The 46,179-nt window shown below is 57.9% G+C and carries 38 protein-coding genes and 1 pseudogene; 13 read left to right on the top strand and 26 right to left on the bottom strand.

What is annotated here, in order from left to right; all coding sequences use genetic code 11:
- On the bottom strand, positions 1–200 hold a 200-nt coding region (locus tag C515_RS0112540), incomplete at its 3' end, for a transposase (RefSeq protein WP_028455820.1).
- A gap of 60 nt (positions 201–260) precedes the next feature.
- Positions 261–1,475: a hypothetical protein gene (locus C515_RS0112545; RefSeq protein ID WP_028455821.1), complete on the bottom strand. Its 1,215-nt coding sequence runs from the start codon at positions 1,473–1,475 to the stop codon at positions 261–263.
- A 156-nt stretch (positions 1,476–1,631) separates the two neighbouring features.
- Here C515_RS0112545 and C515_RS0112550 point away from each other — a divergent pair, with 156 nt between their 5' ends.
- Positions 1,632–2,834: a Fic family protein gene (locus tag C515_RS0112550; protein ID WP_211234051.1), complete on the top strand. Its 1,203-nt coding sequence runs from the start codon at positions 1,632–1,634 to the stop codon at positions 2,832–2,834.
- Between the two features lie 87 nt (positions 2,835–2,921).
- Here the strand turns inward: C515_RS0112550 and C515_RS23580 are convergent, their stop codons facing one another.
- The 6 genes from C515_RS23580 to C515_RS0112580 form a co-directional block, all read right to left on the bottom strand.
- The gene (locus C515_RS23580) at positions 2,922–4,046 is read right to left on the bottom strand and encodes a hypothetical protein (protein WP_144290449.1); all 1,125 of its coding nucleotides are present in this window, start codon (positions 4,044–4,046) and stop codon (positions 2,922–2,924) included.
- The gene (locus C515_RS0112555) at positions 4,043–8,962 is read right to left on the bottom strand and encodes a coiled-coil domain-containing protein (protein WP_144290450.1); all 4,920 of its coding nucleotides are present in this window, start codon (positions 8,960–8,962) and stop codon (positions 4,043–4,045) included. The genes C515_RS23580 and C515_RS0112555 overlap by 4 nt, the downstream gene beginning before the upstream one ends.
- On the bottom strand, positions 8,959–9,762 hold the full coding sequence (locus C515_RS0112560) for a hypothetical protein (RefSeq protein WP_144290451.1): 804 nt from the start codon (positions 9,760–9,762) through the stop codon (positions 8,959–8,961). Before C515_RS0112560 ends, C515_RS0112555 begins: the two co-directional genes overlap by 4 nt.
- Positions 9,759–11,129 (bottom strand): hypothetical protein, encoded by a 1,371-nt coding sequence (locus C515_RS0112565; protein ID WP_028455825.1) that lies wholly within the window; start codon positions 11,127–11,129, stop codon positions 9,759–9,761. Before C515_RS0112565 ends, C515_RS0112560 begins: the two co-directional genes overlap by 4 nt.
- A gap of 321 nt (positions 11,130–11,450) precedes the next feature.
- Positions 11,451–11,672, bottom strand: a complete 222-nt coding sequence (locus tag C515_RS0112575; RefSeq protein WP_028455827.1) for a hypothetical protein — start codon at positions 11,670–11,672, stop codon at positions 11,451–11,453.
- Positions 11,669–11,902 (bottom strand): DUF2188 domain-containing protein, encoded by a 234-nt coding sequence (locus C515_RS0112580; RefSeq protein WP_028455828.1) that lies wholly within the window; start codon positions 11,900–11,902, stop codon positions 11,669–11,671. The genes C515_RS0112575 and C515_RS0112580 overlap by 4 nt, the downstream gene beginning before the upstream one ends.
- A 294-nt stretch (positions 11,903–12,196) precedes the next feature.
- Between C515_RS0112580 and C515_RS0112585 the strand changes: the two genes are divergently transcribed.
- Positions 12,197–13,114 (top strand): WYL domain-containing protein, encoded by a 918-nt coding sequence (locus C515_RS0112585; protein WP_051304906.1) that lies wholly within the window; start codon positions 12,197–12,199, stop codon positions 13,112–13,114.
- Here the strand turns inward: C515_RS0112585 and C515_RS0112590 are convergent.
- From C515_RS0112590 to C515_RS0112600, 3 genes are read right to left on the bottom strand one after another with little or no spacing between them, the layout of a single operon-like run.
- A complete protein-coding gene (locus C515_RS0112590) occupies positions 13,108–13,728 on the bottom strand; it encodes an HAD family hydrolase (RefSeq protein WP_028455830.1) in 621 nt (206 codons plus the stop codon). The two genes, C515_RS0112585 and C515_RS0112590, sit on opposite strands and share 7 nt — an antisense overlap.
- Positions 13,713–14,291: a 3'-5' exonuclease gene (locus tag C515_RS0112595; protein ID WP_028455831.1), complete on the bottom strand. Its 579-nt coding sequence runs from the start codon at positions 14,289–14,291 to the stop codon at positions 13,713–13,715. Before C515_RS0112595 ends, C515_RS0112590 begins: the two co-directional genes overlap by 16 nt.
- A 31-nt stretch (positions 14,292–14,322) precedes the next feature.
- Positions 14,323–14,640, bottom strand: a complete 318-nt coding sequence (locus tag C515_RS0112600) for a hypothetical protein (RefSeq protein ID WP_018749718.1) — start codon at positions 14,638–14,640, stop codon at positions 14,323–14,325.
- A 77-nt stretch (positions 14,641–14,717) separates the two neighbouring features.
- Here C515_RS0112600 and C515_RS0112605 point away from each other — a divergent pair, with 77 nt between their 5' ends.
- Positions 14,718–14,957 carry a helix-turn-helix domain-containing protein gene (locus C515_RS0112605; protein ID WP_018749717.1) on the top strand — a complete coding sequence of 80 codons (240 nt, stop codon included), beginning with the start codon at positions 14,718–14,720 and terminating at the stop codon, positions 14,955–14,957.
- On the opposite strand, the gene C515_RS0112610 is transcribed toward C515_RS0112605, so the two are convergent.
- The 5 genes from C515_RS0112610 to C515_RS0112630 all read right to left on the bottom strand — a co-directional run bounded on the left by C515_RS0112610 (position 14,926) and on the right by C515_RS0112630 (position 21,189).
- On the bottom strand, positions 14,926–17,127 hold the full coding sequence (locus C515_RS0112610; RefSeq protein ID WP_028455832.1) for a TniQ family protein: 2,202 nt from the start codon (positions 17,125–17,127) through the stop codon (positions 14,926–14,928). The genes C515_RS0112605 and C515_RS0112610 overlap by 32 nt on opposite strands.
- Positions 17,124–18,074, bottom strand: a complete 951-nt coding sequence (locus C515_RS20905; protein WP_043649410.1) for a TniB family NTP-binding protein — start codon at positions 18,072–18,074, stop codon at positions 17,124–17,126. The genes C515_RS0112610 and C515_RS20905 overlap by 4 nt, the downstream gene beginning before the upstream one ends.
- A gap of 2 nt (positions 18,075–18,076) precedes the next feature.
- Positions 18,077–20,002, bottom strand: a complete 1,926-nt coding sequence (locus C515_RS0112620; protein ID WP_028455833.1) for a TnsB C-terminal domain-containing protein — start codon at positions 20,000–20,002, stop codon at positions 18,077–18,079.
- Positions 19,999–20,727: a hypothetical protein gene (locus C515_RS0112625; protein WP_211234052.1), complete on the bottom strand. Its 729-nt coding sequence runs from the start codon at positions 20,725–20,727 to the stop codon at positions 19,999–20,001. Before C515_RS0112625 ends, C515_RS0112620 begins: the two co-directional genes overlap by 4 nt.
- A gap of 237 nt (positions 20,728–20,964) precedes the next feature.
- Positions 20,965–21,189: a DNA-binding protein gene (locus tag C515_RS0112630; protein WP_028455835.1), complete on the bottom strand. Its 225-nt coding sequence runs from the start codon at positions 21,187–21,189 to the stop codon at positions 20,965–20,967.
- Positions 21,190–21,627: 438 nt separating this feature from the next.
- Between C515_RS0112630 and sbcD the strand changes: the two genes are divergently transcribed.
- Genes sbcD through C515_RS0112645 form a run of 3 tightly spaced genes read left to right on the top strand, consistent with a single transcriptional unit; the run spans position 21,628 to position 28,603 of the window.
- Positions 21,628–22,848, top strand: a complete 1,221-nt coding sequence (sbcD, locus tag C515_RS0112635; RefSeq protein WP_028455836.1) for an exonuclease subunit SbcD — start codon at positions 21,628–21,630, stop codon at positions 22,846–22,848.
- Positions 22,845–26,267, top strand: a complete 3,423-nt coding sequence (locus tag C515_RS0112640; RefSeq protein WP_028455837.1) for an AAA family ATPase — start codon at positions 22,845–22,847, stop codon at positions 26,265–26,267. The genes sbcD and C515_RS0112640 overlap by 4 nt, the downstream gene beginning before the upstream one ends.
- Positions 26,268–26,296: 29 nt before the next feature.
- A complete protein-coding gene (locus tag C515_RS0112645) occupies positions 26,297–28,603 on the top strand; it encodes an AAA family ATPase (RefSeq protein ID WP_028455838.1) in 2,307 nt (768 codons plus the stop codon).
- A 167-nt stretch (positions 28,604–28,770) separates the two neighbouring features.
- Here C515_RS0112645 and C515_RS0112650 read toward each other — a convergent pair whose 3' ends face one another.
- The 3 genes from C515_RS0112650 to C515_RS0112660 are packed head-to-tail and all read right to left on the bottom strand — an operon-like array spanning position 28,771 to position 31,551.
- Positions 28,771–29,901, bottom strand: coding sequence for a ribonucleotide-diphosphate reductase subunit beta (locus tag C515_RS0112650; RefSeq protein ID WP_043649414.1), 1,131 nt, complete (start codon positions 29,899–29,901; stop codon positions 28,771–28,773).
- Positions 29,902–29,944: 43 nt separating this feature from the next.
- On the bottom strand, positions 29,945–30,523 hold the full coding sequence (locus C515_RS0112655) for a hypothetical protein (RefSeq protein ID WP_028455840.1): 579 nt from the start codon (positions 30,521–30,523) through the stop codon (positions 29,945–29,947).
- The gene (locus C515_RS0112660) at positions 30,520–31,551 is read right to left on the bottom strand and encodes an adenosine deaminase (RefSeq protein ID WP_028455841.1); all 1,032 of its coding nucleotides are present in this window, start codon (positions 31,549–31,551) and stop codon (positions 30,520–30,522) included. The genes C515_RS0112655 and C515_RS0112660 overlap by 4 nt, the downstream gene beginning before the upstream one ends.
- A gap of 53 nt (positions 31,552–31,604) precedes the next feature.
- Between C515_RS0112660 and C515_RS23585 the strand changes: the two genes are divergently transcribed.
- Positions 31,605–31,949 carry a hypothetical protein gene (locus C515_RS23585; protein WP_144290452.1) on the top strand — a complete coding sequence of 115 codons (345 nt, stop codon included), beginning with the start codon at positions 31,605–31,607 and terminating at the stop codon, positions 31,947–31,949.
- 237 nt (positions 31,950–32,186) lie between these two features.
- Here C515_RS23585 and C515_RS0112665 read toward each other — a convergent pair.
- The 3 genes and pseudogenes from C515_RS0112665 to C515_RS0112675 all read right to left on the bottom strand — a co-directional run.
- Positions 32,187–32,369 (bottom strand): annotated as a pseudogene (locus C515_RS0112665) (adenosine deaminase); the annotation flags it as partial.
- Positions 32,370–33,064: 695 nt separating this feature from the next.
- Complete coding sequence (locus C515_RS0112670) at positions 33,065–35,947, bottom strand: ribonucleoside-diphosphate reductase subunit alpha (RefSeq protein WP_028455843.1); 2,883 nt, start codon at positions 35,945–35,947, stop codon at positions 33,065–33,067.
- A gap of 643 nt (positions 35,948–36,590) precedes the next feature.
- Positions 36,591–37,373, bottom strand: a complete 783-nt coding sequence (locus C515_RS0112675) for an inositol monophosphatase family protein (RefSeq protein ID WP_028455844.1) — start codon at positions 37,371–37,373, stop codon at positions 36,591–36,593.
- A gap of 94 nt (positions 37,374–37,467) precedes the next feature.
- Between C515_RS0112675 and C515_RS20910 the strand changes: the two genes are divergently transcribed.
- Positions 37,468–38,247, top strand: coding sequence for an RNA methyltransferase (locus C515_RS20910; protein WP_051304904.1), 780 nt, complete (start codon positions 37,468–37,470; stop codon positions 38,245–38,247).
- An 88-nt stretch (positions 38,248–38,335) separates the two neighbouring features.
- On the opposite strand, the gene C515_RS0112685 is transcribed toward C515_RS20910, so the two are convergent.
- From C515_RS0112685 to dcd, 3 genes are all read right to left on the bottom strand, one after another.
- Positions 38,336–38,995 (bottom strand): hypothetical protein, encoded by a 660-nt coding sequence (locus C515_RS0112685; RefSeq protein WP_144290453.1) that lies wholly within the window; start codon positions 38,993–38,995, stop codon positions 38,336–38,338.
- Between the two features lie 70 nt (positions 38,996–39,065).
- Complete coding sequence (locus tag C515_RS0112690; RefSeq protein WP_028455846.1) at positions 39,066–39,419, bottom strand: carboxymuconolactone decarboxylase family protein; 354 nt, start codon at positions 39,417–39,419, stop codon at positions 39,066–39,068.
- Positions 39,420–39,491: 72 nt separating this feature from the next.
- Complete coding sequence (gene dcd, locus C515_RS0112695; protein ID WP_028455847.1) at positions 39,492–40,067, bottom strand: dCTP deaminase; 576 nt, start codon at positions 40,065–40,067, stop codon at positions 39,492–39,494.
- 191 nt (positions 40,068–40,258) lie between these two features.
- Here dcd and C515_RS0112700 point away from each other — a divergent pair, with 191 nt between their 5' ends.
- The 3 genes from C515_RS0112700 to C515_RS0112710 all read left to right on the top strand — a co-directional run bounded on the left by C515_RS0112700 (position 40,259) and on the right by C515_RS0112710 (position 42,987).
- Positions 40,259–40,717, top strand: a complete 459-nt coding sequence (locus tag C515_RS0112700; RefSeq protein WP_028455848.1) for a peroxiredoxin — start codon at positions 40,259–40,261, stop codon at positions 40,715–40,717.
- Between the two features lie 66 nt (positions 40,718–40,783).
- Positions 40,784–42,193, top strand: coding sequence for a PhoH family protein (locus C515_RS0112705; RefSeq protein ID WP_028455849.1), 1,410 nt, complete (start codon positions 40,784–40,786; stop codon positions 42,191–42,193).
- A gap of 281 nt (positions 42,194–42,474) precedes the next feature.
- Positions 42,475–42,987: an RDD family protein gene (locus tag C515_RS0112710; protein ID WP_028455850.1), complete on the top strand. Its 513-nt coding sequence runs from the start codon at positions 42,475–42,477 to the stop codon at positions 42,985–42,987.
- 195 nt (positions 42,988–43,182) lie between these two features.
- On the opposite strand, the gene C515_RS0112715 is transcribed toward C515_RS0112710, so the two are convergent.
- Positions 43,183–43,851 (bottom strand): pyridoxamine 5'-phosphate oxidase family protein, encoded by a 669-nt coding sequence (locus C515_RS0112715; protein WP_028455851.1) that lies wholly within the window; start codon positions 43,849–43,851, stop codon positions 43,183–43,185.
- A gap of 103 nt (positions 43,852–43,954) precedes the next feature.
- On the opposite strand from C515_RS0112715, the gene pdxR reads away from it, so the two are divergent.
- Positions 43,955–45,403: a MocR-like pyridoxine biosynthesis transcription factor PdxR gene (gene pdxR, locus C515_RS0112720; RefSeq protein WP_028455852.1), complete on the top strand. Its 1,449-nt coding sequence runs from the start codon at positions 43,955–43,957 to the stop codon at positions 45,401–45,403.
- Positions 45,404–45,619: 216 nt separating this feature from the next.
- Positions 45,620–45,991, top strand: a complete 372-nt coding sequence (locus C515_RS0112725; RefSeq protein ID WP_028455853.1) for a DUF1801 domain-containing protein — start codon at positions 45,620–45,622, stop codon at positions 45,989–45,991.
- The last annotated feature ends 188 nt before the right edge of the window (positions 45,992–46,179 follow it).

Genomic DNA, 46,179 nt, shown 5'->3' on the forward strand with positions numbered 1-46,179 from the left:
ATCTGCTCGGGCGTGATCGCCTTGCCGGTGCCGGCGGCCAGTTTTCCCGCCTTGCTGGCTTTGCGCCAGTTGCTGAGTGTCTGCTCGGAAATGCCCAGCTCGCGGGCGACCTGAGCGGGGGATTTGCCTTCGGCCTCGACCAGACGGACCGCCTCTTGCTTGAACTCGGTGGTGTAGCTCTGCTTCGGGATTTTGTACATCGATACCTCCGTATGCCAGTTTATCTGGCTACGCTTGGTATCCGAAATTCGCGGTCAACCTCACGCCAAACGATCCTTGGGATCCAAGGACGCAACATCCTGAATGTCATCATCCTCATCCGGCAGTTCAGGCGCCTCCTCAAAAGGCGCCTCGCCACTTGATTCAGGTGCTTCTGTCTGTGCTGCGACAACTTGAGCGTCGGTACTTGCAAGGGGCTTGATACGTTGGAGTCGCGCTCGACGAACATCAACCGCCAGCTCAAAAGACTCTGCTTTTTCTTCTGCGATCTGGCCCGCGCCATGCTCAGTGGCGTACAGAAAACTTACGGGCGGACGCTGCGTAACGAGCGTCGTCTCGAAAAGCGCCAACTCCTTAAGCTTTACCCGTTTACGCAATGCGGTTACATCATCAACGACCGCTGTTGAGAACTCTTCCGCCTTTAGCCATACGCCGGCGAAAGCGTGTCCTCGCGTAAATATGAGAATGGGGTTTAGCCCTGCCTGCTCGATGGCGGAGCAAAACAGCAACGCAAGATCGAGACAGGTGGCAAGCCCAGAGTCGGCAATCTGCCCAGAAGAACGAATCTTCTGACCAGTGTGCTCAAAGCTTGCTGGCGGCAGCGCATAGTCGAGCTTCATGGCCACAACTGCACCCCAAATCGCCGATGCAAGCTCCCAGGCTCGCTTTGCCCCACCCTTGTATCCATCCAGGGCGGCATCTTTTCCGTGCTCTCTCAGTACATCCGCCGCCTTCTTCAACAGACGATCAATCGCGGGCTCGTTCGGCTGGACGAAGGCCGCAACCATATCCGGCATGTATGCAATGCCACCCCATTGATTTCGGGGCAACAGCTCTACCGCCTTGCTCACCGTGACAGGCAGATCGGGAGCTTCAGCCTCAACGTGCCGGAGGGTGATTGTTACCGTTGCCTGCTCAGCCTCGGTCAAGCGACTAAACAAAACACCGTCTAGCTGAACATCTAGATCTTGTAGTCGATAGGTCTGACCTGCTCCGACCGAGTCCAAACGCCAAGTTCGTGGCCTTACAAAGGCGGGGATCGCTTCGAGAACGACTTCGAGCGCTTTCGAATCCCGCTCTAACGTGCTGATGACGCGAAGTTCTCGGATGAGGGGGACAGCGTTTTGGAAATCAGCCAAGTTCAGCTTGGCTGCGAGTGTTGCCTCGATTTTCAGTTCACGAACGACCTCTTGCTGAGCCGCTTCTGGTTGTCCTTCTACCGGCTTCCCTTGGGAATCCATTGCGATTTCTGCCATTCGCATACCCCTGACGTCATTTCCACACGGGCCGTCTGGGGCCCTCCTCAAGTGCGACTTATAAGGTTTTCACCTCAAGTCAGTCTTCTAATGCCAGAACCAGTGTATTCAAGCACTTTGCATCAGCAAAGCCCAATATATCTGGAAGCCCCATCATTGCGACGCGCCACCTTCATTCGACGCCTTTTTTGCGGTGAATGGCTTGCCTGCGCGGTGAATGACCACCATAATCACCGCATGAATGGCGGCGATTATCTCTACATCTGGCAGGCTTCCGACTGGCCTCGCTGGCGCTACGACCTGGCGGTGCTGGCAGAGCCGATGGCACGGGTCAGCCATGCGCAAGGGCTGCTGCTGGGGCGATTAGCCGATATAGGCTTTGGCCTGCGCGATGAGGCCTGCTTGGTTGCGCTGACGGATGACGTCCTCAAGACCAGCGAGATCGAGGGCGAACACCTGAACGTCGCTTCGGTACGTTCTTCCATCGCCCGCCGTCTAGGGGTGGACATCGGCTCGCTCGCACCTGTTGATCGCCATGTTGAGGGGGTCGTGGACATGGTGCTCGACGCCACGACCAACAGTGCTCGCCCACTCACCACAGAACGCCTCTTCGCATGGCATGCGGCGCTGTTTCCAACTGGGTATTCCGGCCTTACCAAGATCAGCACCGGTACATGGCGGGATGACGCTAATGGGCCTATGCAAGTGGTGTCAGGTCCAGTCGGGCGCCAAAAGGTGCATTACGAAGCGCCGCCTGCAGAGTACCTGGCATCAGAAATGGAGCGCTTTCTATCCTGGCTGAATGACCCCGAGGCCACAGAGCCGGCCTTAATCCGCGCTGGGTTGGGCCATCTATGGTTTGTTACCCTGCATCCGTTCGATGATGGCAACGGCCGCATCGCCCGCGCAATTGGCGATCTGCTGCTGGCCCGTGCCGATGGCAGCCCACAGAGGTTCTATAGCTTGTCCGCGCAGATCCAGCGCGAGCGCAAGGCTTACTACGATATGCTGGAGCGCACGCAGAAAGGTACGCTTGAAGTCACTGAGTGGCTGCTGTGGTTCTTTCAGATGCTCGACGAAGCGATAAACCACGCCCACGGGATGCTGGATGCTGTGCTGGTCAAGGCCCGATTCTGGCAGCGGCAGCAAGGCACTCCCTTGAACGCACGCCAGATCAAGGTGCTCAACCGCCTGCTGGATGGGTTTGAAGGCAAGCTCACCACCAGCAAATGGGCCGCGCTGGCGAAATGCTCCTCCGATACTGCGCTGCGAGATATCAACCAGCTGCTTGAGCAAGGTGTGCTGCAACGCTCCGGTTCTGGGGGGCGTAGTACCAGCTATGAGTTAAAGGCCGACTGAGCAACAGTCGCGAGCATTAGGTAGAATAAAAAATCAGAAAGATTGGTATCTGTACTCGCCTAATGATGACAAGCAATCCTCGGGAAGTTAGACATTAAAAGGAAGTGATCCAAGTAGTCGAATTGCCGAATCGGATACAACCTCTTGATCGACAGCTCTCGTCTGACACGCTTGTCGAAGGAATACGCATACAGGGTCCAGAGAGAGAGATTCTGATGGATCGATCGCTAAACTCTTTACTTGACCACTCTTGTCGAAAATATCGATATACGGATGCGAGCGATCGGAATCAGCAATCATCGGCAACATTGCCTCGTAAATCCGGCTCATTTGCAGCTGTGGCATAGTTCGCTTGAGAGCCCTGTATATGTTGATTGCAGCCAAATCCAAGTCACCCCAAAAGAATACTTGGTTAGCTCGCAGCAAATCATTGAGTTGTGGGGGAGAACCTCCTCGAACGATCATGATTGGCCGGTCGTGATCCGAAGCACCTGTAGTGTGCAAACGCTCCTGCCCAAGGTAACTTAGACCAAAGCCGTATGTACAAATCAGTGCGACCTCTTGCGACAGCTCGCTACGTACAGCATTTTCAAACGCCCTTGGATTTTCAATCAGTAGTGTAGCAATTGGATGTGGTGGTCCAGCGCAGATTACGTATCGGGGAGAAGAATTCTGCATACGTAATGGCAACCCAAGGGCATCCATCATACGCCCGGACATCATCGATAGTACTTTCGAACTACCCATTAAATGACGTGCACTGACATTAAATCCTGCATCGTCAAAAGCGGTCGAGTTCGCCTCTGCCAGACGTTGCAAACAACGAGCCAAGGCATTCAGGTCCTCCAATCCCATCCCATTAAGCGCAGTAGATAGCCCAGACAAATCGACAATAGCGGCGGGAGCTACACCGGCAGCTTCTAGTGCTTGCTGCCACGCAACCTTATGCGGATCGACGACCAATGATTCAGGCGAGACTAAGAGATATCCGGACACTGGAAGGTCTCGGCTGTCCGCTTGGTAACTGAGTAGGCCGGCACGATATAAATCTCTGATCGCCTCATCAAGCAATACACGGGGTAATCCGAGCGAACTTGCCAGCTTGGGCATGCACGACGAAATACGTAGCTTACCGCTTGCACTTGCCAACTTGCGCAGCTCTACAAGCACGGCGGTGGCTTCGTCTGTAAAGCAGGGGTTAAAACTCATCATGCGCCACTGACCTCGACCGTTGACGTCCGAGTGATCGAAGAAAAGAACCCGACGGTGCCAGCCTCACGGCCATGCTCCATGAAAGACACTAGTCCGTCACCGGCATTGTTCGTCAGCTTCTTACCCACGTGATAGACCGGGAAAACTGTGTAATCGTTAGTCCAGGTAGGCGAGTGAAGGAAGCCGAGTATCTGGAAGTTTCCACCTAGATCGCGCAAGCCATTCAAGGCCTCGCCAATGATCTTACGATCAGAAAGCGTACTGAAGATGCCATCAATCAAGATGACACGATTGGCTTTTGAACGCGATTTAGCAGCCTGTGTGCTCGTCATCTCCAGCAGACCCCGTTCGATCTCGTACTCTGCCTGCCGCACGATCCACATAAACTCCAAGGCGATTTTCTGTCCGGTGGATAGTTTCTCTGATACATGGCTTTTTTTGCCACCCCAAATGCCGGCATTAACGAACTCAACAGAGGTGTTGGTGAATACGCACTGGATCAGCTTGTCCCTAAGCAGCCGCTTGAGTTGTGTTTCATCGGTACGCCGGATGGATCGTGACTTGGAATCTGTCTCCCTTGTCGCTAGCTCGACTTCATCCTTCAGGTCATTGATCAGGTCGAACACCGTTTCGTCTTTATTAATCTGAGTCTGGAAATGGAAGCGTCCATTGGGATACTTTTTCATCACCTTGTTCAGGATTGACAAGTTGTCCTCTGCACTAACGATTAGCTGCGTAAGCTGAGCCAGCGTGTCCTCACTAGTTTCCTCTGCGACTCGCTTGGCTTGTTGAGCCTCGCCTCTTTCTTTGTTCAGGCTGGCCTGCAATTGTTCGAAGAGGCTCATGAGCGCAGTCATGGTCTCCGGTGTGGCCTTCCTGATTTCGTCGATTTCGAGCGTGTTGAAGGCAGTTGCCGACGAGTCCGCCGGATCATCGGCAGCCGCGCAGAAGGAAGCATTGAGGTCGGTGTACTTTCTCAAGGCAGCTGCATACTGTGAGGCGATCTCCTTGTGCTCTTTAATAGCATCCTCAAGATTCATTTCCTGAATGGCCTGGGCAACTCTATCGACCTCATCCACCTGCCGACCGTAGGCCTCCAACTGAGCGCCGTGCAGGCACTGGATGAGTGCATGCATTGTGCCAAAGGAAGAATGAACCTCCGGTATCGCGTCGCCTTCTTCAAGCTCGCGTGCCTGCTCAGCAATGCTTCGGGTGCGGGCAACCCGACTGCCCACTTCGTAGGCCAATTCGTGAATGGACTTCGCTAGCCGTGACCACGCAGGGATCTCAGCATCAATGATGCGGCGCCACTCACTACCTGCCTTAGACGCGATATCGTTGAGCCTTTCGACTTCTCGATGCTTTTGGTCGATTTCTGCCTGTAACGCCTGATCGCTCTTATCCTGGTTCGCCTTGAAGGAACTCGCTCGCTCGAAATTTACGCGAGATGCGTCGATTAGCCGTTTGAGGTCGTCGTTGATAGCATCCTGAACGACAGCAAAGGTAGACATGAAATCGAGGTTGTCGGCATTCCCAGCAAACCCAATGGCGACCTCGTGCCGAGCAAGTTCACTTGATCCCCCCTCATCTTCAAAAGCCTGAGTCTGCCTCGCAATCTCAGCCTGTTGATCGCCTAAGTTCCCCAGAGTGACCGCTGCCTCGGCGATCTCGCTATCCAGCCCTTCAAGCTCACCGGTCAGCTTCGCGCTGAGATTCCGTATAATCTCGTGCTCCGCAAGGCCACCCAATCGCTGGTATGCGCGTGCATCGTCTCTGGCATTCAAGGCCTGCTGTGAAGCACGCTCTTTCGCCTTGCCCTCAGCCTCAAACAGCGTTCCGAGCTCAGCCTCCAAAGGAGGCAAGATTTCAGAGATCGCTTCAAGACGGGCATCCCCCCCCTTGGTAATGAAGGCTCTGGCACATCCCAGCACCTCCAATGCCTGCGGCGTGTTCTGCGTCATGAGTCGGTTGATCTGCATTTCAAGACGGTGTGCATCACCTTCTATGTCCAGGTATCGCTCCCGAGCTCGGTGATCAGCAGCCTCTTTAGCCCGCATTGCAAGCTGATAGTTCTGTCCACTAGGATTGAGTTTCGACAGTGCCTCGATAACTTCCTTGATCTGACCCTGAATCTCAACGAGCTCTTCTTGTATGCGTGTGTGCTCTGCTGCAGCAAATTCAGCATCCAGCAGAATATGGACTCGGCGCGATGTGTTACCGCCAATGAACCCGATCAGACGAGTATCCCCATCGCAGCTGACACCCTGCTCAATGGACCTAAACAGCTCGCTGCGCAGGATCAACGGAACGGCGACGCTAGCGGCCTGTAATGTTCCAGCGGCCAACTTGAGGTCCTCTAGCGTGTCGAACACTGGCGCCGACAGCATCCCAGACAATGCACTGAGGATGTCATTGCGAAGGTTCAGCTCCAAATCCTCTTCCAGAACCACCTGGTGCAACCGCTGGACAGATAGTCCACCGGCATCAAGAATGGCCCAAGCCTGCTCAAAGGCGCCATCTTCAACCGACCGCATCTGTTCAAGAGCCTGCAACTCTTTGCAGAGTTCGCTCTCGCGCCTCGCGAGTTCTTGCTGGGACAAGGTAAGACGGCCACGATTCTCGTCCGCCGTGGCCAACCAGTCCGCAGGCCTGATGTCTGGATGGGCGTCCTGAAACTGCTCAATCGCCTCTTTGGATGCCCGCAGTACAGCCATAGACTCGCGCGCGGCTATCAAATTGATGTTGGCAACTGCCAGTTCGCCCTGCGGATCACAGTTTATCGGGTCCGCCCCATCCCCAAACAGGCCAGCAAATAAGTATGCTTGGCTCTTGAGCGACGCAAGTTCGCTGGACTCTTCATTGAGTATTTGGATTTCGAGCTGCTTTTTCTGTACCGTCGTCGAAGCCTTGGACAAATCCTGAAGGGGGTCCACCGTCGTTGGGTCAGTAGAGCCAAATAACCGCCCGTACAGAGCCAGACCCTGCGCGTGCTGATCGAACTTGGCGAGTTGACTATTAGCTTGGGCGCATTGTGCACTCAGAGGGTGATGCTGGTTGCGAAGTTGGGTATGCAACTTTCCAGCCTCAGCGATAGCTTTCCCTATCCTTGTGGATTCCTCCCGGATGTGAGCCTTTTGCGTCTTTAGGTGTCCATATCGAGCCTTAGCTCCTTCCAATCCTTCAAGCCCATGGTGCTCCAGCACAGCAGTGTAGGTTTCCCAAGCCGCTGCTAGTCGGCCTCGCCGGACGTTGCGTTCAGCGATCGTTATCTGCAGTGTGAATTGCTGACCGCTAATCCAATTCTTCGCGGAGTTCGGCTCCGATCGATGCTCATCGGGTAAGAGATGGCCAATCTTGACGAAGTCCTCCCAGGCACCCTGGTTTTCCTGGCGATCCTTGATTTGAAGGTCAAGTTGCTTAATGGACTCTTGGAGCCCAACGACCTGGTTTAGCGCCGTGGCCTGGCTCTCCTTCTGCTGCGTTGCGCTCGCCTGCAGCTGTCGTACACGTTGGGCAGCCGGATTGGTATCGATCTGCTTCTCAGCCAAGTCAAAAGCACATGCCAGGACCTCCTTGAGTCCAGCGATCTTTGCCCCGGAAATTCCGGCGATGTCGTCAGGCATTGCCAAAGCGGAATCTTTGGGATAGCCCTTACGATAATGACCTCCGCCGGCCACACCTGATGAGGAAAATCCGAAATCGCAAGTTAAATCAATTACTTGCTTTCTAGGAGTGGGCGTCAGATGAGATTTACGATTTGCAACCTCATTAATCTTGCTGACGTCGATCCCGCTCAGCTCACTTAAGGCCTTGTCCAGCAATAGGATGCCGTCGTCACGAGTAATGACCATTCCCTTGAGGGCGACGAGAATACGAGGATCCTGCTCTCTAAGATTGGGTATACGACGCGGAATCCCAGGCATGGCGCATGGCCCTTCCTGAGCACCAAAGTGCCTCAAGAATGTGATGTCCTTGCGCAAGCTACGTAAAACCGCATCGCGCTGGCCCTTCAGGGCCTGTGCTGCGGCGCCGGCCTCCATGATCGGTCGGAGCTGCTCAATACCCGTTTCGCGAATTTTCAGGCGCCGCTCCTTGCGCACGATCTCTCGCTCAGCATCAACGATACGTGTAAGACTTTTTAGAAGGGTGTCCTCCACTGCGGATTCATCTTCCTCTGAAAATGAACTCAACAAGTTGCTCAGCAAATCAGGCGCTACGACCGACCGAAAAAAGGCGCCGTCGAAGGACTCCCCGGGTCTCGGAGTGAATTGAAAGAAGCTCGCATTTTTGTCGTCCGATCCCTTGAGCTGGTAAACCACGTTTCGGCGAATCACTTCCACGGGCAAAAACAAGCGGATGTGATCCTCCCACTCGCGTCGACTGGTGAACTTGTTCCATTTGCAGCCGCGTAGAGCCTTAGTCCGTGCGACAAACTCACTGTCAGGAACAGAGGCAATAGTCTTGCCGTCGTAGATGTAGCACGGCGAGTCTTCCAGCCTGCCGCTGTATGAATAGAAGATTGGCTGCTCGTTAGCGTCGTCGTTAAGCGCTACGCCGATCACATGAGTCTCGCCAAGCAGATTCTGAGGATCGATTTCTAGCAGGCTGGGAGCCACAAAGTTGTCCTCAGGCGGGCTCCAGAACTCGATCCTCGCATGTGTGTACCCGCGGCTCTTAGGTGCAACCTTCTCCCGGATTTGTTTGAGCAGTCGGGCGTCGCGACTCAGGAGATACAGGTGCAGTTCAACCAGAGAAGTCTTGCCGCCGCCGTTGGTGATGTTAACCAGTGCCGACTTGCCACCATCCATACGAAGCGTGATGCCGGTAAGCATTGGCTTCCAGTCAGCCGCGCGTCGATGCGCACTGATGCCTTCGGTGAGGTAATTGGTGACTTCCAGGCGCGATATCAGGCTCACAGTTCACTCCCTTGCATCTCGTTATCATCGGGTCTGGTCATCAGGTTATGACCCAAGGGGGCAATGGGCACCGATGAAGGACGATCACTGCTTACGACCATCAAAGGCGCCAGCGTACGGTCGAAGTTCTCCTTGATTTCGACCGCGGACAGCAGCGACTGCCGATATACGGCGTCGCTGCGCTCATCCAGCATGCCTCCGTCGCACATCAGATCCAGGAAACGCTTGGTATAGCGTGCGATGTCTGCGCCTTTCTCCGAAGTCAGGACTTCGTAGACATCACTGCTGGCCAATTCGGCAGGATTGAGCCTGCGGACAAATCCATTGATATGCTCCCGAACACTCTGTTCCAGCATTTCCCTGGTGAAAGTGGCGTCTAGCCACTTGTGTCGCTCATGTGGCCCGCGATCTCGCTGCGTATAAAGTAAATCCAGGTGAATCAGCCAAATCTGGGTAAACCAGATCTTGGCAGCTGTTGCACGACCGCTTGCGGAATCCATGCGCTCGGCAAGTCGCCCCATATCTAGTAATGGGCAAAGGCTGTCCGCGCGACGTGCGAGTAGATAGACCCGCGCCCCGTGTCCAATTCCAGGCACATCGAAGCTACTTAGCGTAATTAATGAGAAACCCTGTCCACTCATCAACTCCTCGAGATCCCTCATGTTCTCAATAGAGGCCTCACGGAGAATCACGGCAAGGTCCTTTTCGTCTCGCTGCAGACTTCTCCTGTCAGATTTATCCTCAATCTTTCGATATTTGATCAAAAAAGCGCTGATGCGGCCCATTTCATAAGGTGTCATGAGTCCTCGCTGACTTCATTCGATGCTCGCTTAAGCAACAGACTGGATGTCAAAGTTTCAAGCTCTGGGAGATGGGATCGAGAAAGTGATCTATTGAGCATTACCGCAACGGGATAATTGACCCACTCATCTGGGGCTGTCAGCGCTGTCACGAGGCAGTTGAGCGCCGCTACCTGATCGAATTCACCTAGACCTTCACGAAGGGCCTCGAGCAAGTCCAGCCCCCCATTTTGAAGTCGTTGCTCCAGCAATGGCTGATTTAGCCTCAGCCATTCCAGAAACCTGTCATCTCTAGGAACTTCGAACTCTTCAATGGAAATGCTCTGTATTGAGGTCGGCTGTTGAACCCGCGCCTTGACCAAGCCGGTGAAGTCGGTCCCTGCAGGCAGGACTCCAGAAGCAATGGCAGGTCCCAACATGGAAATGACCAGATCGATCTGGGTGACTGCTGGTGGTTTCTTGGCCCACTGCCGGGCGAGATCGAGAAACGAAGGAGCCTGCACCGAAGACTGGAGACCATGCATCGAAACTTCGGCCAGGCGCGTGAGCTCACGCCCATATCGCACAATGCCACCAGACAGCTCCTTGACCTTGGCCTTAATCAGACCTACCGGAACGTCATCCTCAATGGGCACATCTCGTCTGATTAGCGCATCCACAGCCAATCGAGCCTCCTCGACCAGCTCCACAGCTCGGCGCATGGTCTCGCGGTGAACATCCAGATCCGCGATTACATCTGGCCGTGACTTTCGCCCCCCCGATGCCTGCTCAATCAAGGCTGTTAGGGAGAGTTGTTCTGAGCGTAACTGCATTAGAAGCCGCTCAACGAAAACCAAAGCAGAACTCAGACGACCTGCTTCAATTGCTCGGATCAACTTCGTCACATCACCTTCGATATAGGCGATGTCCATAATGTCTAAAGTGTCCGACGCTAGTGCAATAGCGGTCTTGCCAACCCGAGAGAGCCTGAACTCCACGACATGGACTGCTTTCTCAACAAGAGCAGTATCTTTGTCTCCAATGACGTGTGCAGGCGCACCATCGTAGCTGTGTAGCAATCTCAGCTCCGTCGGTCGCGAAAGGACATTGAGCACATATTCGACGTCAACATCTACAGCCCAATCAAGCCTTCCACGGACAGCCTCCTGAATGGCGGACAGGGAGGAATACTCGTCTCCCGACGTCGTACCCAGCCCCTGCAAAACATCGAGGATTTCTTGTGCGAGGGCGAGGTAGATGCCGTCCCCCAAGCCGGGTCTTTCTTCTGTTTGATACTGGGGCGACTCTCCGCTGGCTCGCCGGGAGTCATGAAGATCAAGCAACCTTGCGGTCGCTTTTAGCAGAGGGGAGAAATCTAGCTTTAGCATAAATGACCCACGTTATCGCTTAGTGCAGCCTCCGATGAAGCTCACATCAAAAGACGCTTCCTGTCTTTGATGTAACACCTCACTGCAAGCAAAACGGAGCTGAATAGGACACCCCATGCGGTGCTCTCATAGCGTTGCAAAATCAAGCGCTTTATCAGTTCAGCAGACGGAGCCGCTATCTCGGGAAAATTCATTTGATTCACAAAATAAGCTCCTGCCAGGAGTATCGAAATAAACCCGACCACCCCCAGTAGGAGCGCCCACTGAGTTCGCTTAGAGAATGCAAGAACAATAAGAAACTCTTCGAGCCAGTACGGCATGCTATGCCCCCAATGCGTTGCGGGCTGCCAGAATCGCCTTTTCACTACCCTCGAAATCAACGGAAGCCACTGATCCATCCGATTTATGCTTAAACCGCAACCGGACCCCACCATGTGGCGCCGCTGCACGACGGGCCACCTCCGTGATTTGCTTCTCCGCGGCAGCAGTAATCGCTTTTGTAAGCTCCTGCTTCCCAAGCCCTTTCAGCGCCAACTTAATCATGCTTGGTCCTTCGGAGGGCACGGGTCATTCCCATACGAATCACGAGCACGAATCAACCCGTCTCGCCCGTGGATCAGCAGCTCACCTTGCCCCGAACGAGCCATCTCTCGACCGGCATCGATCGCCTCGGCTTGGGTGTCATACAGGTCGCTGGCGCGTTCACCGCCTTCTCGCAGCGTCCCCCATTTATCGCCACGCTGGACGATGTGCACATTGTTGCGATTTGCCATTTCTACTTCTCCTTACGAACACCCTTGAACGGGGTCTTGTCTGACGTCTTCACATCCATGAAGCGGCCAGTATCCGTGTCGCGCTTCACCCAGTGCCCAGAAGGAGTCTGAGTTTGGCTGCGATCACGCACTGCACCGATGCGGTGCCCATCTCCAGCAGGTGGATTCTTTGCCATGGTTGTCTCTCCAAATTATAGCCGCACATGCGACGTAAGATGATTAAACATCATCATTTTGATGATGTCAATAGATCATTGTTTGACTTTGAAAGAGGCTGCGACCAGAATTCGGGCCATGGAACAGCATGTGAATCATTCGCCCCTGGCAGCATTGCAAGGGCTCAGCCAAACTCAGCGAGAACGCCTTGCCTTCATTGAATTCCGGCTGTACTTCCTTGGGGATGTGAGTCGTGCCGATGTCATGACCCGCTTCGGTCTTGCTCCGGCCGGCGCTACGCGTGACTTTGCACTCTATAAGGAGCTATTGCCTGCCAACCTCCGCCTCGACGGGGCAACCAAGACTTATGTGATCACTGACAGTTTTGTTCCTGCCTTTGAGCACTCTGTAGAACGGGTACTCACAGCACTGTCTCAAGGCTTCGGGGATGGGCTTGGTCCTGCCACGGGCCCTCTAATCTCTTGTGAAGTGCCGGCCTCGCTGAATCGCCCGCGGCTTGATGTGCTAGCCCCTGTCACCCGAGCAATCCATCGAAAAAACCCAGTACGGATCACCTACACGTCCACATCCAGCGGTACAACTGAGCGAACAATCGTGCCGTTTGCGATGGTGACGGACGGGCTTCGATGGCACGTACGAGCCTATGACCGGAATCGCCAACGATTCTTGGATTTCGTCATCAGCCGAATCGACCAAGCTATCGAGCTGACTGATGACAAAGTTGAGGGCCATGAGTGCAGTTCGCAGGACATCCAATGGAACCGGATTGTTGAACTGGAGCTTGTCCCCCATCCGGGAAAGAAATACCCGGAAATTGCGGAGAAGGACTACGGCATGCAAGACGGCATGCTGCGTCTGAAAGCACGGGCGGCCATGGTTGGGTACATCCTTCGCCATTGGCATGTTGACTGCTCCACAAACCATGAGCTGGCCGACAAAGCTTTTCGGTTGTGGCTGCGTGACCCGCTAGTCCTTTATGGCGTCGAGACGGCGGAGCTCGCGCCGGGGTATAAGGCGCCGTCCCGCACTCAGTAATGCACGTTGAGCTCGCCCATCATGACTTGAAGTGCTAGTGGCTGCCCTCGCTCAATCAGCAGGGCTTGCATACCGACCCGCGTAGGCCCCGCCAAGTCTGCCTCGACTGAATCACCCACAAAAAGTACCTCTTCAGCGACACAGCCCAGTCGCTGCAGCACATAGGCATAGATTCTCGAGTCCGGCTTGATCGCCCCGACTTCGAAGCTCCAAACGTAGCAGTCGAGAGGTAGGCCAAGCTGAGCTAGGATGGGCGCAGCGTAAGGCTCTGCGAGGTTTGAGCACAACGCAAGCTTGAGTCCACGCTCACGCAGCATCGCCAAGGTGCCGTTGACGTCATCGAACAGCCGAATGCTCGATAGCTCAGCCTGCAGATCAGCTTCCAACTGCTGATACAACGCTTCCGGCAGGGAAACGCCGAGTCGGGCAGCCACCTCTGGAAGACTGCCGCGTTGTGCCATGACCAGCGCGGCATCATCCGCTTGCGGCTCTCGCCCCTGTTCCTCGGCATAGCGTAGCAGCCGCTTGAATGGTGCGCGGCGATCCCGGATTTCCGCCAGGGTGCCATAGACATCAAACACCACCGCCCGAATGGGCTTCAGTACGGTCGCCATACTGGCTTTCTCTCGTCGCTGAGCAATCGGTCACCGGTGATCCACGGCAGCATTCGGGCGATGTTGAGTGCGTCGTCCAATGCCCGATGATGTGCACCCTGCAATTCCAACCCACAGATGGTCAGCGCGCGCGACATCCCGACCTCCTTGCCTACCCGTTGTAGCTTGGTGAACTGCTTTTTGGCGTTGATGTGCGGCAAGGGAATCGGGTTCGCGATGCCATGACGGGCGATCTCAAGATCGATCTGCTTGCGATCATAGGCACCCCAGCTCATCCACACCGATTCGGCTTGGGCGTGCCGCAAAGCAAATGCCTTCAACGCTTCGCTGATCTCGGCAAAGGTCGGCGCAGGGTCGATGTCCTGTTGCTGGATACCGGTCAGTTGGGTGCAGAACTCCGTGAGCACCGGGCGTTCGATGGGGCGTACAAACGATTGGAACTGGTCAACGACGCGGCCATCCACCCCGGCCCAGCACGCACCAATCTCGATGATCTCCATCGCATGCGGCGGGATAGCCCCGTCGTTACTGCATGTCGCTTCCAGGTCGATCACCAGGATCACATTCAGCCCCCTCTTCTTCTGGTGATTGCACTCATGCGCTCAGCCATTGCCAGACGATTGCGCCCATCAAAAAGAAAATCCCCACCACCACCAGCAGAGCCACCAACGCCACGATCAATTTGCGGAAGGTGTAGCCCAGGCAGAACAGAATCAGCCCGGACACCAGATAGATCACCTTGGCGGTCGTGGTGTGCACCATGAAGTACGCCATTGGGCTGAGCCAGCCATGCAGGAAATAGATGCCGATTGCCGTCACCACGGCCGGCACCAGGATGTTCATGGTGGATTCGTTGTGCGCGCGCAGCTCCTCGTCGGAGTAAACCGAATCGCCGATGCGATGGAAAGCCATACCTCGTCCTCCTAGGGGGTCAAATCGTCCAAATATCCTATTTTGGGATATTTTAGACTGAATGGTCCCATGCGTGGATGAAGTCCATCCACGATCCGCGCTACCGGCAGTTTATCGAGCAGCTTATTGCGCTGCGGGAAGCGCGCGGCACGACCCAGACCCAGCTTGCCGATCTGCTCGACAAGCCGCAGTCCTATGTCGCCAAGGTGGAAAACCTCGACCGCCGTCTGGACGTGGTTGAGCTGGCCGACTGGTTGCATGCGCTGAAAACACCGCCGCATCAGTTCATGACCCAGCTGGCTTGGTGGCAGGTCTAGCTTCAGCAGCTTGCACTGCGGGCTCGACTTCTTCCCAGCCCTCCAGCTTCCCCTCCCAAAATGATTCCCACGTCAAACGCGGTGGTCCGCCGTTTACAGCGTCCTCATCGGGTAATGGCAGCCAGTCGTGCCCGTTTTGTCCAAGTGAAGAGGTTTTGTCGCGAGAGCGCTCCTCTGCCGTGTGATCTGAAGCCACTTGCTGTTGCCGTACCAGTTCCCGTACTGCATCGCGCTGATACAGACGCAGCTGCTTGTTCTTGCCAAACCGGTGCGGCTGCACCAGCCCCTGCTTCTCCAGGTTGAGCATGTGCGTGCGGTGCATGCCCAGCATCCGTCCGGCCTCCGTCGCGGTGAGATACCTCCCGCGCAGCTGCCTGACCGTCTCGACATCCTCACGGGTCACGAAACGCCAAATACCGAGATCGATCACCTTGATGATGCCGGTGATCACCCAGTTCGAACGGAACCACGGAACGCCCACACCGAGCAGCTCGGCGGCGGCATCGATTGACAGCAGATCATTACGCTGCAGGGTGCGCGCGAGCTTCCAGTAGGAATCGCGCTCAACACGGGCGGGACGATAAATCTGTGCCGTGCGCTTTAATATGCCTCGGCGCAGCAGTACGGCGACCTGCTGCGTGCTGATCCCCAGCAGCTCCGCGACCTCTGCTGTCGCGATCCCGTCGGGTTGGGCTTTGCACTGGTGGTCTGCTTTACGCTTGCGGCCGGTGCGGGTGGGGTATTGCGTGATGGTCCGCAGCATCTCCGCATCTACGCGAGCAACATCGGCTCGCTTGAACAGGGAAGTCAGAACCCGATCAATGCCGGGGCCGCCGATGGCCTTGATACCCAGGCTTTTGAGTTTCTCCGCGAGATTCGTGGCGTTGACGCCCCACTCCCGCGCCAAGGTACCGACCAACGCAAATTGCTGCTCGAAGAGACTGACCTTATCGAGTGAGACCATCATCTTGCGGCAGCGGTTAACGGTGCGATTCCGGCCAGGGAGCCATTTCGCTGCAATCAGTGAGCGGATCACCTCGGGGTGCACCTGCCAGCGCGAGCCCAGCATGGTCACATCGAGCCAGCCGTCGTCGGCAACGAGCTCGCTTTGATCACTTCGAATATCCGGCCTAGCATCGGGTACGCGTTGGCGATCCAAATAGGCCTCGATCTGGCCGAGCGGGATTTTGGGCTGTCGCCCTCCTGCTGCTGGCCATGGCAACGCGGCAGTTCGGATCAAGGTCGCCAACTCCGCCGCCGAGACGCGCAGCACGGCACACACTTCCCGCTTGGTCAGCGCCCCTGCGACAGGTCGACCGGGGGTGTATTGCCATTCCACGCACGACACTTTATTCAGTACCTGCTCTGCCCACTCGGCGATGGCAGGATCAGCAGTCAAAAACGGCAGCATGCGGATGCGGGGATGCGTTGTCTTGCCTTGGGCTAGCTGATCCGCAAGCTGGTCAACGATGGTAGGACTGTCGCTGAACCAGGCGACTGCCATCACGAGCCGGTCAAACGCCACTTGCGGTGCGTCGCCCCGGCCGTCGAACTGGCGCAACGCTTCCCAGAAGCTCAGCACACTGGTCACTGCTGCAGCGTTGTTCTGCTCAAACAGCGATTCCAGGGCAAACAAGGGGAATGGCTTGATCCGAGCGGCCTTCATCGTGGTCAGCGATGCTTGGCAGTGATTGCAGCGTCGCAAGCCGCCACGGCCGGGGCTCAAGGCTTTGCCGCAAGCGGTGCACCGGTCCAACAGCAGGCAACGGTGAGCAATGCAGCCGGCAAAGGGCAAGATGGACCATTGCCGCCGCCAATACGGCGATTCACCCAAGCACAGCGGGCAGAATCGGGTGCCGTCGAGCACGAACAGCGAATCCGTGACGGGTAGCGACCTGAACAGTCTTGGGCTACGCGAGGTAGGCCCGGCGCGCAGCCAAGCCAAATCAGCTGCCTGCTCGCCAAGCCCAAGGGCCTGCACTAACTGGCGATACCGTTTGGGATCAGCCCAGTGTGCGATCAACGCCTCCTCGCTGGAGACAGTGCAGATTTGCGAGAGCAACTGATAGACCGAAGCATGGCCGTTGGCCTCGGCGGCACGGATCAGCAGGCTGGCTGGAGACTCGTCTTCGTAGGGAAGCGGTCGAACCGGGATGGGGTAGGTTTTCATCTACCCTCCCGCAGCGCGGCTGCAAGCGTCGCCGGCGAACCCTTGAACGGGTTGTCCCGGCTCAGACTGGCTTTTGCCGTAATGCCGGCATCCCAAGCCAAGACAAAATCCTCCAGCGTGAGCTGGTTGGATTGCGCGTCCAGTGCAAAGCGCACGGCCTCCTTGACCAGGGCCATGACGAACGCCGGGGAGCCGCCCGTTGCGGCATAGATTTGCAGGGCAATATCGTGCCGATCCAGATGCGGCACAGCTTGAAATTGCAGCTTGTGCAGCAGGGTGTGCTTGATCTGGGCGAGGAAGAGCAGCAACGCCCCAGGTTCGGCTGTCGTCCCAACCCGTAGGGGTGGTAGCGAAAATTCCAGTGGAAAACGTCGTGCAAGCTGGCTGTCGATGGCAAGGATCGGAGCGAACTGAGGCAAGCCGACCAAGCAGAACGTGACCTTGGTTTCATTCACCAAGGACTTGATCCAGTTGCAGACGTTGCTGTTGATTCGCGTGCTGGTTTTGCGGATATCGAACAGATGGTGAAACTCATCCAGAAGCACCAGCTTCGTTTCACACGCACCCAGCAGCCTACAGAGCCGCTGAGTCATCTGTGCCGTATTTCCCGCCAATGGACTCGGATCATTCAGTCTGGCCAGCAAACTGGCGGCGACCGTTTTGACGGTTGCGGGTGATGGCACCTCTGCATAGAAGGCTGGGATGAGGGTCTTTTCCAGCCGCTGTTCGACTTTGGTCGTACTGGGCATCTGGGCCAGGATGGCGCGGCAGACGGTGGTTTTACCCATGCCACCATCCGCCAGGAGCAGACTGCCCACTGGCTCGCGATAGACCTCGGATTTCGCGACGCAGTCCTGAATGCCCTGCATAGCCTGCGCCCAGGAAGGATGTGGAATGACCACCTTATCGAGCAGCGCAACGCGTTGGAGTGTAGTGGTAGTCTGCATATTCACCACTCCAGCTCAAACGCGGTATATGGCACATCAGTTGTGTCCGCTACAACGAGGTGGGCGGTCTTGGGGCTGGGCAATGCGGGCGTTGGGATGACGGGACTGGGCGCTGCCACAGCTGGACGGCTTGGTTTTGCTTCTGCCATCTGAGTCTGTTGTTGCAGCGCATTGGCCTCGCGCCCCTGGCCATTGGTGAGCTTGCGCAGGCGTTTTTTACCGATTTGGCTGGCGCTATGGATCTCCTCCAGCAATCGAGCGCGAGCCAGGGCATTCGCGTTAGGGCCAAGCTTTTTGAGATCGGCCTGTGAAAACGACTTTTTGATGCGCTTCGACTCGGCGTGCATATAGCAATCGAGCCCGACCGTGTATTCCGGATCGGTCGATTCGGCGAGGATGAAGGTGTCTTTTTCGGCGGGATGCTGAATTAACACCGAGTGCAGGTTCAGATCGTTGACCAGCACGGTGACCCGATCCAACCCTTGCGTTTCCAGTGTTGCCAAGGCATGCGAAAAATATTCGATGTTATCGACCTGCACCCGGCCACGCTGAATGGTCCGCATCTCCGGCCGTCGTGCCAGGGCATCGACATCCTCAGCCGAAAGCGCGAGCGGTGCGATCTCCTTGGCCAGATCTTCCCAAGCCAGAATTGGTGCGCGGCCGGTGCGGCTATGGACGGTCTGGTGATACACCTCGTTGACCCATTGTTCGATCAGGTCAGCCACTTGATTCAGCGTCAGGCACGCGTGCTTGGCCGAGTCGTATTCACCGCGCGCTACCGGGTTCGAGAAGGTCGTCCCAGCCAGCTTCTGGATCAACCCTCGGGTCAGGATGTAGAAGAAACGCTCGATATGCGCCTTGCCATTGGGGTCTCTGATTTGTGCTGGCGAGAGGATGATCGCCAGCGCCTCGCAGACGCGCATAAACGCAGTGTTCTTAAACTCAACCCCGTTGTCGGGGACGATAATGATCGCAACACCGCCCGGCAGGCCGCGATTCGGTCGGGTCAGCATGTCGCGCAATGCAGCCAAGGCCGTTGCAGCGCTCGGCGGGTACAGGCTGATATGCATGCCCACTACGGCACGTGTACACATATCAAACAGGCAAGTCAGGTACGGCCGCCCTAACACCTCCCCGGTATCCGGATCGACGACCTGGATGTCCAGTTGGTGGGTATCCAATTCAACAACCGAGAGCAGTGCGCCCGCTCGACGTGTTCTGCCTGCCGCACGGGCAATTCGGTTCGCGGCAAGCTCACCGCGCTGCGCGCGGGCGACGACATAGGGGTCAAGCTGCTTGAGCCGGCGCTGAATCGAACGCAACGTCGGCACGCGAATGTCGGTGTGGAATGCAGAGCACAAGCCCGAAGCAGCCAATTTGCCGACCACATAGCTGCGAATATCGACCGCACTGGAGCGCTCAGGCTTCAAATAAATTTGCTGTATCGCCTCATTGATCAGCAGCTCGACCTCGGGATCGAATTGCAGGGTGTAATTTCCTGACCCCCTCTTCCTGAGCAAGCCCTGTTCGCCGTGCAATTCAAAAGCACGAAGCCAATAAATGACAGCCCTGTCAGTGGGTGGGGTTGGATCATTCAGCTCAGCGGCAACCTGCTGGATCACGGCATTAAGGGCTTGGCGCGCGGTGGGGTGCGGCAGCTGGCGCAGCACTGCCTCCACATAACGATGCTTGCGAACCAGTGCCGGCGCATTGTGCGCATGGACAGTACGTCGCACCGAATCGCCCTTCACCTCTATCTTGTTGGTGCGCACAAGTTCAGCGAAGTCAGCCAAGGGCATCTTGTGCTGGCGACCGCCCGCCGTAGCGGCGTAGCGAACCATGCCTCGGGCCACGAAGACGACTTCAAACTCGGCGCCATGTAACTCGAAGCGCAGGCCGACCTGGGGATCGATGACAGCTGCGGTCATAGCATGCCCTCCAGCTCGATTTCCTCCGGCGCGTGCCAGTGCCGATGGAAGGCCAAGTAGTCCGCTAACTGCGCCGGAAAGCCGGCTTCGATTAGATGGCGATGGGCCTGCACAAGCGAAGTCGGCTGAAATGCAGTCAGCACTTCCGCGCCCAATTGGACTTGGGCGGCGGTCCATACCTGTAGATGACCGCGCACGTAGCGCTGCAGCAGCCATTCCAAGTGCTTCCGATTTGGAAGTTGCGCTGTATCCACCAGCCGAAAAGGCACCTGCGCCGATTGCAACACGCTGCTAATCAGCTCACACCGGTCCAGATACGCTCGGGATAGGTGGGCTATCGATGGCTTCACCTCGTGTAGCTCAAAGCCACCATCCACCAACTCAACCAGAAAATCGGGGAAAGCCGACTGCCCTGCTGGCAATGGGATGTGAACCGCCTGGGTGCGATAGCGCAGTACCGCTGGCGAGCGTTCTAGCACGGCCGCGTAGGCCAGCTCCAGCTTGCTTTCGAGCGGAATCGCACCGCCCGATTTGCGGCTGGGGAACAGCGAGGTGCTCCGTCCTCGTGCGCCTTGGTGGATACGCCGAACCCCATGCAGGGTATTGGCGACGGAAGGAGAATGCCGAAATGCGGCATCGATCTGGGCAAGTATCGGCCGGGCACCCTCATCCGAGGCGTGAAGTAACTGCTGGCAAGGTATGCCAGCACCGTGCTGCAAAAGCATGGTGTCTCCCGAAGAAAACGCGCCAAAACACGGCCAGACAAGGCATCTGGAAGACGTGCATCGGCGCGGCCCGCCCGAAGTACGGGCGTGACTTGACGACGGGCTGCGTTCGGAAGACACTTCAGGTGCGAACTGTTGTAGGTGTCTTCAGATACCGCAACCGCAGACGGACCCGAAAGGGTCCGTTTGTGTTTATGGGTTCAGTTCAGTGTTTGATCTGCGTCTTGTCTCTTCCCCTTACTGAGCAACCCGGTTCATTAGGCTCAGGTCCCGCTCCAAAAGTCCCCTCTTCATTCCCAACGCAACGGCAATACGGTGGCTCTGTCCCCGTGTCGGGACATGCCGCGACCGCAGCACCTGATACACCAAGGTGGGATTGAAACCGTTATGGCGCGCCCATTCCGCCACAGAGATACCGCGTAGACGGAATTCTTCCAGCACGTCCGCCGTGGTCCGAGTCATGTGCGTGACCTCCAATTTACGAAGTTCCAAGACAAACTTACCCGAACGTCAAAACAGCCTCAAGTAGTTGATGTTATTAGTTTTTTATCGTCAAACCTTTCTAGGCGGCAGCTAAAAATGGCTGTTCAAGTTCTGGTGTTTGCCATCTAGACGCCCGATATTATTCAGCCTACCTGCCCCGAAAACCCGAGGAATGACGCGTTTCGTAGGCTTGGAGACAGCCCCGCAAGCATCTATGCTCAATAACTAATGATTAGCCGTCAGAGCTAGCGTAGGGAGGATGTCTATGCAGGCAAATAGCGCCTTGCTTCTACCGGGCCGCATCAGCGCCCTATATGCCCAATCAGCGCAGCACACCGTGCACACCGCGCGCTGCCTGGCATACCTCGCTCCACCCATTCCCTCGTGTATCGCGCCACAGCTGGTGCGGGATTAAGCATGCGCATATTGCATACATCCGACTGGCATCTGGGCCAGCACTTCATGGGTAAGACCCGACAAGATGAGCATCAGGCCTTTGTCGCCTGGTTGGTCGATCAGGTCGAGGCGCATCAGGTCGATGCGGTTCTGATCGCTGGGGACATCTTCGATACCGGCGCGCCGCCCAGCTATGCGCGGGAGATCTACAACGCGCTTATCGTCAGCCTGCACGACACAGGTGCCCAGCTTGTCATACTGGCAGGCAATCACGATTCGGTGGCGACGCTGGGCGAGAGCAAGCATTTGCTGGCTCGCCTCGGCACCCATGTCATTCCCGCTGTTGCCGACTCGCTGGAAAGCCAGCTACTCGTGCTCAAGAATCGCGCAGGCCAACCCGCCGCATTGCTGTGTGCGATCCCCTTTATTCGCCCCCGCGACGTCATGCAGAGCCAAGCTGGACAGAGCGCGGAAGAGAAACAACTGAGCCTGCAAGAGGCCATCCACGCCCATTACCAGCAGCTGTATGCGCTAGCAGAAGCACGCCGAGCCCAATACGAGACCCGTTTGCCGATTGTCGCCACCGGCCACCTGACCACAGTAGGTGCCAGTGCCAGTGAATCGGTACGCGAAATCTATGTGGGGTCGCTAGAGGCCTTCCCCACCACTGCATTCCCGCCAGCTGACTACATTGCACTCGGCCATATCCATCGGCCCCAAAAGGTCGGGGGGCTGGAACATATCCGCTACTGCGGCTCGCCTATCCCGCTCAGTTTTGATGAACTCGGCCAGCGCAAAGAAGTGTTACTGGTGGATGTGGGCGAAACGGGGTTTCAGCATGTCACAGCCCTCCCTGTACCACTGTTTCAGCCACTTGCCAGTGTCAAAGGCACCTTGGCGGAACTCGGTCCAGCCATCCAGGCCGCAGCGGAATCAGCGCTGCCGGGGCATCCCGTGTGGCTGGAGGTCACGGTTAAAGGCGATGACTATCTGTCTGATCTGCAGCCACGGATTCAAGCCTTGACCGAAGGCTTGCCGGTTGAAGTGCTGCGCATTCGGCGAGATCGCAGCGAAGTCGCTGCTCGGCTACATGCTGAGGCCAAGGTCACGCTGGATGAGCTCAGCCCGGACGATGTCTTTGCCAAACGACTGGAACAGGAAGAACTACCTGAAGAGATGGCCCAGCAACTCAAGCAGCGCTACCAAGGCATTGTGGCGCAGCTGCGCGAGGGGTCGGCATGAAGATCCTCACCCTGCGCCTGAAGAACCTCAATTCGCTCAAGGGTGAGTGGAAGATCGATTTCACCCAGCCACCTTTCAAAGACAACGGGCTGTTTGCCATTACTGGCCCAACCGGGGCCGGTAAGTCCACCCTGCTCGATGCCATCTGTCTGGCGCTGTATCACGAGACGCCAAGGCTCAAAAATATCTCCGCCTCCTCGAACGAAATCATGACCCGGCACACGGCCGACTGCCTGGCCGAGGTGGAATTCGAAGTGAAGGGGCAGATTTACCGTGCATTCTGGAGTCAGCGGCGTGCGCGCGATAAAGCCGATGGTGCACTTCAGGCTCCCAAGGTCGAGCTCGCAGATGGTGATGGCACTATCCTGACGACCCACAGCAATGACAAACTCGAGCGCATTGAAGCCATCACCGGCCTCGACTTTGGACGCTTCACCAAATCGATGATGCTCGCCCAGGGTGGCTTTGCGGCCTTCCTGAACGCAAAAGCCAATGAGCGGGCTGAACTGCTGGAAGAGCTGACCGGCACCGACATCTACGGGCAGATTTCGCAGCGCGTGTTCGAACAGGCACGCGATGCGAAGAACGCGCTCGATCAACTCAAGGCCAAAGCCGACGGTGTAGAGCTGCTGCCCGACGACAAGCGCCAAGCGATGCAGACGCAAATCGCCGAATTCACGGAGCAATTGGCCTTACTGCAAAGCGAGCTCGGACAACTGCAACAGCTGCGCCAGTGGCGCCTGCAGCTGGCGCAGGCAGAACAAGCCGCGCTGAGTGCCAAGCAAGCGGAAGACGCCGCCATCGGCGCATTACAGGCGGCACAGTCACAACTGCAACAGCTGGAAATCAGCGAGCCCGCAGAGGCGATCCGCCCAACCTTTGAAGCATGGCAAGACGCTGACAACCGCCTGCAGCGCACCCAAGCTGGCTTGAGTACGGCACGAGAAACACTGGCTGCTACGCAGCGGCAAGCGATCACCGCACACTGGCAGGCAAAGCTGGTTGCCGAAGGATTGGCCGAGCGCGAGGCACAGCTCTGGCAAGCGCAAAAGGACAGCGTCGAACAGCTGGAAACATGGCAGACCGAGCACGCCCACTTCGCCGCTTTGGGGGAAAAGCTGAATGGCTGGCAGGTTGAACACCGGCAGCTAGAGCAAGCCCGCCAAGCCATCTCAGCCCTAGAGGCGCAACGGCAGAAACAAGCCCAAACACAGGCCGAGGCCGCTACACAGATTGCTGGCCAACGTCAGACCCAGCAGCAGGCGCAATCGCGCCATGCGGAGAGCCAAAACCTCGTCGCCGCTGCGGAGCAGCAACTCAAGCAGCAGTTGAACGGCAGCACACTGCAAGCGCTGCGTGAGCATTGGCAACACACACAGGAACAGGTGATCGCCTGGCAGCAAATCAGCGCCGTGGCCGAGCAACTGCGCCGGAACAGCAAGCAATGCACGGAGCAGGAAAGCGATATTGCGGCGGCTAACCAGCAATTGCTGGAGCGGCAAGCCGCCTTGGATACAGCCCGGAATGACTATCGCCAGCTAAAGGAGCAGGTAGAGGACAAGCGCAAGCTGCTTCAGCAAGAGCAACGCATTCAGAGCCTGGAGGCCCACCGAGCGGCCTTGCAACCCGGTGAGGCATGCCCACTGTGCGGCTCGCCCGAACACCCCGGCGTTCATCGCTATCAGCAGCTCGATATATCGGCCACCGCGCTCGCACTTCAGGATAAAGAAACGGCACTGCAGCAGGCGCTAGAAGCTGGCCAGGCGATTAAAAGCGAGATCGATCAACTAACCGGCCGCCTAGCGCAGTACCAGCAGGCACTAACCGGGCTGGTTCAAACGCAACAAGAATTCCAAACCAAGTGGGATGCAGCGGCTCCCGCCCTAGGGCTAGCAGCAACGGCTTGGCAAACACCCGATTTGCTGACGCAAGGGCTAGAAGACAAGGCACGGCAGGAAGCCGCGCTAAAGGCCAACCTTGAGCAAACCGAAACGGCACAGCAAGCCCTGGTGAAAGCCCGCGAAAGCGAGGCAGCACATGCTGCGCAGCGACAAGCAGCAGACGCGCAATTGGCACTACTGCAGCAAACCTATGATCAAGCTGCCCAGCGCATCAACGAGCTTGAGCAGCAAATTGCCAAGGATGCAGCAGCCCAGCAGGAAGCAGCGAAGGTGCTCAGCGCCGCCATTGCTGATTCCGGCTTTACCCCAACCGACGATATGACTAGCTGGCTGGAAAGCCGCCAGCAAGACTGGCAAAGCTGGCAAGCGCAGCAGAATGCACTGCAACAACAAACCATAAGCCTGCAAAAGCAGCAGCAGCGCAACGAGCACGCAGCTAGCCAGAAAGGGGCATGGCAAACACGCTGGGACAAACTGGTCGTACCTGCGCCAGAAAAAGAAGCCGACATCGCAGCCAGTGAAGCACTGCTGGAGCAGTCCGCTGCGCAAGTCGAACAACTCACGGCGCGGATCGCAACCTTGCAGGGCCAGGAAGCGCAATTGGCCGCAGATTGGCAAACCCAGCAGCAAGATTGCGAAGCCACGAAAGCCACCTGGCTAGCGGCTTTGGCGCACAGCCCTTTTGTCGACCAAGCCGCCTTCGCGCAAGCGCTGCTACCCGCTGAAACCCGCCAACAGCTACTCGCTTTGCGCCAACAGCTACAGCAAGCGCTCGAACGCAGCCAAGCCGTACGGCAAACAGCGGATGCTGCGCTGCTCCAGTTGCAAGAACAAGCGCTCTCCCCGCTCGGCCTTGTCGAGCTAGATGCACAAATCACGGCGCTGGATACACAACGGCAAACCATTTACGCAGAACAAGGTGCGCAACAGGCGCTGTTACGCGACGACGCACAGCGCCGAGACAACCAAGCCGCCCTATTCGAGCAAATTACTGCGCAAGTTGCTGACGTAGATATCTGGCAACGGCTCAATAGCCTGATCGGCTCCAAAGAAGGCGACAAATTCCGCAAATTTGCCCAAGGGCTAACGCTAGACCACCTGATGCATTTGGCTAACCGGCATTTGGAACGGCTGCATGGACGTTATCTGCTGCAACGTAAATCTGTTGGCGAGCTAGAGCTAGAGATAGCTGATACTTGGCAAGGAGATGTAACAAGAGATACTCGAACTCTGTCAGGGGGGGAGAGTTTTCTAGTTAGTTTGGCACTTGCACTGGCCCTATCTGATTTGGTTAGTCAAAAAACATCTATTGACTCGCTTTTCCTAGATGAGGGATTTGGAACGCTTGACACCGAAACTCTGGAAGTAGGACTGGACGCCCTCGATACAATTAACTCCACAGGAAAAATGATAGGGGTAATTAGTCACATAGAAACTCTAAAAGAGCGAATAAGCACGCAAATAATGATCAAGAACATCGGCGGCACAGGAACTTCCTACATTAGCATTAAAGAGTAAAAACGAATACAACACAAGAGGAGAGTATCATGTCAATAAAGAGCATCACAAAAATATCAAAATATGGGATTTTCAATGAAACATCCAATCACGGCGTAAACGACTTTGACAAGTACAATCTCATTTACGGATGGAATGGCAGCGGAAAATCTACTCTTTCAACTGTATTCTCCAGCATCGAACACAAGTCCATTTCAGCCAATTTTCCTCACGGCAGCTTTTCCATCACCCTTGCCGATGGCACAAATATAACATCAGAAAAGATACAAGCCGCCAGCCTCAATATTTACACCTTCAATCAAGATTTTATTGATCAAAACATCGCCTGGAATAGCGTCGTAAAAAGAATCTTATTACTGGACGAGAAAAAGATCAAAGAGAGAGAGGATCTGGATGCGAAGAAACAAAAGCAAAAGGCTGACACAGAGCTTTATGAAAAAGAGTTGAGTGAGCTAGCCAAGATAACCACGTCCCTTCAAAAATTCGGCACAGACAGTGCCAGACACATTAAATCAAGCCTTCAGTCCATCGACACTTCAGATAAATACTATATTAACTACGACAAGAGAAAGTTCGAAACCTTCATAGAAAACAATCAATCCGAAACGGCTTTAATTGAATCAATACTGGATGAGAAAAAATTAATAGAAATAACCAATGCAGCCAAGCCCGTAAAGCTGCCTGCCGTTAGTTTTAGCAAGGTTGAGATCAGTTCATCGCTATTAGAAAAGGCCAAGGAACGCCTTGAGGACATCTTCAAAACTACCTTCATTAGCCAGACCATAGACCGACTAGAGAAAAATCACGACATCAGCACATGGGTTGAATCGGGTCTCACTCTTCACAAAAAGCATGCAGTGGAAACATGTGAATTCTGCGGCGAGAAACTAAGTGAAAAGAGACTAAAGGAGCTTCAGAATCACTTCAACGATAATTACAAGCTATTTCAAGAGCGCTTAGAAAAGGCGAGTGAGTGGCTGACATCTCAATATGTCAATGAGCCCCCACTACCTACAGCCAATGAGTTTTATGAAGAATTTAAGGACTCATACATAAAGGCCAAAGATCACCTAGCAAATACAATTAAGCAACTAAACGAAGAAATTAAAGCCTGGGGCAATGTTCTTTCAGAAAAAATGAAGAACCCCTTAGAAACTAATTTCAAAATAGAAAGCATAAGCCCAACAGCAATCACGTCTTTTAATAAAACAATTTCAGAACTAGATTTGATCGTGCGGAATCACAACCACAAAACAGATAACTTCGAGGCAGAAACAACAAAATTAAAAAAACAACTAGAACTTCATTATGCTACAACGGAAATTCAATCGTTTGGCTACAACGAAAAGAAAGAATCATTAAAAGCCCGCACGGAAAAGAACTCTAATCTAAGGTCGGCAATCGACACCAGAGCCCTTGAGATAAATAGTCTAGAACAATCGCTAGCCAATGAAGGGATTGGCGCAGAGAAATTCAACGAAGCTCTTCACAGATTTCTAGGAAGAGGGGAACTAACCCTCAGATTCAACTCGCAGAAAAAAGGCTACGAAATAATTAGGTATAACACCGAGACAGCAAATGGAAAATTAAGCGAGGGAGAAAAAACAGCCATAGCCCTCGTCTACTTCATGACCAAAATAAAAGAGAACGGGAATAAGATCGAAGATAGCATAATTGTTGTCGACGACCCGGTATCAAGTTTCGACTCAAATCATCTATTTCATGCCTATTCATTTTTGCGTAGCAATTGTGAAAATGCAAAGCAGCTTTTTGTTTTAACCCACAATTTCACGTACTTCAAGCTAGTTAGAGACTGGTTTGAGGGTGTCAACAGAGGAAGAATTCGAAAACAAAAGACTCCAAATGCATTCTTTTATTCAATTGAATCATCAGGAGTACCACGCTCATCCACTATTAAGAATGCGGGAAGCAGCCTCATTCATTACAACTCAGAGTATCATTACATATTTTCTCGCCTAAAAGCTTTTGCAAACCAGCCATCTCTTTCACGAGACGAAGCATTTTTAACCGCAAACCTTGCCAGAAAGCTTCTAGAGTCTTTCTTCAGTTTCAAGTATCCGAAACATCGAAGTGATATCGCACAACTCATGGAGCGCGGCTTAAAAGACAGCAAAGAAATCACGCCTGAGGTGAAAGAGAAGGTATACCGATTTATTAATAAATACTCCCACTCTGCCGTCATAGAAATAAACGAAGATTCATCCGAAAACTTGGTGGGAGAAGGACAAAATGTTATCGGCGAAATTTTCAAATGGATTGAAGAGGTCGATTCAACCCACTACCAAGAAATGCTTCAGGTAGCAGAAGAAGTATGACCAAGCAAAAAAACGCCTCGCTATCGCGAGGCGTTTTTGCAGCTGAAAAATTGCGTGTCGTCGGGTGAAAAATTATGCGTCGTAAATGAAAAATTATCTGTCGCCCGACGCACTCAACTGCATGCATCCCCCTTATCAAAAACATACATCCAGCAAATGCTCTTGAATCAATCCCAGCTCAACGCCCCACCAGTCTGATACTCGGTGACGCGAGTCTCGAAGAAGTTCTTTTCCTTCTTCAGATCAATCATCTCGCTCATCCACGGGAAGGGGTTGGTCGCGCCCGGGAACAGCTCGTTCAGGCCAATCTGCTGCAGACGGCGGTTGGCGATGAAGCGCAGGTATTCCTTGAACTGGCTGGCGTTCAGGCCCAGCACGCCGCGCGGCATGGTGTCTTCGGCGTAGGCGTATTCAAGCTCGACCGCCTTCTGGAACAGACCATAGATTTCGTTCTTGAAGTCTTCCGTCCACAGCTGCGGGTTTTCCATCTTGATCGTGTTGATCAGATCGATGCCGAAATTGCAGTGCATGGATTCGTCGCGCAGGATGTACTGGTACTGCTCGGCGGCGCCGGTCATCTTGTTCTGGCGCCCCAGCGCCAGGATCTGCACGAAGCCGACATAGAAGAACAGGCCTTCCATGATGCAGGCGAACACGATGATCGAGCGCAGCAGCTGCTGGTCGGTTTCCAGCGTGCCGGTCTTGAATTCCGGGTTGCACAGCACGTCGATGAAGGGGATCAGGAATTCATCCTTGTCGCGGATCGACGTCACTTCGTTGTAGGCGTTGAACACTTCGCCTTCGTCCAGGCCCAGGCTTTCGACGATGTACTGGTAGGCGTGGGTGTGGATGGCTTCGTCAAAGGCCTGGCGCAGCAGGAACTGGCGGCATTCCGGGCTGGTGATCTGGCGGTAGGTGCCGAGCACGATGTTGTTGGCGGCCAGGCTGTCGGCGGTGACGAAGAAGCCGAGGTTGCGCTTGACGATGCGCATTTCGTCTTCCGACAGTGCGCCCATCTTCCACTGCTCGATGTCGCGCTGCATGTTCACTTCCTGCGGCATCCAGTGGTTCGCGCACTGCGCCAGGTATTTTTCCCATGCCCACTTGTGCTTGAACGGCACGAGCTGGTTGACGTCGGTGGTGCCGTTGATCACCTTCTTGTCGACCGCATTCACGCGCTGGGCGCTGGCGGCGTGCGACACGCTGCTGGTGGCAGCGGCCGGGGTGCCTGCGAAGGCGGCGGCCGGCTTGGGCTGGGCGGCGGGGGTGATTACGTCATCATCGAAGTTCAGTGACATGGGTATTCCTCTGTAGGTATCTGTTTACAAGACATGTAGGTGATTACTGCGCGGTGTATTCACCGGCAGGCAAGGGCTTGATCTGAATATTGCTGGTGTCGCTCACTTTCCAGACCTTTTGCATGAAATTGAAATCGCGGCCCTGCTGGTTGCTCAGCGTGGCGCTGGGGCGGTAATTGAGCGACAGGTGCGCGTCGCCCAGGTAGACGACTTCGCCGGCCTTGACGCTGAAGCGCTGCGCAAGCGGCACGCGCACGTATTCGCGGCTGCGCATCATGCCGATGTCGACCACCCAGCTGCCATACATCTGCGTGACGGTGTAGTCGCCGGCGGGCAGCTGCACGGCGTGCAGCTTGCCGGTGGCATCGGGGTGATTGCCCGGCGCGGTAATGCTGGTGGCGTCGTTGGTGCTCAGGTAACCGCGGCCTTGTGGGCCGACGACCTCGATGCCGGCATCGGGCAGGCTGTCGCTGCCGCCCAGGCTGTCCAGCGTAACGGCCAGGATGGCGTAGCCCTTGCCGGCGGCGGGCTCCAGCTTGCCGTTCACGGCAACCTCGGGACGCACGGCGGCGCAGCCGCTCAACGTGGTGGCCAATACGGCGGCAATCAGTGCTGTTTTCATGCTGCATATCCTTCTTCGGCGGCAATGCGGCGCACTTCGGCCAGCCAGAAGGTCTTGTCGTGCTCCGGCAGCCAGCTCGCCACAAAACTGTTGGAAATCAGTTGGATAAGCTCGCCGGCACCGAGGTTCAGCGCGGCCCGACTGGCGGTCAGATTGGTGTTCAGATAGCCGCCGAAATACGCCGGGTCGTCGGAGTTGACCATGGCGACCAGGCCCGCCGCGAGCAGCTCGCGCAGATTGTGCTTCGCCAGATCGTCCACCACGCACAGCTTGAGGTTGGACAGCGGGCAGACGGTGAGCGGAATCTGCTCCTTGGCCAGCCGCGCCACCAGCGCCGGGTCTTCGGTGCAGCGCACGCCGTGGTCGATGCGCCGCGATTTGAGCAGATCCAGCGCCTGCCAGATGTAGTCGGCCGGGCCCTCTTCGCCCGCGTGCGCGACGGCCGGCAGGCCCAGCTCGGCGCAGCGCGCGAACAGCCGGGCGAATTTTTCCGGCGGATTGCCGCGCTCGCCGGAATCCAGCCCCACGCCGTCGATACGGCTCAGGTAGGGCATGGCCTCTGCCAGCGTGGCGAAGCCGTCTTCCTCGCTGAGGTGGCGCAAAAAGCACATGATCAGCTTCGAGGTGATGCCGAACTGCTTTTCGGCCTGCGCCAGCGCACGGCGAATGCCTTCGATGACGGTGAGAAAGTCGATGCCGCGCGCGGTGTGCGTTTGCGGATCGAAGAAAATTTCGGTGTGGACGATGTGATCGGCCTGCGCCCGGCGCAGATAGGCCCAGGTGAGGTCGTAGAAATCCTGCTCGGTGACCAGCACACTGGCGCCGGCGTAGTAGAGGTCGAGAAAGGATTGCAGGTCGGTGAAGTTGTACGCCGCGCGCACTTCCTCGACGCTGGCGTAGGGCAGCACGATTTCGTTGCGCTCGGCCAGCGCAAACATCATCTCCGGCTCCAGCGAGCCCTCGATGTGCAGATGCAGCTCGGCTTTCGGCAGCTTGCGGATCAGCTGCTCCAGCGGATGTTCGTTCATGAGATCCAAACCCTTTTTAACCACAGCGACACAGAGGCACGGAGCAAACCGGCGTGCTGCACAATCAAAACCTCAACGCAGAGGCGCAAAGGCGCAGAAAAAAGCAGGAGAAAACCAATACATCAACACCCATCAAGCCAAAACCCTTTAAGGCAAAAGGCTGCGGCCATATACCCAGCAAAACGCAGGGACGATTAGCACAGCGTAATCGTCCGGATGTATTTCATGCGTACGAATACATGCGTACGAATACGCTGCGCTATTCGTACCTACCAAATCCGTTGGGCTTCGCTACGCTCAACCCAAGCTACAGCAACCACCTATGCCGATTAGCACGCCCCGCCCTGAAGCCGCCGAGAAGCGCAGGTTTTTCGGGATCAGAAGGAGGACGTGTCTGAGGGGCGCAGCCCCGAGTTGTCCTCCTTCCCCGAAAAACCGAGCATCGCAGGGTAGCCGCCGCAGGCGGCCGGCGGACCGGGCTCGGCTTTGGGGTGAAGGGGGATTTGCCGAGACAAATCCCCCTTCCCGCTAGCCGGGCGGAACCGGCGTGTAAAACAACGCGCCGAAGGCGCTTAAATTCTCTCAAATAAACACACATCCGTACGAATACGCTTCGCTATTCGTACCTACGCGGGCTGCAGATCGGTAAAGTTGTACGCCGCCCGCACCGCCTCGACGCTGGCATAGGGCAGGACAATCTCGTTGCGCTCGGCCAGCGCGAACATCATCTCCGGCTCCAGCGAACCCTCGATGTGCAGATGCAGCTCGGCTTTTGGCAGCTTGCGGATCAGCTGGTCCAGCGGATGATCATTCGTCATGGCAAAACCTTTTTAAGCACACCGACACAGCGGCACAGAAAACGACGAGATAACGCAATACATCAACACCCATCAAGCCACAAGCATTCAAAAACAATGGCTGCAGCCACATACCCAACAACACACCGTAGGGTGTGAAAATCCCGCAGGGATTTGCGCCCCCTACTCGGCTACCAAATCCGTTGGGGTTCGCAGCACTCAACCCAAGCTACAGCCACCACTACCGCCCATGAGCACGCCCCGCCCTGAAGCCGCCGAGTAGCGCAGGTTTTTCGGGATCAGAAGGAGGACGTGTCTGAGGGGCGCAGCCCCGAGTTGTCCTCCTTCCCCGAAAAACCGAGTCCCCCAAGGGGATTTCCTGCGGGGCACATCGCAGAACCCGAAGGCCGGCGGACCGGGCTCGGCTTTGGGGTGAAGGGGGATTTGCCGAAACAAATCCCCCTTCCCGTTAGCCGGGCGCCCCACAGGGACTCCCTGCGGTCGGAACCGGCGTGTAAAACAACGCGCCGAAGGCGCTTAACCTCACCCCAACCTACTTACGAAAATCCATCCAGCCAGCAGGTTGACCGTTCAAATCGTACTCGAGCACCACGTTACGGCGTAGGGCGTAATCGCCGAAGGCATTACGCCGCACACGTTGATATGCCCTCATCCGGCGTATTGCCGCTCGCGCGGCGAATACGCCCTACGCCTGCTTACTGGCAAGCCTCGCAATCCGGGTTGTCGATCGAGCAGAACTTCGCATCAGTCGCCGGGGTATTGTCCACAGGAGCAGCAGCAACCGGAGCTGCAGCGGCATACCCGCCATCCACCGGAACCGCATTCAGCTCGCCGCCACGGCCGGTCGATTTCTCGGCCGAGGACGCGCCCAGCGTGCGCAGGTAGTAGGTGGTTTTCAGGCCACGCACCCACGCCAGCTTGTATAGCTCGTCCAGACGCTTGCCCGAGGCGCCAGCCATGTAGATGTTCAGGCTTTGCGCCTGATCGATCCACTTCTGGCGGCGCGAGGCCGCTTCAACCAGCCACTTCGGATCCATTTCGAAGGCCGTGGCGTACAGCGCCTTGAGGTCTTCCGGAATGCGGTCGATGCGCTGGACCGAGCCGTCGAAGTACTTCAGGTCGGAGACCATCACTTCGTCCCACAGGCCGCGCGCCTTCAGGTCACGCACCAGGTTTTCGTTGATGACGGTGAATTCGCCGGACAGGTTCGATTTCACGAACAGGTTCTGGTAGGTCGGCTCGATCGAAGCATCCACACCGACGATGTTGGAAATCGTCGCGGTCGGCGCAATCGCCAGGCAGTTGGAATTGCGCATGCCGTATTCCTTGATGCGTTCACGCAGCGCGTTCCAGTCCAGACGCTCGGTGCGATCCACGTCGAGGAAACCGCCACGGGCCTCCATCAGCAGATCGAGCGAATCGTGCGGCAGCACGCCCTTGTCCCACAGCGAACCGCGGAAGGAGGCGTAGGTGCCGCGTTCCTTGGCCAGCTCGGTCGAGGCCCAGTAGGCGTGGTAGGCCAGCGTTTCCATCGAGGTGTCGGCAAATTCCACTGCGGCATCAGAAGCATACGGGATGCGCAGCTGGTGCAGCGCGTCCTGGAAGCCCATCAGGCCCAGACCAACCGGGCGGTGGCGCAGGTTGGAATTGCGCGCCTTGCGGACCGGGTAGAAGTTGATGTCGATGACGTTGTCGAGCATGCGCATCGCCACACGCACGGTGCGGGCGATCTTTTCGCCATCCAGCTCCAGCGCGCCATCGGCATTGGTCTTCAGGTGGTTGGCCAGATTCACCGAGCCCAGATTACATACGGCAATCTCGTTCTCGTTGGTGTTCAGCGTGATCTCGGTGCACAGGTTGGAGCTGTGAACCACACCCATGTGCTGCTGCGGGCTGCGAATGTTGCACGGGTCCTTGAAGGTGATCCACGGGTGGCCGGTTTCGAACAGCATGGTGAGGATCTTGCGCCACAGCGACAGCGCCGGAATCTTCTTCACCACCTTCATTTCGCCACGGGCGGCCTTGGCTTCGTAGCGCACATAGGCTTCTTCGAAAGCCTTGCCGTACAGATCGTGCAGATCCGGCGCCTCGGAAGGCGAGAACAGGGTCCAGTCGGCCCCTTCCATGACGCGGCGCATGAACAGATCCGGAATCCAGTTCGCGGTGTTCATGTCGTGCGTGCGGCGGCGGTCGTCGCCGGTATTCTTGCGCAGCTCGAGGAATTCCTCGATGTCGGCGTGCCAGGTTTCCAGGTAGGCGCAGACAGCGCCCTTGCGCTTGCCGCCCTGGTTGACGGCCACGGCCGTGTCGTTCACCACCTTCAGGAAGGGAACGATGCCCTGCGACTTGCCGTTGGTACCCTTGATGTGGCTGCCCAGTGCACGCACCGGCGTCCAGTCGTTGCCCAGACCGCCGGCAAATTTCGATAGCAGCGCGTTTTCCTTCAGTGCTTCGTAGATACCGTCCAGATCGTCGGCCACGGTAGTCAGGTAGCAGCTGGAGAGCTGGCTGCGGCGCGTGCCGGAATTGAACAGCGTCGGCGTGGACGACATGAAGTCGAAGGTGGACAAGACGTTGTAGAACTCGATGGCGCGGGTTTCGCGGTCGATTTCGTTCAGCGCCAGGCCCATGGCCACGCGCATGAAGAACACCTGCGGCAGCTCGATGCGGGTGCCGTCGATGTGCAGGAAATAGCGGTCAAACAGCGTCTGCAGGCCCAGGTAGCCGAACTGGTAATCGCGGGTGTAGTCGAGCGCCGCGCCCAGGCGGGCCAGGTCGTATTGCGCGAGCTTTTCGTCGAGCAGCTCGGCCTCGATGCCCTTCTTGATCAGCTTGGGGAAGGCTTCGGCGTAGCGGGTGGCCATGTCTTCATGGCTGGTTTCCTCGCCGAGCACTTCGCTGCGCAGCACGTCCAGCAGCAGGCGCGCGGTCACCTGGCTGTAGGCCGGGTCTTTTTCGATCAGCTGGCGCGCCGCCAGAATGACGGACTTGCTGACTTCCTCGCTGGGCACGCCGTCATAGATGTTCTTCAGCGTTTCATTGAGCATCGCCTGCTGGTCGGTGACGCTTTCCAGGCCGATGCAGGCCGAGGCGATCAGCGCCTTGAGGCGGCCGAGATCCAGCGGACGGGTGCTGCCATCGGCCAGCTTGACGTTGATGGCATGGTGCACATCGGCAGCCAGGTCTTCACCCTTGGCGTGACGGTCCTGCGCGCGCTGCTCGCGATACAGTACGTAGGCGCGGGCCACGTCATGCTCGCCCGAGCGCATCAGCGCCAGCTCGACCTGGTCCTGCACGTCCTCGATGTGGATGGCGCCGCCTTCGGGCTTGCGGCGCATCAGTGCATTCACCACGGCGTCGGTCAGGCGCGCCACCTGCTCGCGCACGGCGGCGGAAGCGGCGGCATGGCTGCCCTGCACGGCGATAAAGGCCTTGGTCATGGCAACCGAGATCTTGGAGGGCTCGAAAGGCACCACGGCGCCGTTGCGGCGGATAATCTTGTAGTCGGTGTAGGCAATGGTATTGCCCAGATCAGCGGCCGAGCGGCTCATGGAAGCGCTTTCAAGCGTAGCGTACATGCAGGGTTCTCCAGCTGTGGATAAAATGTTGATTTTATGTGAAGAAACACAATATATTGTGCCTCGCCCGGTATATTGACACAAATACTAGGGTATTGAGTCGGGTGGCGCAAGCGGGGTTTTCTGTGCTAACGAGGCGCCGGAACGCGCGGCCAGCCCCGCTGTGCCATGGTTTTTCAGGCGCTATCCGCGCGCAGCCCAACCACTGCAAGGGCTGGGCGGCCATACCTGCCGGGGGATGCGCCAGGCGCCATCCGGCGGCCCGAGGCGCGATCCGCCACCCGGCAGACGGGCCCCTGGCTGGCAGTTGGAATTTCACAACAAGCGAAAGACTTGCGACAGAAGCTTACAAGACCTGCGGGCCGACCTGCGGCGAACAACGCAGAGGCCCTGGCTTCGGCAAGCACGCTCGAAGGCTTTACTGATCAGGCGGCCAGCTCAGCAACTCGTCATGCCGGCGTCCCACGGGGATGACGGATTGTGCCTTGCCGAGGTAGCGACCCAGGCAGGACGCTTCATGGCCCAGGCGGCATGGCGCGGTCTTGCCGCTGCCGCGCTGACGGCATTCCGCTTGTTACGGGGGAGTACCCGGAAAAAACAAAGGCCACCCCGCAGGGTGGCCTCTGGCGGATCGGGATACGGCTTATTTCAGGTGGCTGCGGATCACTTGCAGCATCTGCCCGAAGACCTTGGGCGTGCCACAGAGAATGTCACCGGACTCCATGAATTTCTCTTCGCCATTGAGATCGGTGACCAGGCCACCGGCCTCCTGCACGATCAGCGAGCCGGCCGCGATATCGTGCGGCTTGAGATCAAATTCGAAGAAACCATCGAAGCGGCCGCAGGCCACCCAGGCCAGATCCAGCGAGGCCGCGCCCGGACGGCGCACGCCACCGGCCTTCTGCGCCATGTCGCGGAAGATGTTCAGGTAGTTTTCGAGGTTGTTGAAATGGGTGTAGGGGAAGCCGGTACCGACCAGCGCATCGGACAGCTCACGCACCTTGGACACGCGGATGCGGCGGTCATTCAGGAAAGCGCCGACGCCACGGGTGGCGGTAAACAGATCATTGCGGTTCGGGTCGTAGATCACCGCCTGGGTGATGATGCCCTTGTGCTCGAGCGCGATGGAAACGGCATATTGCGGCACGCCATGCAGGAAGTTGGTGGTGCCATCAAGCGGGTCAATGATCCACACATAATCCGATTTGCCGCGGCTGCCCGACTCCTCTGCTAGAATCGCGTGGCTCGGATAGGCCTCGAGAATGGTTTCGATGATCGCGTTTTCCGCAGCGCGGTCGACCTCGGAAACGAAATCGTTGTGTCCCTTCTTTTCGGGAGTGATGTGGTCCAGATTGTTGGACGCACGCTGGATAATGGCAGCAGCGCGGCGAGCGGCGCGCACTGCGGTGTTCAGCATCGGATGCATGGCTTTTTCTGCTTGAAAGAACGGATTTGGCCGCCATTCTACCCGCCCTTGCCTTTTGAATAAACTGGAACTTTTTAAACTGGAATCCCCCGTAATGCCCTCTCCCGGTCCGTCCACCGACTGTCTGGCGCGTTTTCGCGTCGTGCTCTCGCACACCTCGCACCCCGGCAATATCGGTTCGGCGGCGCGAGCCATGAAAACAATGGGGCTCACGCGCCTCTATCTGGTCAACCCGGAGGAATTTCCCTCCGACGTGGCGCGCGCCCTGGCATCCAGCGCCGATGACGTGCTGGAAAACGCCATCGTCTGCAGCAGCGTCGAAGAAGCACTGCGCGGCACCACCATGCAGGTGGCCATGACGGCGCGCCGCCGCGAGCTGACCCAGCCGCTACAAACGCCGCGGCAACTCGTGCCCGAGCTGCTGCAGGAAGCGCACAGCGGTGGCGAGGTCGCACTGCTGTTCGGCCCGGAAACCAGCGGCCTGACCATCGACGAGGTGCGCCAGTGCAACCGCCTGATCACCATTCCGACCAATCCGGACTACTCCAGCCTGAATCTTTCGCAGGCCGTGCAGGTGCTGACCTACGAGCTGCGTTCGCAATTGCTTGATGACGTGTCGCACCTGGAAAAGAAGGCGCCACTGGCCAGCCACGAGTATCTGGAGCTGTATTTCGAGAAACTGGAAGAAACGCTGCTGCAGATCGGCTTTCTCAAGCCCTACGCCCCCAAGCGCCTGATGCCGCGCTTGCGCCGCCTTTACCAGCGCGCCAGCCCCGAACAGGAAGAGGTGGATATCCTGCGCGGCATTCTGCGCGCCACGCTGGAATACGAGCGCAATCCGGACGCCCCCAAAAAGCTCGACGAAGGCAAGTAAAGCAGCAAAAACACAGGGTATTGCCTTGCAGCCTTTTACTCATATTGGCTGCAGGGCAATACCCTTGTCAGTTTTTGGCCGGGCCGGCTCACAGCTTGGAGAGCTGATCCAGCAGGCGGCGCCAGATCAGCACCAGGCCCAGCAGCGCCGCCAGCAAGGCCAGCCCTGTCCAGATCAGCTGCGGCATTTTTTCGCTGCGCCGGGCCTCTTCGCGCGCGGCCACCGCCAGACGATAGCCTTCGTAATCGGCAATCCGGCAGCCCTCCTCGCCCAGCCGCAGGGCCGCGCCGCCCAGCTCGCGGCGTTCGGCCGCCAGCAGGCCAAAATCACAGAACTGCTTCTCGAAATAGGCGGGATTGGTCGAGAACGGCAGCAGCAGGCGCCCGCCCGCCGCCGGGGGAATCGTGCAGGCATCATCCGGGCAGGTGGCCCAGACGGCATCCCAGGTGGCCTGGGCCTTGTAGCCGCTGAAGGTCAGCCAGCGGGCAAAATTGCGCTGAAAGCGCTTGCGCGCCTGCGCGGTTTCTTCGGCGCCCGTGCCGGGCATGCGCGCGTGATAGGGCAATTCCTGCGGCAGCAGGGCCGGCGGCGGCTCGCGCAGCAGGGCGACGGACTGGCTCACACCGGCGATCAGCAAGGCCGCCAGCAGCAGCAGGGCCAGGCTGGCGGCGCACAGCAGATAGCCCTGTGCGCCCAGCTGACGCAAGCGTTGCCAGAAGGAAGGTCGTGTGGCGTGATGGGCACTCATGGCGTCGGAAGAAAGGGAAAACGGCGGGCATTATCCCACGCGCACCGGGCCTGCCCAACTCCGCGCAGCCTCACGCGGCTTTTTCGCCACCGTATTCTTCAAAGGCCAGCAAGGCCTCGGCTGCCGTCATCATGCTGGGGCCGCCGCCCATGTAGATCGCCACCTGCAGCATTTCGAGAAATTCGGCGCGCGTCACGCCCTGTCTGACGCAGGCCATGGCGTGAAAGCCCAGGCAGCCATTGCAGCGGGCCGAGATGGCGATGGCCATGGCCATCAGTTCCTTGTGCTTCTTGGACAGCGCGCCGTCATCATGGGTGGCGCGCGCCATGCCCTGGAAACCCTGATAGGTGTCCGGAATTTCCTTCACGAACTCGCGCAGCTTCTTGCTGATGTCGGCCACCAGCGGTTTGAATTCGGTTGTCATGCTCAAGCCCCCTGCCATGCAGAAACGGCAAAGGCCGGAAACCGGCCTCAGCGAGAAAGATGGAACTGCGGCTCAGGTCTTGGGCAGCGTCACGCCCACCTGGCCCTGATACTTGCCGCCACGGTCGCGGTAGCTGGTTTCGCAGACATCATCCGCATCGGCTTCGAAGAACAGCACCTGCGCCACACCTTCGTTGGCGTAGATTTTCGCCGGCAACGGCGTGGTGTTGGAGAACTCCAGCGTCACATAGCCTTCCCACTCCGGCTCGAAGGGCGTGACATTCACGATGATGCCGCAGCGCGCGTAGGTGGATTTGCCCAGGCACACGGTCAGCACATTGCGCGGAATGCGGAAATACTCGACGGTGCGCGCCAGCGCGAAGGAATTCGGCGGAATGATGCAATAGCCCTTGCCGGACACGTCGACAAAGCTGTTTTCGTCGAAGTTCTTCGGGTCGACGATGGTGGAATTGAGGTTGGTGAACACCTTGAATTCATCGGCGCAGCGGATGTCGTAGCCATAGCTGGAGGTGCCGTAGGACACGATGCGCTCGCCGTCGCGCTCCTTGATCTGGCCGGGAATGAACGGCTCGATCATCCCGTGTTCCTGCGCCATGCGGCGAATCCACTTGTCCGACTTGATGCTCATGCTGTCACATCCCTGAAATACGGTTGGCGAAATTTTGCCGTATTGTACCTGCGCAGTGCGCGCCCCGCACTTGCCGTGCCTGACACAATTGCCGACAATCAAAAACAGGCAAGTCCACGCCGCACTACAACACGCCAGCCCCGGCACGGCGCCCAGCTGAACGGGTACTGGTCGAACCAGAAGGAAATCCGATGTCCCTGCCAGCCTGCCCGGCCATTACCCTGCCCACCACCAGCAATGCCTGCTTCGACCCCGCAGCCCTGCGCGGCCAGGCCTTCGTGCTGTACTTCTATCCCAAGGACAGCACACCCGGCTGCACCACCGAAGGCCAGGATTTCCGCAACCATCACGCCGCCTTTCTCGCTGCCGGCTGCCAGGTTTTCGGCGTGTCGCGCGACTCGCTGAAGTCGCATGAAAACTTCAAGTGCAAGCAGGAATTTCCGTTCGAGCTGATCAGCGACCCGGACGAAACGCTGTGCGAGGCGTTTGGCGTGATGAAGCTGAAGAACATGTACGGCAAGCAGGTGCGCGGCATCGAGCGCAGCACCTTCGTCATCAACAAGGAGGGACAGATCGTCAAGGAATGGCGCGGCGTGAAGGTGCCGGGCCATGTGGAGGAAGTGCTGGCGTTTGTACAGACGCTGAAATGAGAACAAGGCGACCCGGTGTCGCCTTTTTTGTTGTCCGCACCATCAGATAACGACAAGGAGCTGGCCATGGCTACCCGCAAACGCAAGACCCCTGCCAATACCAAGTTTTTCGTGCTGGACACCAACGTGCTGATGCACGACCCCACCTCGATCTACCGCTTCGAGGAACATGACATCTTCCTGCCGATGATGACGCTGGAAGAACTCGACAACAACAAGAAGGGCATGAGCGAAGTCGCCCGCAATGCCCGTCAGGCCAGCCGCTTCATGGAAGAGCTGATTGCCGGCAAGGAGCACACGCTGCATGACGGCGTGCCGCTGGAGGAACCGAGCAAGGGCCAGGCCACCGGCTCGCTGTTCCTGCAGACCGAAGCCATCACCAGCGTGCTGCCCGCGCAACTGCCGATGGGCAAGGCCGACAACCAGATCCTCGGCGTGGTGCACCACCTGCAGCAGATGTGGCCCAAGCGCCAGGTGATCCTGGTGTCGAAAGACATCAATATGCGCATCAAGGCGCGCGCGATGGGGCTGGCGGCCGAAGACTACTTCAACGACAAGGTGCTCGAAGACACCGACCTGCTCTATACCGGCATGCGCGAAATCGACCAGGCCTTCTGGGAGAAAAACGGCAAGGACCTGCAGAGCTGGCAGGAAGGCGGGCGCAGCTACTGGCGCATCAAGGGCAACGACGTGCCCGACCTGCACCCCAACCAGCTGCTCTACCAGCTCGGCGATACCCCCCTGCAGGCACGCGTCATCGGCGTCGAAGGCAAGACGGCCACCATCGAAAGCCTCAAGGACTACAGCCACACGAAGAATTCCATCTGGGGCATCACCGCGCGCAACCGCGAACAGAATTTCGCGCTCAACCTGCTGATGAACCCGGACATCGACTTCGTCTCGCTGCTGGGCCAGGCCGGCACCGGCAAGACGCTGCTGACGCTGGCGGCGGGGCTGACGCAAACGCTGGAATCAAAAATCTACAGCGAGATCATCATGACGCGCGTCACCGTGCCGGTCGGCGAGGACATCGGTTTCCTGCCCGGCACCGAAGAGGAAAAGATGCTGCCGTGGATGGGGGCGCTGGAGGACAATCTGGATGTACTGAACAAGACCGACAGCGAGGCTGGCGACTGGGGCCGCGCCGCCACCCGTGACCTGATCCGCAGCCGCATCAAGGTCAAGTCGCTCAATTTCATGCGCGGGCGCACCTTCCTCAACAAGTTCCTCATCATCGACGAGGCGCAAAACCTGACGCCCAAGCAGATGAAAACGCTGATCACCCGCGCCGGCCCCGGCACCAAGGTGGTCTGTCTGGGCAACATCAGCCAGATCGACACGCCCTACCTGACCGAGGGCTCGTCGGGCCTGACCTTCGTGGTGGACCGCTTCAAGTACTGGGATCACTCCGGCCACATCACGCTCACGCGCGGCGAGCGTTCGCGACTGGCCGACTATGCGGCGGAAGTGCTGTAAACATCAGCCCTCGCGGCAACACCGGCCCGGCAGCCTGCTGCCGGGCTTTTTTTGCGACCTGGTCAAGCAGGCAACTCAGCACCCCCACATACCATTTACCGTATAACCGTCCAAATCAATATCTCATTACCTTTCAGAAATATACCCTGCACGACTCCATCAGCACCTGGCTTGTCGGCACAAAATTGACACCAAAATAGTAAATTTGAAATAATCAAGTCAGCATATTCACCAGCATTCACTACTGGCAATCCAGCCACTGGTCATACAGGAGCAAGACCATGGACAATCCCTATGCCGCGCCGCAGGCCAGCCTCAGCAACAGCGCGGAAACCCGGGAGTATGATTACGCCGGTTTCTGGTTGCGAACCGCTGCCTCGCTGATTGACGGGATTGCCATTGTGCTGATCACCTTCCCCTTGTCCCTGCTGGTCTATGGCGTAGACGAGTATCTCTATACCACAAGCTTCTATCTCGGGCCGGCAGACCTGGTGATCAATTACGGTTTACCAGCCGTACTGACCATTCTCTTCTGGCTGCAGCTGGGCGCGACACCGGGCAAGATGCTGTTGAAGCTGAAGGTCGTCGACGCCCGAACCGGCCAGCGCCTCACCCTGGGCAAGGCGATACTGCGTTATTTTGGCTATTTCCTGTCGGCGCTGCTGCTGGGCATCGGGTATTTCTGCGTGGGTTGGGACAAGCGCAAGCAGGGCCTGCATGACAAGCTGGCCGGTACGCTGGTACTCAAGGCACACAACGGCAAGGGCACGCCGCAGATCAGCTTTGCCGGCTGAACCTGAGTGGCAGGATGCTGAGCGATCCGGCCCTCTGGCGCCTCAACTTCCGCATTACAGCTGGCAACGGCTTGAGAGCCAATCGATTTCAACCTCAGAGGGCCGGATCAACAAGGCGCAGATTGCCGTGAGGGCGCGCTTGCTCGCGATACCCTGCTGATTGCAAGGCAGGCTCGTGCCCATTACCTCAATACCTTACAGAGGCGAATCAACAAGGTCCCTGCCAAGCGCCCACTCGCGCACATAGTCCGGCGCGTCGATGCGGCAATCGGCGGCGGGCTGCGGCGTAGCGCGCACCGTAGCGTAGGGCAGCACGCCGGTCCAGACCGGGATGTCCATGTCCTTTTCGTCGTCTTCCGGGCCGCCGCTGCGCACCTTGGCGGCGGCTTCATCGAGCGGGATTCTCAAGACGATGGTCGCGCCCAGTTCCTGGCGGCTGCCCGGGCGCGCTTCGTGCTGGCGACCCGGCGCCAGCTTGTGCATGAACTCGTCGAGCGCGGCCGCCTTGCCGGTCTCGTCGGCGATCGCCTCGAAGCGGCCGTAAATCACCGCCGAGCGGTAATTCATCGAATGGTTGAACGCCGAGCGCGCCAGCACCAGGCCGTCGAGGTGACTGATGGCGATCGCCACCTCGGCGCCGCCGGCCAGCGTCTTCATCAGCCGGCTGCCGTTCGAGCCGTGGATATACAGATGCTCGCCGCTGCGCCAGTAGGCCATCGGCAGGCAATGCGCGCCGCTGTCATCAGCAAAGGCGATGTGGCAAAGATAGCCATCGTCGAGAATGGCATGCAATGCGGCGCGGTCGTAAACGGCGTTCTCGGGAATGCGGCGGATGCGGGTGCGCGGGGTCGGGGCGGTGCTCACGGTGGCGGTTCTCCTGCGGGTTGGAATGGAATGCCCGCAGCATAGCCGGCGCGGTGGTTCCGGCATAAGATCCACACTTGCCAAATTTCATGGAACCACTGCGATGGACTATGCGCTTTTGCTCAACGACGCCCTGCCTGCCGACGCCTCGCGCCAGCAGCGCCTGTATCTGGCGTTGCGCGCGGCCATCCTGCAGCAAGGGCTGGCCGCCGGAACCCGGCTGCCGGCCAGCCGGCAACTGGCGGGCGAGCTGGGCATCGCGCGCAATTCGGTCGTTTACGCCTTCGAGCAACTGGCGAGCGAAGGCCTGGTCAACGCCACGCCGCGCGGCACCGTCGTCGCGGCCCTGCCCTTGAATACCACCGGCCTCCGTGCGGCGCAGACGGCAACGGCCGTGCTGTCGCGGCGCGGCGGCGCCTACCGCACGCCGTTTCGCGAGCCGGAAACGCCGGCGGCCTTCACGCCCGGCGTTCCGGCGCTCGCCGAGTTTCCGATGGCGCGCTGGCAAAAGCGCCTGGCCCGGCACTGGCGCGATGCGGCGGTGGGCGACCTCGGCTACGGCGCGCCCGCCGGCGAACCCGAGCTGCGCGCAGCGATTGCCAGCCACCTGCGCGGCACACGCGGCGTGCGCTGCGACAACGCGCAGGTCTTCATCACCGACGGCACGCAGCACAGCCTGGATCTGTGCGCGCGGCTGTTCGCCGACGCCGGCGACATCGCCTGGATCGAAAACCCCGGCTACCACGGCGCGCTGAACGCCTGGCGCACCGCGCAGCTCGACGTGCGCGGCATCGCCGTCGACGCCGACGGCATCGCCCCGGGCGCGGCCGACTGGCGCGAGCCGCCGCGGCTGATTTACGTCACCCCCTCGCACCAGTACCCGCTGGGCAGCGTGCTGAGCCTGGAGCGCCGCCTGCAGCTGATCGAGCACGCGCAGCGGCACGGCGCGCTGATCGTCGAGGACGACTACGACAGCGAATTCCGCCGCGACGGGCCGCCGCTGCCGGCGATGCAGGGGCTGGTGGCCGATGCGCCGGTCGCCTATCTGGGCACCTTCAGCAAGACGCTGTTCCCGGCGCTGCGCATCGGCTTCCTGGTCGTGCCCGTGGCGCTCGCGCCGCTGGTCGACGCCGCGCTCGCGCAATGCCAGCCGCGCGGGCGGCAAATCGAGCAGCGCGCGCTCGCCGGCTTCATCCGCGACGGCGAATTCCTCGCCCACCTGCGCCGCATGCGCAAGCTCTACAGCGAACGCCGCGACGCGATGATCGCCGCCATCCACCGCCATTTCGGCGACCTTGCCGAGGTCTGCGGCGGCTCGTCCGGCATCCACCTCGCCATCCGCCTGCCCGCGACCATCCCCGACGCAACCATCAGCCGCCAGGCGCTGGCCGCCGGCCTCGTCGCCCGGCCGCTGAGCGCCTACCGCAGCGGCGCTCCGGACAGCGCCAGCAATGGCTTCATCCTCGGCTACGCGCAAGTCCCCGCCAGCGAGATGGACGCACACATCGCCACGCTCGCGCGGCTGGTGCGCGAACATGCCGCAGGCAAATAGCTGAATCCGGACATACCCAAAACAGGATAGCGCCACAAGCAATACGCCAAAAGGGCTGCAGACCAATACCCATGCATGACCACGTAAATGCAGGCTGCAGGCAACACCCGGCGCCGCGCACTGGCGAGCGTCCGGGGCGATTGACAGCCGGTGACGGCGTCTTTAGGCTGGTTTGCTTGAATCTTACGAACAACCACCACCGAAGCCGAGGTAAACATGGCCGCCAAATCCGTACAAACCCTGCTCGAAGACCTGCGCCTGGTTTCCGAAGAACGCTACGTCCTGGTCCAGGCCGTGCGCGATCTGGTGCGCGCCACGCTGCCGGACATCAGCGAGGAAGTGAAATACGGCGGCATCCTGTTTGCCTCGTCCGGCCAGCCATTCGGCGGCGTGTTTGCCTACAGCCAGCATGTCTCGGTGGAATTCGGCGCCGGCGCGCTGATTGACGACCAGTTCGGCCTGCTGGAAGGCAGCGGCAAGGGGCGACGGCATCTCAAGCTGCGGGGGATAGACGACATTGCGGCGAAAAAACTGGCGGCGTATTTGCCGCTGGCGCTGGCGGCTGCAAGCGCGAGCCAAGCCAGATGAAACAACCGGTGTTCCGATCGACGCCACTTGAAGACAGCCTGCTGGCCATCAGCCAGGAAGAAGGCGCAAGCGTGCCGCTTGCAAGGGCTGGGTACCTCGAAAAACCCCTGTTTTCATGAAAAATTGCTCGGTAACTCATTGATTCTTAAAGGGGCGGCTTTTGAAAAATGAGGTTTTTCGAGGTGCCC

The sequence above is a fragment of the Chitinilyticum litopenaei DSM 21440 genome (assembly GCF_000428145.1).
Taxonomy (GTDB): domain Bacteria; phylum Pseudomonadota; class Gammaproteobacteria; order Burkholderiales; family Chitinibacteraceae; genus Chitinilyticum; species Chitinilyticum litopenaei.

Excerpts from the sequence above, each read along its gene's own strand:
- sbcD (WP_028455836.1), top strand. The coding sequence starts at position 21,628 with ATGCGCATATTGCATACATCCGACTGGCATCTGGGCCAGCACTTCATG.
- C515_RS0112690 (WP_028455846.1), bottom strand. The coding sequence starts at position 39,419 with ATGACAACCGAATTCAAACCGCTGGTGGCCGACATCAGCAAGAAGCTG.
- C515_RS20910 (WP_051304904.1), top strand. The coding sequence starts at position 37,468 with ATGCCCTCTCCCGGTCCGTCCACCGACTGTCTGGCGCGTTTTCGCGTC.
- C515_RS0112640 (WP_028455837.1), top strand. The coding sequence starts at position 22,845 with ATGAAGATCCTCACCCTGCGCCTGAAGAACCTCAATTCGCTCAAGGGT.
- C515_RS0112585 (WP_051304906.1), top strand. The coding sequence starts at position 12,197 with ATGGAACAGCATGTGAATCATTCGCCCCTGGCAGCATTGCAAGGGCTC.
- C515_RS0112670 (WP_028455843.1), bottom strand. The coding sequence starts at position 35,947 with ATGTACGCTACGCTTGAAAGCGCTTCCATGAGCCGCTCGGCCGCTGAT.
- C515_RS0112545 (WP_028455821.1), bottom strand. The coding sequence starts at position 1,475 with ATGGCAGAAATCGCAATGGATTCCCAAGGGAAGCCGGTAGAAGGACAA.
- pdxR (WP_028455852.1), top strand. The coding sequence starts at position 43,955 with ATGGACTATGCGCTTTTGCTCAACGACGCCCTGCCTGCCGACGCCTCG.
- C515_RS0112610 (WP_028455832.1), bottom strand. The coding sequence starts at position 17,127 with ATGAAAACCTACCCCATCCCGGTTCGACCGCTTCCCTACGAAGACGAG.
- C515_RS23580 (WP_144290449.1), bottom strand. The coding sequence starts at position 4,046 with ATGATGAGTTTTAACCCCTGCTTTACAGACGAAGCCACCGCCGTGCTT.
- C515_RS0112600 (WP_018749718.1), bottom strand. The coding sequence starts at position 14,640 with ATGGCTTTCCATCGCATCGGCGATTCGGTTTACTCCGACGAGGAGCTG.
- C515_RS0112710 (WP_028455850.1), top strand. The coding sequence starts at position 42,475 with ATGGACAATCCCTATGCCGCGCCGCAGGCCAGCCTCAGCAACAGCGCG.
- C515_RS0112580 (WP_028455828.1), bottom strand. The coding sequence starts at position 11,902 with ATGGCAAATCGCAACAATGTGCACATCGTCCAGCGTGGCGATAAATGG.
- C515_RS0112650 (WP_043649414.1), bottom strand. The coding sequence starts at position 29,901 with ATGTCACTGAACTTCGATGATGACGTAATCACCCCCGCCGCCCAGCCC.
- C515_RS0112620 (WP_028455833.1), bottom strand. The coding sequence starts at position 20,002 with ATGACCGCAGCTGTCATCGATCCCCAGGTCGGCCTGCGCTTCGAGTTA.
- C515_RS0112575 (WP_028455827.1), bottom strand. The coding sequence starts at position 11,672 with ATGATTAAGTTGGCGCTGAAAGGGCTTGGGAAGCAGGAGCTTACAAAA.
- C515_RS0112685 (WP_144290453.1), bottom strand. The coding sequence starts at position 38,995 with ATGAGTGCCCATCACGCCACACGACCTTCCTTCTGGCAACGCTTGCGT.
- C515_RS0112655 (WP_028455840.1), bottom strand. The coding sequence starts at position 30,523 with ATGAAAACAGCACTGATTGCCGCCGTATTGGCCACCACGTTGAGCGGC.
- C515_RS0112605 (WP_018749717.1), top strand. The coding sequence starts at position 14,718 with ATGAAGTCCATCCACGATCCGCGCTACCGGCAGTTTATCGAGCAGCTT.
- C515_RS0112645 (WP_028455838.1), top strand. The coding sequence starts at position 26,297 with ATGTCAATAAAGAGCATCACAAAAATATCAAAATATGGGATTTTCAAT.
- C515_RS0112565 (WP_028455825.1), bottom strand. The coding sequence starts at position 11,129 with ATGCTAAAGCTAGATTTCTCCCCTCTGCTAAAAGCGACCGCAAGGTTG.
- C515_RS0112630 (WP_028455835.1), bottom strand. The coding sequence starts at position 21,189 with ATGACTCGGACCACGGCGGACGTGCTGGAAGAATTCCGTCTACGCGGT.
- C515_RS0112705 (WP_028455849.1), top strand. The coding sequence starts at position 40,784 with ATGGCTACCCGCAAACGCAAGACCCCTGCCAATACCAAGTTTTTCGTG.
- C515_RS20905 (WP_043649410.1), bottom strand. The coding sequence starts at position 18,074 with ATGCAGACTACCACTACACTCCAACGCGTTGCGCTGCTCGATAAGGTG.
- C515_RS0112560 (WP_144290451.1), bottom strand. The coding sequence starts at position 9,762 with ATGACACCTTATGAAATGGGCCGCATCAGCGCTTTTTTGATCAAATAT.
- C515_RS0112700 (WP_028455848.1), top strand. The coding sequence starts at position 40,259 with ATGTCCCTGCCAGCCTGCCCGGCCATTACCCTGCCCACCACCAGCAAT.
- dcd (WP_028455847.1), bottom strand. The coding sequence starts at position 40,067 with ATGAGCATCAAGTCGGACAAGTGGATTCGCCGCATGGCGCAGGAACAC.
- C515_RS0112590 (WP_028455830.1), bottom strand. The coding sequence starts at position 13,728 with ATGGCGACCGTACTGAAGCCCATTCGGGCGGTGGTGTTTGATGTCTAT.
- C515_RS0112675 (WP_028455844.1), bottom strand. The coding sequence starts at position 37,373 with ATGCATCCGATGCTGAACACCGCAGTGCGCGCCGCTCGCCGCGCTGCT.
- C515_RS0112725 (WP_028455853.1), top strand. The coding sequence starts at position 45,620 with ATGGCCGCCAAATCCGTACAAACCCTGCTCGAAGACCTGCGCCTGGTT.
- C515_RS0112625 (WP_211234052.1), bottom strand. The coding sequence starts at position 20,727 with ATGCTTTTGCAGCACGGTGCTGGCATACCTTGCCAGCAGTTACTTCAC.
- C515_RS0112660 (WP_028455841.1), bottom strand. The coding sequence starts at position 31,551 with ATGAACGAACATCCGCTGGAGCAGCTGATCCGCAAGCTGCCGAAAGCC.